This is a genomic window from Hymenobacter psoromatis, assembly GCA_001596155.1.
In the GTDB taxonomy this organism is placed as follows: domain Bacteria; phylum Bacteroidota; class Bacteroidia; order Cytophagales; family Hymenobacteraceae; genus Hymenobacter.
Map to the genome: position 1 here is coordinate 173015 of CP014771.1, position 57671 is coordinate 230685.

A 57671-nucleotide genomic window follows, 5' to 3' on the forward strand; every position below is an offset into this window, starting at 1 on the left:
GGCGATAGCCTGCCTACCCACCCCTCTTACCCAGACCAATGGAAAAGACCGAAGTTCAACACCAGGTGCACCTGGAAGGCGCGATTAAACTGCTGACGGGCGACCTGCAAGAAGAAGCCAGCCGCGCCGGTACCGATAACCACCTGCAGCGCTGGATTGAAGACCTGAAAGCAGCCAACAACCCCGAGTTTCACAAGCTGGTAATGGACCTGCAAGACCTGAAGGCCCTGCTGCACGGCGGCACCTACGATGGCAGCCAGGTAGGCAGCCTGCTGCACCGCTTGGGCAACGAAACGGCCCGCACCGCGCAATTTGCCGATGGCAACACGCGCACCCACGTCGAGAAGCTGGGCGCGGCCCTGATGGCGGCCGCCGGCCAGCTGCAAGGCTCGGGTACCACCCCCGAGCAGGACTTAAAAAACGATAACAAAAGTTAGAATCGTAACGCGTAAGCGAGTCTCTATCTCAGTGCAAGGGGTAGCGTTCCACTCTGCGGAGGGGGGCGCTACCCCTTCTGGCATTAAGGCGCGTATAGCAGGCTTCATTCTGGCCCGCCCGGCGGGCATCTGCCGATGCGCTTATTCGTGTACAGCCCCTTGCCCGCCGACGTGCGGGCCCACCTTCACCAGGTATTGCCCGCGGCTACGATAACGCACGCGGCCGACCAGCCGCCTGGCTTCTCGGCTGATTTGCAGCGGGCTACGGTGCTCTTCGGCAACCCGCCGCGCGAGTGGTTGGAGCAGGCGCTACCCCACCTGCAATTGTGGCAGCTCGACTCGGCTGGTTTCGACCGCTATCAGGGCCTAGCGGTGGCGGCACCGGTGGCCAACATGGGCGACTATTTTGCCTGGCCCTGCGCCGAAACGATGGTGGCGGGCCTGCTGGCGCTGCACCGGGCGCTGCCCAAGCTGGTGCGCCTGCAGGCTAAGCAGCGCTGGGTAGGAGCGCCCATTCGGGGCCGCATGGGGCTGCTGCGCAGCAAGCGGGTCATCATTTTGGGGGCGGGCACCATTGGGCAGGCGGTGCGGCAGCAGCTCAGCGGCTTTGGCTGCGCGGTGCGGCTGCTGGCGCGCACCGACCCGCAGGCCCAGCTGCACTCGCGGGCGGCGCTGGCGGCGGCGTTGCCTACCACTGATATCGTGGTCAATTGCCTGCCGGGCACTGCCCAAAACTTCTTTTCGGCCGACCTCATCGCGGCCCTACCCCCCCACAGTATCTACGCCAGCGTGGGGCGCGGCAACACCACCGACGAGCCAGCCCTGGTTGCGGCGTTGCAAGCTGGCCGCCTCGGCGGGGCCGTGCTCGACGTAACGGCCACCGAGCCCCTACCCCCCGGCCACCCGCTGTGGGCGCTGCCCAACGTGCTGTTGACCCAGCACACCGGCGGCGGCCAGCCCGACGAGGCCGCCGGCAAAGTAGCCCAGCTCCTGCGCAACCTGCACCGCCTACAAGCCGGCCAGCCCCTGGAAAACCAGGTGGAGCTAAAGCGCGGGTATTAGCGCGCATTTCACAGCAATGGCTGTGTTTAAAGGGAGTTAAAAGTGAAGAGTTTAGGACTTACGCAAAAGCCGTTTGTCATTGCGAGCAAAGCGAAGCAATTGCACCCGAACGAAATCGTTTGGGCATCGTTCGGGTGCGATTGCCGCGCTTTGCTCACAATGACAAACATCTTTTGCGTAAGACTTAGAGTTAAAACCCTTTCAGCCTGTATTTTAACTCTTCACTTTTGACTAAGTGCGCCCGCGTGGAAACCGCTCCAACCGAAAAATAGCGAAACTGCGCTACTCGACGGCTACCGGCGGCTCGCGGTGGGCGGGCAGCTGCCGGGCCGGCTGCTGAAGCAGCGCGGCAGCTTCCTCGTCGGTGAGCACGCGGGCTTCGGTGGTGCCGTCGGGAAAAATCAGGCGGCTGGCGGCCTGGCGCAGCTCGTCGAGGCGGCTCAGGGCGTCGGTCACGGTGGGGTTGGCTTCGAGGCGGGCGAGCAGGCCGCTGGCGCGCGCGGCCTGAAACAGCTTTTCAAGCACGAAAGGCAGCACCCAGCCCGCGATATTGGTCATGAAAGCCCCACGCAAGCCGATGCGCAGCAGCAGGCGGGCGGCCATGCGCTCCAGCAGCAGGGCGCGGGCGGCGGGCAAGGCCTTATCGGCCAGAAAATCGGCTACCAGCCGGGCGTGGCCGCTCTGAATTTCGGCGCGCAGCACTTCCTGCACCGAATCGAGGGTGCGCTGAACCAGCTGCCGAAACAGGCGGCCCGTTTGCCAGGCGCGCAGGCCGGTGTGGCGGGCCGCGGCCAGCACCTGGCCGGGTAGGTTGGGGGGTAGGGAAAAATATTTCATGGTAGGCGGGCCGGTAGCACAGTCAGGCAAACCGTTTAGCCTTAACAACGGTTAGGAAAGCGGAGCTGGTAACTAGTTGATTTTGGCTAAGGTAAAAGCAAATGTCAGCCGGGTAGAAACCAGGCGTAGAGGTGGGGTGTTAGGAACGGAATTTGGCAGAAAATGGCCGGTATCCGGCTACCTATCCCTTTCGATGATATTCAACCAAAGATTCACTAATTTTGGTCTTTCCCGCTTCCATGTCCGATTTATTACTCGACATTAATCTTCAGCAAGTACCCGATGCTTATCTGGCGGGCGCTTGGCGGGTAGCCCACCGGGTAATTAACCGGGCCGACCCGGACAGTGCCTTGGCCCAAGCCACCAGCCTGCTGCTGAGCAAGGAGCTGCTGGAGTTGCAATCGCCTACCCTCAGCGAAATCGGCAGTTGGGCCGTGCAGCGCGACGAGCTGCTCAACCGCCCCTACCTAAGCCTGAATTTTCTGACTGAGGAAACGCGGGCGCTCGTAACGCGCCTGCGCCGCACCTCCGACGGGGCTCGCAGTCAGCTTAATCTGTATTTCAGCTCAGGCCTGGAAATGCAGCTCGACCGCCCGTAGCCCCGCTTTATTTCTGAAAATATCCTGCTCTATATCCGCTTCTGCCGTGCTTAACTCTGCTGCTACCCCGCTCCCGAACAAGGAAGAAGAATTTCAGTTTTTGGCTGATTTTATTCCGCAATTAGTCTGGATAACCGACCCCACGGGCTTCCATACTTATTTTAATCAGCGCTGGATTGACTACACGGGTTACACGCTGGCCGACAGTATGGGCTCCGATATATGGAACAACCTACTGCATCCCGACGACCAGGCGCGCGCGCGCCTGGTATGGGGGCACTCGCTGGCCACTGGTGAGAAGTATGAGATTGAATATCGATTTAAATCGCAGGAAGGCGGGTACCGGTGGTTTTTGGGCCAAGCCCTGCCCCGGCGCGACGCGGCTGGCAACATCGTGACGTGGTTTGGAACCTGCACCAATATTCACGCCCAAAAGCTGGCTAGTGAGCAATTGCGGGAGCGCGAAGCGGAATTTGCTACCCTGGCCGATAACATGGCCCAGCTCGCGTGGATGGCCCGGCCCGACGGTTATATTTATTGGTATAACAAGCGGTGGTACGATTACACGGGTACTGACCTGGCCGCGATGAAGGGCTGGGGCTGGGACAAAGTGCATCACCCCGACTACGTGCAAGAGGTGGTGGCGGCCGCTACCCAGGGTTGGGCGAGCGGGCAGCCTTGGGAGCTGACCTTCCCGCTGCGTGGCCACGATGGCGAATACCGCTGGTTTCTGACCCGCATTGAGCCTATGCGTGACGAGCAGGGCCAGCTGGTGCGCTGGCTGGGCACCAACACCGACGTGACCGAGATGCGCCAGCTGCAAGAGCAGCTCCAGAACTCCTACGCCGACCTGGAGGCGAAAGTCACTTTCCGCAACCTGGAGCTGGAGCACGAGGTGCAGCGCCTGCGCAAGGAAATGGGTAATGAGTAATAGGCAATGGGTAATGGGGTAGAGTCATTCCACAATTCTGAATGACCCTACCCTCATTACCCATTGCCTATTACTCATTACCCCCGGCCGTACCTTTGCGGGCGGGCCGCAACTTTCGCCGGCCGGCGTAGTCTTATCCAGGTGATGAACAAAACCTATTGCCCCAGCCTGACCGAGTATAAGCGCCGCGTGGCGCGGGTGGTGAATATTGGCGGTGTGCCGATGGGCGGCGACTACCCCATTCGGGTGCAGAGCATGACCACCGTGGACACAATGGACACGCAAGGCTCGGTGGAGCAGACGCTGCGCATGGTGGCGGCTGGCTGTGAATACGTGCGCATCACCGCGCCCAGCGTGAAAGAGGCGCAGAACCTCTTGAAAATCAAGCAGGAGCTGCGGGTGCGGGGTTGCAACGTGCCGCTCATCGCCGACATCCATTTCACGCCCAACGCCGCCGAGCTGGCCGCCCGCATCGTGGAGAAGGTGCGCGTGAATCCCGGCAACTACGCCGACAAGAAGAAATTCGAGGAAATCGAGTACACCGACGCCAGCTACGCGGCTGAGGTGGAGCGCATTCGCGAGCGCTTCCGGCCGCTGGTGAAAATCTGCAAGGAGTACGGCACGGCCATGCGCATCGGCACCAACCACGGCTCGCTATCTGACCGAATACTAAGCCGCTACGGCGACACGCCACTGGGCATGGTGGAGTCGGCGCTGGAGTTTTTGCGCCTCTGCGAAGAAGAAAACTACTACGACGTGGTGCTGAGCATGAAGGCCAGCAACACCCAGGTGATGGTGCAGGCCTACCGCCTGCTGGTGCAGAAGCTCGACGTGGAAGGCCTCCAGCCCTACCCCCTCCACCTGGGCGTAACGGAGGCCGGCGAGGCCGAAGACGGCCGCATCAAATCGGCCGTGGGCATCGGCACGCTGCTCGAAGATGGCCTGGGCGACACCGTGCGCGTATCGCTCACCGAAGCCCCCGAGGCCGAAGCGCCGGTGGCTAAAATGCTGATTGACCGCTATATCGGCCGTGCCGCGCTGGCGCAGCCCATCAAGCCGCTGGCCGGTCCCGAGCCGATTGACCCGTTCCAGTATCACCGCCGCACCACGCACGAAGTGGCCAACTTCGGCGGCCTGAACGTGCCGAGGGTAGTCGTGAGCCTGGCCAGCCTGCCGCAGCTGGAATACGCCGACCTGCGCGCGGCCGGCCACCTCTACTCGGCATTTCTGGATAAGTTTCAGATGTCGGACCAGGGCGCCGACTATATCTACACCGGCGAGCGGCCGGTGCCGTTTATGTTGCCCAATGGCCTGAAAGAGGTCCTGAACTATACCGCCTGGGTCGATGCCGGCCAGCGCTCGCATCACTACCCCCTGATGACGGCCGACCGCTACACCGACGACCCGCCCCGCCACCCGAAGCTTAACTTCCTGCTAGTGAGCCTCGATACCCTCGACCAGAACCTGCTGCTGCACCTACGCCACGACCCCACCGTGGTGCTGGTGCTGGCCACCACCAACGCCCATGCCATGCCCGAAATGCGCCGGGCCTTCTTCGACCTGCTTAACAGCCAGGTAACCTGCCCCGTGCTCCTGGCGCGCTCCTACCCCGACCAGCCCCTGGAGCAAACCCAGCTCGACGCGGCCACCGACCTCGGCGGCCTGCTCATCGACGGCCTCGGCGACGGCGTAGTGCTGGGCACCGAGCTGCTGGCCCCGCGCCCCCAGGCCGAGTGGCTGGAGTTGCTGAGCAACTACAACCAGCTGAGCTTCGGCATCTTGCAGGCCGCCCGCACCCGCATGAGCAAAACCGAGTACATCAGTTGCCCCAGCTGCGGCCGCACGCTCTTCGACTTGCAGGAAACCACGGCCCTGATTCGGCAGCGCACCGACCACCTCAAGGGCATCAAAATCGGCATCATGGGCTGCATCGTGAACGGCCCCGGCGAAATGGCCGACGCCGACTATGGCTACGTGGGGGTAGGGAAAGGCAAAATCGCCCTCTACCGCGGCCAGGAAGTTATCAAAAAAGCCGTGCCCGAGGAAAAGGCCGTGGATGAATTGATTGAGCTGATGCGCGAGGACGGGAAATGGATTGAAAAGGAAGTGGTGGATGAGCCGGTGGGGGCGTAGCTGATGAGCAGACAGTCGAGCGCTTATACTTATTTGGCTTTCTGGGGCGAAGAATTTTCTCCCCAAGAGTTTTCGTCCCTTATTGGTTTGCAAGCCACTTCCTTTAAAATAAAAGGAGAAAGAGTTCGAGTAGGCATTCTTGCTAAAGAATGTTCTTGGGAATACAAATGTAATAGCACTGACGACTGTATTGGTTTAGATGAATCGCTGGAACAATTGCGCGTAACGTTTTCAGAGCGAGCAGAATTAATTCGACAATTTATGTCGAATCATCTTATGCAAGCCCGATGCATAGTAGTGCTCAAGCTTGGAAAAAGAGAAAACCCAGGGCTTCGCCTTTCGCCTCAATTCATGCGTTTCTTAATAGAAATCGGAGCTGGCTTTGAGCTAGATGGTTACCAATAAATAAAACTCACCGTCCCAAGAAAAACTCTCGAAACCGCGCCAATCCCTCCAATTCCCGCTGCACGTAGGCGTTGAAAAACGACTCGCCTACCTGCCGGCGCAACACCGAAATGCCCACGTCAATTAGCCGCAAGCCCTGGGCGGTGAGCAGGATATTATCGAACCGCTCGCCGGGTAGGTTAGAGGGGCGTTGTATGTCGTGGTGTGCGAAGCCGGCGTCGTGTAGGGCGCGTAACTCATCGGTGAACACGTCAAGCTGTATTTCGCGCATCTCCACTTCGTGGGCGCGAAAATCGAGGGGGTAGAGGCGCTCCATCACGAGCATATCGACGCCGAGCGCTTCATTCGCTTCCAGGCGATGGAACTTGACCACCAGGCCGTTGACCTCATTGGCGAAGCGTATTTTCTCGGCCTCTGAACCAATGTCGGAGCGGGTGTCCTGGCTGAAAATCTTGCCGACTTCAGTCGCGGAAAGGGCGATAACGGCGTTGCTGGCCCCGCGCGAAAGCTGGCGGGGGTAGCGTTTGGGTTCCATGTGGCGGCGGGAAGGGGGTAGGGCCGAAGATACGTGGGCGCTCCCCAGCCCGCGTGTTTGCCTACGCCGCCGCGCCGCCGCCTTCGCCCTCGCCGGGCTTGTTGGCTTTCATGAAAAAGACCAGGCCGATGGACGCGATGCAGACGATGGTCAGCAGGTAAAAGGCGTCGTCGTAGGCGATGGTGGTGGCTTGCTGGATAACGCTGCGGTAGATGACTCCCTGGGCCTGCCGGGTGGCATCAATCGCGCTGCTGTTGACGTGGCCAAACACGCCGCCGACAATCTGACGCAGGCCGTTGGCGTAGTCGGGGTTGGTGAAGGTGAGGTGGTCGATGAGGCGGCTCTGGTGGAACTGCGCGCGCCGGGCGATAACCGTCTCGATGGCCGCGATGCCGAAGCTGCCGCCCAGGGTCTGGAAAAGGTTGATGAAGGTGGCCGCCTGGTTGGTTTTAGACTTGGCCAGCCCCACGTAGGCGGCCACGTTGATGGGCACGAACAGGAAGCCCAGGCCGATACTCTGGAACACCCGCGACTTCGCCACGGTCGCAAAATCAATGTTGAGGGACAGGATGTGGGCGTAGTAATAGCAAGACCCCGCGCTGACAATCAGCCCGAACATTATCAGCCAGCGGGCCTGCACCTTGCCCGTGAGCCAGCCCACAATGGGCATGAGAAAGATGAGCGCTATCCCACCCGGCGTAATGGCCAGCCCGCTATCTACGGCCCGGTAGCCGAGAAATATTTGCAAAAACTGCGGCAGCTGCGTGGTGGTGCCGTAGAGCAGGGCTCCCACCACGAACATGACCGCGATGGAAGCGGAAAACGTGCGGTTGCGGAACAGGCTCAGGTCGAGGAGCGGGTTCTTGGTGCGCATCTCCCACACCACGCCGGCCACCAGCAGCACCACGGCAAGAATGGCCAGGTAGAGAATGGTGCTGGAGCTAAACCAGTCGAAGCGCTCGCCGCGGCTCAGCACGTATTGCAGGGCGCTGAGGCCGACGCCCAGCAAGCCCAGCCCGATGTAGTCGATGCTGAGGCCCTTGGCCCAGGCGGCGGCTTTTTCCTTGATTAATTCCGGTGGGTCTTTCACCAATGCCGTCACCAGAAAGGCTGTGAGCAGGGCCACCGGCACGTTCACGAAAAACACCCAGTGCCAGCTGTAATTATCTACCAGCCAGCCGCATAGCAGCGGCCCTATGGTGGGGGCTACCACCGTGGCCACGCCGTAGAGCGCAAATGCCTGCCCGCGCTGCTCGGCCGGGAAGGCATCTTTGAGAATGGCCTGCCCGATGGGCGGAATAATGCCCCCACAAACGCCCTGCAACGCCCGCATGGCCAGCAGCATGGGCAGCGACGACGACAGCCCGCACAGCAGCGACGATACCCCGTAGGCTATCAGGGCGATGGTGAAGAGCCGGGAGCGACCCACAACCGTGGCCAGGTAGCCGGCCGTGGGCAGCGTTACGGCCTTGGCCACCAGCAAGATAGTAATAACCCAGGTCACATCGTCCTGCGACGCGCCTAGATTGCCGCCGATATATTGCAGCGCCACCGACACGCTGGAATTGTCCAGCACGTCCATGAACGTGCCCAGCGCCACCGTAATGGCGATGGCCCACTTCAGGTTGCCGGCCAGCGCGGACCCAGTGGGCTTGGACATGGTTTGCGTTTGCGCCATTGCGGAGAAGAGGGGGGGTAGGGCGGCCGGCCTTAGCGCGGCGTGGTGTGCAGGTGGGTGCGGGCCTGCGCCACGGCTTCCTGGTAGTGTTGGAGAAAATCGGTGAGAATTTCCGCCTGCGTCACGCTCTCAATCTGGCGGTCGTCGCGCCAGGAAGCGAGCAGCTCAATGGTTTTGGTGCGGGTAGGCTCCTTGTCGGCCTTCTTGTCATCGCCTTCCGGGGGCTTATCGCCGCCACCTTCTTTGTCGTCGGCTTTATCATCGTCCTTCTCCTCTTTGGGCGGCGGCTCGGGCTGGCCCTGCTCAGCAGTGATGGCCTCAGCCAGCTTGTTTTCCTCAAACCAGCAGTGCACGTAGGGCAGCACGGCCTCGATGCGTACCTCGGCCACGATGGCATATTGAAACTCGACCGGCCCTTCCAGGTGCCGCACGATGAGATACACGCGGCCATCGTCGAGGCCGGTGTCGCAGGTGCGGGCGTGTGCGCTTAGCGCAGCGGCGGCGGTTTCGAGAGCCGGACGGGCAGTATTCGTATAAAAATCGGTCTGGCGCTGCAGATTGTCGATAAACGTCTGGTCCTCGTGCGCGAGAGTGGCAAAAAAGCCGTTGAGGTCGGCTTGCCAGCGGCCGGGGGGGGTAGGGGCTTCCATGAGCGAAGAGCGGTTGAGCTTGACAGTAAGAAGGTTACTTGGGACCCACCCGACGGCGGGCAGCGTGGTCCACCACCTGGGGGCTGGCCTCCACGTGGCTGGTGTCGGCGGCTTGTTGAGTAGGCTTGACGGTGATATCTACCTCGGGCGTCACCGACATGCCGGGGGCCAGCAGGTGCAGGTCGGGCTGGCCATCGAACACTATTTTGACCGGAATGCGCTGCACCACCTTCACGTAGTTGCCGGTGGCATTTTCGGCCGGCAGCAGGCTGAAACGCGCCCCGGTGCCGCGCTGGAAGCTCTCGACCAACCCCCGAAACTGCTTGCCCGGATAGGTATCGACCTCAAGCAGCACCGGCTGGCCCACCCGCATGTGGGTCAGCTGCGTTTCCTTGAAATTCGCCGTCACCCAGAGCTGGCCATAGGTGATGAGCAGCAGCTGCTGGCCCACGGCCACGGTCTGGCCCTCGTCCACGGCCTTGCCCGTCACGCGCCCGGTTTCGGTGGCGTAGAGCTTGGTATAAGAGAGCTGGAGCCGAGCCTGGTCGGCGGCGGCCTGGGCCTGCGCAATCTGGGCATCGGCCACGCTGATTTGCTCCGTGGACTGCCGGTAGTCGTTGCGGGCCTGGGTCACTACGGCGGCGGCCTGGCCGGCCTGGGCGCGGGCGGCCTGAGTGCGCTGGTCGGCGGCGGCGGCCTGGTCGGCGCTGGCGCGGGCGGTGGTCAGGGCCTGGTCGTAGCGCTGGCGCGACACGGCATCGGTTTTATACAGCTCGGCGTAGCGCTGCTCATCGCGGGCATCGTTAGCGGCCTGGGCCTGGGCGGCGCGCGCCTGGGCCTGAGCCTGGGCCACGCTGGCTTCGGCGGCGGCCAGCTGGGCCTGCTGCTGGGCAATAACGCTGCGCCGCGAAGCAATGGCCCGCTGGGCGGTGGTGCGCTGGGCGCGGGCGCTGGTCACCTGGGCCTGGGCCTGGGCCTGCTGGGCCTGGTAGTCGCGCGGGTCTATCTCCAGCAGCAGCGTACCCTTCTTTACCAACTGATTATCACGCACGTACACCTTCAATACCTGACCAGCCGCGCGCGGGCTCACCCGCACGGCATTGCCCTCCACGAAGGCATCGTCGGTGGTTTCGTGGTCGCTGGCATACCGATAATAGTGCACGCCCCAAATCACCAGCAGCACCAGCCCCACCGCCGCCAGCAGGAGAAACCAGGCGCGCCGGTAAACGGGCTTGTCGGCGGTGTCGGCGGGCGCATCCTTGGCCTGCGGCTGCACGCGGCGCGGGTTGTGGCCCACGCGCTGGTCGGGCGCGTCCGAAGGGTCGGCGACTTGCCGCCGGGCGGGAGACGTAAGATTATCGGCCATTTATATAGTAGTTTTTTGGTTTTTGGTGGCTAGTTGCTTATTCAGTGGAAAACAGCACGTCATTTCGAGCTTGCCGAGAAATCTCGCTCGCATAGCAGAACGACACCCAAACGACCACGAGCGAGATTTCTCGGCAAGCTCGAAATGACGTGCTGTTTTCCGACGTTCTATTTTCTACTGAATAAGCAACCAGCAACTTGAAATTTATAAGCGAAAAGACTGCGCCGTGCCCGTAGCCGCGGCAAAATTGAGCCGCGCCGCGCCGTACTGCGCCAGCGCCTGCACGCGCAAAGCGCGGGCGTTGGCCAGCGCTGCCTGCGCTTGCAGCACTTCGAGGTTGTCGGCCACGCCGGCCCGGAAGCGCTGGGTAGCCAGGGCCAGCTCGCGGTCGGCCAGGGTCAGTTGCTCGTCGGCGGCCCGCACCTGAGCGGCGGCCAGGTTCCAGCCAATCAGAGCTTGGCGCACATCCTGTTCCACCTGGCCGCGGGTGTTGCCCAGCTCCAGTTCGGCCTGGCGCTGCTCGCTCAGGGCGGCCTTCACCCGGCCGCCGATGTAGCCGCCATCAAACACGGGCACGCTCAGAATCACGCCGTAGGTGCGCGTGGCGCGGTCGCTCTTGAAAGGCGTCACGGCCGACTGCCCGTAGTCGCCGGCCGCGCTGATGACGGGGTAGCGGGCGGCGGCGCGGGCGCGGCGGTCCAGCTCTTTCTGGGCGATGGTTTGCTCCGCGATGCGCGCATCCAGCCGGGCGGCCTGGGCCGGTGCCAGGGCCTGCTCCACGGTGGGCACCGCTTCGGCGCGGGCCGCCAGCGTGTCGGTGAGCACCGTGGTGTTGCCCTGGGGCAGGCCCACGGCGCGCGCCAGGTCGAGGCGGTCCTGGGTGGCACTGGCCTCGGCCTGGGCCAGGCGCAGGCGCTGCTGCGACGCGCGCACCTCGGCCCGCACCACGTCGATGCCGTTGGCGATGCCCGCGTCGCGCTGCTTTTGCGCCAGCTGGCGCAGGGCCTCGGCCAGGGCCAGGTCGGCGCGGGCCGCCCGCACGTCGAGGCTGCCGCGCTGGGCGTTGAGGTAGGCCAGGGCCACGAAGGTGGCCACTTGCTCGCGGGCCAGCTCGGCGGTGAGGTCGGCTACCCGCACGGCCGCCGCGCTGCTTTTATACTGGCGCAGGGCCACGATATTGAGCAGCGCCTGCGAAAAGTTCAGCCGGGCATCAAACGTATTAAAAGGCCCCACAAACGACGGAATGAGCGGTGCCGCCGCTGGGCCGCCACCCATACCGCCACCCATCATGTCCGGGCCGCCGCTGGGGGCCAGGCCCTGCGCCACCAGGTTGAGGGTGCGGTTTTGCTGGTAGGCCGTGCCGGTGATGTTAGGTAATAAAAATGAGCGCACCTGCTGGCGCAACGCCCGCGCCTCGGTAGCGCGCTCGGTGGCCAGTAGGGTAGTCAGGTTGTTTTCCAGGCCAATGGTCATGGCTTCGGAAAGGCTGAGGGTGGCCGGGGCCACGGCCAGCGTGCGGGCCGCGCCGGTGGGCGTTCCCATCAGGTTGCCGCTGCGGGGGGCACTGCCCACCTGCGCCGGGGGGGTAGTGGTGCCGCTGGGCTCGCCCAGGGTGCCGGTGCCGCCGGGGCTGGGGGCGCCCTGGCCAGCGGGGGCTGGTTGCCCGGCTCCGCCAGATGCCGGGCTGGGCGGCCCGGCCGGGGGGCGCTGCATTTGCTGCTCTTGGGCGGTTTGCTGCATTTGCTGCTGCCGCTGCTGCAACTCTTGCTGCTGTTGCTGGCCCACGGGCGGCCCGCCAATGCCGCCCGGCTGGCCGCTGCCGGCCGCACCAGGCCGCGTGGCCGCCGGAGCCGCCGGGTTCGACTGCGCCGCCGCGCTCAACGTCATGGCTAACAGCCCTATTCCGGCAGCCGCGGCCCGGCAGCAGGAGCAGCCCGGCAGGAAATCAAGGTTTCGCATACACGCCAGCATCAAACTTTAACGCCTTTTTAATGTCGGTTTTAATGCGGAAAACCCGTAATTGGCTGAACTGTTTAAAAAATGCTTACCCCGTCGCGACTACCTGAGCCGTAAACGGGACCAGCTAATCGGTATGGTCCTCCCGATAGGCAGGGGCCGGCACAACCGAGTAGGGCTCCGCCACCGGGTGGCCGCGCAGGGCCAGCTGGTGCCGGGCCTCGTCAAACTCCCCCTCGCTCTTGGCGATGACCAGCGTGGCAATGCCGTTGCCGATAACGTTGGTGATGGCCCGCGCCTCACTCATAAAGCGGTCCACGCCCAGCAGCAGCGCCACGCTCTCGACCGGGATGGTTTTAGTGGCCGCCAGCGTCGAAGCCAGCACGATAAAGCCCGAGCCCGTGACGCCCGCCGCGCCCTTGCTCGTGACCACCAGAATGGCAATCAGCGTGAGTTGCTGAGCGAGGGGTAGGCGAATGTTAAAGGCCTGGGCCAGAAAGATAACCGCGATGGAAAGGTAGATGCTCGTGCCATCTAGGTTGAAAGAATAGCCGGTCGGAATGACCAGCCCCGCCACTGAGCGCGAGCAGCCGTAGCGCTCCATTTTATCAATCATGCGCGGCAGCGCCGACTCGGACGACGAGGTGCCGAGCACCAGCAAAATTTCTTCCTTGATAAAGCTCAAATACGGTCCCAGTCGCAACCCGTAATAGCGCAAAATGAGGTTTAAAACTCCAAAAATGAACAAAAACATGGTGCCGTACACCACCAGCATCAGCTTGCCCAGCGGCAGCAGGGTAGCAATACCGTACTTGCCAATGGTGAAGGCCATGCCCCCAAACGCGCCCAACGGTGCCAGCCGCATCACCAGCGCCAACACCCCGAACATGACTTCCGAGAGTCGCTCAAACGTGCGCGTCAGCGGCGCGCCTGCACTTCCCAACCGATTGAGCGCCAAGCCAAACAGCACCGAAAAGAGCAGCACCTGCAGGATGTCGCCCTTGGCAAACGCGCCCACCACATTGTCGGGCACGATGTGGGTGAAAAACTCCACCCAGCTCATATCGCCGGCCTGGGCCGTGAATTTGGCGGCTTCGGCGGTTTGGCGGGCATCGTGCAGCACGACCTGCGCGGTGGCCCGCACGCCCGTGCCCGGCTGGGTCAGGTTGGCCATCCCTACCCCAATGGCCAGGGCCAGCGTGGTCACCACCTCAAAGTATAGCAGCGCCTTGCCGCCCACCCGGCCCACCTGCCGCAGGCTGCCCATGCCCGCGATACCCAGCACCACTGTCAGGAAAATGATGGGCGCTATCAGCATCTTTATCAGGTTGATAAAGGTATCGGCCACGGGCTTGAGGGCCGCCCCAACCGTGGGAAAAAACGCCCCCACGGCCACGCCCAACGCAATGGCGATGAGCACTTGCACGGTGAGGTTGGCAGACCAGCGTTTCAGCATCAGCAGGGGGGGTAGGGCAGGAAAAGCGAACGGGCAAGTTACCGCCCGCCCGGCAGGTCGGGCGGCTGGCACAAGCTGCCTGGGCCGGCGACCAGCCCACCAAACCAGGCAAATACGGGGAATAAATCGGGCATTTCGACAATCTTTCCGGCGCGGCGCGTGTTATTTTGCCATACCCAACATCGCTCCGATATGAACGGCAAAAACCTCTTCGACTTCGGTCCTGCCCTCGGCTATTTCTTCCGCAAGAATGACCCGAATCGCAAATCCAACTTCAGCCTGCGCACCATGCACTTCATCAATAAGCTGAGCATGGCTATGTTTCTGGTGGGCCTGTGCGTGCTACTCTACCGCTGGTTCATCCGCTAAGCGGGGGGGGTAGGGAAATGAATATTGAGGAGTACCGCGACTTCTGCCTGAGCCTGCCCGGCACGACCGAGGAAATGCCCTTCGGCCCCGATACGCTGGTGTTTAAAGTAGGGGGTAAAATATTCGCCCTCACCGACTTACAAACCTTCGCCAGCTTCAATGTGAAGTGCGACCCCGAGCGCGCCGCCGACTTGCGCGAGCGCTACGACTACGTGCTGCCCGGCTTTCACATGAATAAAAAGCACTGGAACACGGTGCTCGTGGGCACCGGCGCTACCGATGCGCAGCTGCGCGAGTGGATTACCCATTCTTACCAGCTCGTGGTGGCCGCGCTACCCAGGGCCGTGCGCGCCGAACTGTTGGCAGCCGCCGACTAGTAGTGCCAGTATTCGGCAGGTTCTACGTACCGCGCGGGCTGGCTGGTGCTGCTTTTCTAAGCCCCGGTTGGGAAGCCAGCGGGGGCTTTTTAACGCGCAAAAAGTATCGGTAGTAGCTGGTAGAGCCTGGTTGATGAGGCCAAAACAGTGGGATTACTTGTTGGCTTTTGGCAATAAGTTTGCCTTTAAAAGCTGTTTACACGGAATGTTACTGCTGCCAGAAGCTCAACCCAATGGCCCAGCCGTGGCAGTGCCTAGATTACCTGCTGCCAAGCAAATTTTTCCAAGTAGATTATTGACCTGATAAGCTGGGTAACTGAATAATAAATAAAGTGCGACTCATTCGCTAGTTAAGTATAAGTACTTGACAGTCAGAAAAAAATAGAAAAATCTTTTCGCTTTTCAATTATTTTTAACGGATAGGACGATTAGTAAAACCGCAATTATGCGCGCGCGAGGTAACTTGCCGCTGAGAGATGGAGTAATAGGCTGATTACAAGAAAAGTCACGAAATAATTCAGCAGTTTTCTGAAACCTCGTTGTAAATTTTACATGAAATCGTCGCTACTCACCTGCGCAGCTTGGGTGCCAGCCTTTTGGCTGCTCACCACCGGTAAACTGCTGGCCCAAAACTTGAATCTGGCCTTCGGGAAATCAGCCATCGCTACATCCGTGGTCAACAATGACCAGTCGCACTATGCGGCTGGCTATGCGACGGATGGGAACTACCGCACCCACTGGGTGAGCACGGCAACCGATGACCAGTCGCTGACCGTAGACCTGGGTTCGGTGCAGACTATCGACCGCATCCGCCTCAGCTGGGAGGTTGACTACGCCCGTGATTTCAACCTGGAGGTATCCAGCGACGGCATCACCTACGCGGTTGTTAAAAATATTACCGCTAACGTGCCCGACAAACGCGACAACCTGGTAGTAAACGAGTATGGGCAGCTGGGCGCGCGTGGGCGCTACGTGCGCCTCCACTGCCTCACCCAAGCCAATGGCAATGGCTTTGCTGTTGATGAGCTGGAAGTATTTGGTTTCACTAATACAACCCCCAACCTGGCCCTTGGTAAGCCCGTGCGAGCCACCGATGCTGACTTGAGTGGCTCAGGCTACCTGTTCCAGCCGGCTTTCGCGGTCGATGGCAACTCGCAAACCCGCTGGTCTACTCTGAAAACAACTTACCAGTCATTTGTAGTGGACTTAGGCCAAGCGGTGCCTTTCACCACTCTCTTCCTTAATTGGGAATCCGCCTACGGCGTGGCCTTTCAACTGCAAACATCCACCGACAGCACTACCTGGACCACGCGGGCCACTTATACCAACAACCAGGCGTACTACAACGAGGTGGGGGTAGCCGCTACCGGACGCTACGTGCGCATGCTAGGCCAGCAAGGCGGGCAAAACGGCGGCGGCTTTTCCATCTACGAGCTGGCCGTGTATAACTCGCCGCCGCCGCTGGCCGCGCGGGCGGGCCGCGCGCGGGCCAGCATCAGCCTGTATCCCAACCCCACGGCCAGCCGGGCCACCCTCGAATGGGACGCCGGCACCGCCAGCCTCGCCCGCTGGACGCTGCTCAACAGCCTCGGCCAGGTGGTGGGCACCGGGCAGCTGGCTGCCCGCACCGGCCACAACACGCAGGCGCTCGACCTGCGGGCCTACGCCGCCGGTAGCTACCTCCTGACCCTGGAGGCCGCCGGGCAAATGCTAGGCCGCGCGCGGGTGCAAAAGATTGAGTAGCAGCTTACGTCTTACGCGGGGGGTCTGTTTAGGAAAAAGCCAACCGGACTTATTGCCCCACCAAAAACACGGCGTTGCTAAACAGCAGCTTGCCGCTCTGCCAGAAAGCGCGAAACAGCGGGTTGTCGGCGAGGTACACGACCTGGCCGCGCCCCAAATCCTGCTCGCCCAGCACGAACGTATCGACCAGCTCCTTGCGGGCCTTGCTGCCCGCGAAGCCGGCGGAGTAGCCGTTCTTTTTGATAACGCCCACGTTCCAGCCGCCCTTGCCTAAGAACTTGTAGCTGAGCGGCGTGCGAATGAGTGCCGAGTACGTGTCGCCGTAGCCGAAGGCCAGCGGGTGCGTGTTGTCGAGCTGCACGCGGTAGATGGTGCCCTGGGCCTGATTCTCCGCATTTTCGCGGTCGGCGGCGCCGTAGCTGCGCAGCGGCAGGTAGGGGTTGGCCTGGGCCGTTTTTTTGAGCGCCACCGAGTCGGCGGTCTTGGTTTTGAGCAGAAAGTCGCGCTTATTGGCCAGGAATTTGGCGCCGCCTTCCATCGCGATGAGCTTGCCGCCGCCGCGCACCCAGGCTTTGAGGCCGTCGAGGGCGCGGTCCGAATAAATATCAGAATAGTCGCCATCGGGCAGGATGAGCACGTCGATTTTACTCATATTTACCCGACTCAAATAATCGGTGCCGAGCACCGTAATCGGGTAGCCGAGCTGCTGCTCGAAGAAGTGCCACACCTCGCCAAAGGCCGTGGCGTCGATGCCCGGCCCGGCCACCACGGCCACAGTTGGCATCTTCACGAAGTGCACCGAGCCCGAACCCAAATCGTGCCCGGTGGTCGAGAAGCCCGACTTCACGGCCGTTACCACCGTGCCCATCGAGTCGGCCTGCACCTGCACGAGCTGGTCAAATTTCGCGCCCATCGCCTCGTTGCCGGTGCGCGTGATGACGAGCGTGCCCGGCGCGTATTTCTGACCCTCCGCCTCAAAAGCCTGCTGGGCAAAGCGCACTTTCACCTTCTGTTGCAGCAACTTACTTAGGAAGCGCACATCCTGAAGATTGTTCCAGCGGGCGAGGTAGGCGTAGGGCTGGCCATCGGCGGCGCTGCCCTTTACGACCGCCGGGGAGGGGGTAGGGCCGCTGGCGTCGAGGCGCTGGGTCAGGGCGTAGGCCTTCACCCCAAACGAGTAGGGTAAGGCCCACGACGTAATATCATAAGTGAGCGAGTCTTCGAGCTGCGGCTTGGGCTCAAACAGCACTTTCACGAGCGTCGATTTGGGCTGGTACATGCTCACGAGCACGTCGTGGGGCTGCACGGTCACGTCCTCGGTTCGGCCGCTAGCGTAGCTGTAGCCCTTGGTTCTGAGCTGTTTGGGCGCGAAGCCGTAGCTGATATTCTGGCGCTCCAGGTACTGCGTCAGCATGCGCAGCTGGCCGGGGTCGTTGCCCGAGGCCAGCACGTAGGTTTTATAAGTGCCGCCGGGCTTGGTTTTGGCATTGGTGAAGTAAGCCTGAAACTCACGCAGCAGGTCGTCGTGGCGCTCGGCGGTGGCCTGAATGGTGGCGCGGCTGGCCGCGTGGTGGTGCGCGATGCGCTGGGCCAGGGTCAGCGTGTCGCCGTCGGTGCGGGCGTAGGCCACGCCGGCCGGCCCGCCGCCGCCCTGCTCATAGGTCATGCCGATGGCCCCGTTGAAGCTGGGCCAGGTATCGCCGTAGGTGGGGGCAAATAAATCGTAGGTTTCGCGGGTGAAATACAGCCAGTTATTCTTGTCGAACACGGTCCGGTTGTAGTCGCCGATGATGCCCTGAAACTTGCGCTGCCAGGGCGTGATATCGGCGTGGTAGGGCTTGGCGGCCGGCGAAAAGTAGTACGAGTTGTTCGGCCCCATCTCGTGGAAGTCTGCGTGCACCTGCGGCAGCCACTTGTTATAGAGCACGATGCGCTGGCGGGTTTCCTGCTGGGTTTGCCAGGCCCAGTCGCGGTTCAGGTCGAAGTAATAGTGGTTGTAGCGGCCGCCGGGCCAGGGCTCGTGGTGCTCCCACGAGTCGGGGCTGGCGTTGGGCGTCTGGTTGCGCACGCGGTTGTACCAGTTCACGTAGCGGTCGTGGCCGTCGGGGTTCACGCAGGGGTCCACCACGATTACCGTATTCTTGAGCCAGTCCTGCATCTGCGCGTCCTGCGGGTTGGCCAGGTCATAGAGCACCGCCAGCACGGCCTCGCAACTCACGGCCTCGTTGCCATGCACGTTGTAGCTGAGCCAGCACACGGCCGGCATCGTCCGGCTGGCCGCGCCGCTTTCGAGGCTGGCCAGCCGCCGGTCATTCTGCTGAATATCAGCTAATTTACCAAAGTTTTCGGCGTTCCCAATCTCTACTACTTCAAGCGTGCGGTGCTCATACGTCTGGCCATAGCGCGTGATGCGCATGCGGCCGGGTGAGTGGGCCACCACGTGGGCCGCATAGCGCAGCACGTCGGCCTGGGGCGTAAACCGGCTGCCCAGCGGGTAGCCCAGAAACTGCGCGGGCGTGAGCAGCGGCCCGGCCGCTTCGGCGGCGCTGGGGGGGGGTAGGGCGGTTTGGGCCGCGCCGGCCAGGGGTAGCGCCAAGGCCAGCAGCACGGCGCGCAGCGTCGTCTTCCCGCGAAAAAGTAGAGAATTCATCAAAGAAAAAAAGGGCTGAGACTATGGAAAAGGATGGGGCTATTCAGCGCAAAGATGCACGGGGGGTAGGGAGTTGAGCATGAATGTTCTCCTCAACTCTTCACTTTTAACTCCCTACCCTCCCAACTCCGGCCGGCGATTAAACCACGGCTGCGCCCGCTCCAGCTGCCCCGCCAGGCGAAAAAGCACGTCCTCCGCCCCAATTTTGGCGATGAATTGCACGCCGCAGGGCAGGCCGTCGGCGGTCCAGTGCAGGGGCACCGACATGGCCGGCTGGCCCGTGAGGTTGGCCACCTGCGTGTAGGGCGTTTTTTCGAGGCTTTGCTCGGCCAGCTTCTCCACCAGGCCCGAGCGCCGGATGAGGCCGCCCAGGCCAAACGTATTCACCACTTTCAGCAGCTTTTGCTCGAAGGGCTTGGGCTGCAATTCGCCGATGCGCACAGGCGGCGTGGCCAGCGTGGGCGTCAGCAGCAGGTCGTGGGTCTGGTGAAACCGGCCCATGCGGCGGGCGTGGTCGTTCCAGGTGTGGCGCGCGGCCGCGAAGTCGGCGGCCGAGTAAGTGCGGCCCAGCAGGCCCAGCAGCCAGGTCGTGGGCTCCACATCCGAAGGCCGGGCAGCGCGGCCCAGCACCGATTTCAGCGCCGCGATGTTGGCTCCCGTTTCGCCAAAATACAGCATCATAAACGCCGCCGACACGGCCCGGCCATCGAAGGGCAGCGGCACTTCGGCCACGTCGTGGCCTAGGCTTTCGAGCAGCCGGGCCGCGTCGCGCACGGCGGTGGCGCACTCGGGGTGCAGGGGCCGGCCCAGCGGGTGGTCCAGCGTGAAGGCGATGCGCAGGCGACCGGGCTCGCGGCCCACCTCCGCCAGGTACGGCCGGGCGGGAGGGGGTAGGAAATACGGCACGCCCACGTCGGGTCCCTGCGTGGCATCGAGCGCCGCCGCGCTGTCGCGCACCGAGCGGGTGAGCACGTGCTCCACGGCCGCGCCCTGCCACTTTTCGCCCTGCTCGGGGCCGGTGGGCACGCGCCCCCGGCTGGGTTTCAGCCCAAAAAGCCCGCAGCACGCCGCCGGGATGCGGATGGAGCCGCCGCCATCGCCGGCCCCCGCCACCGGCACGATGCCCGCCGCCACGGCCGCCGCCGCGCCGCCGCTGCTACCCCCCGGCGTGCGGCCCAGGTCCCAGGGGTTGCGGCAGGGGCCGTAGAGCGCGGGCTCGGTCACGCCCATCAGGGCAAACTCGGGCACGTTGGTTTTGCCCATAATATTGAGGCCCGCCGCCTGCCAGCGGCGCACCAGCTCGGCATCTTCGGTGGGCACGAAGTGGCGCAGGGCGCGGCTGCCGCCCGTGTGCGGTGCGCCCGCGTAGGCCGCGCCAAAGTCCTTCAGCAAAAACGGCACGCCCCCGAACGGCCCGGCCGGCAGCCCGGCCGCCGCGCGCTGCCGCGCTTGCTCAAACAGCTTGAATATGATGGCGTTAAGGCGCGGATTCATGGCTTCGGCGCGGGCGATGGCGGCGGCGCACAGCTCGGCGGCCGTGAGCTGGCCCGTGCGCACGAGGTCGGCCATGCCCAGGCCGTCGAGCTGGTCGTATTCGAGGGGAGAAAGCATGGCGGCAAGTTAGGGGTGCGGGGCGCTCAGTCGGCCCGGCCCGGTGGGGGTAGGGCGCGGGCGGCGACGGCCGAAACTTCCCCCGCGACCCCGCTTGTTGCCAACGCCCTACCCCCTAACTTTGAAGCTATGGACCTGATTGTAACCGTGCCCGACGACCGCGTAAGCTTCGTGAAAAAGCTCCTGCGCGAGCTGAACCTGCCCGTAAAAACCGCTGCCAAAGCCAAGCCCGCCGCCCCGGCCCCGCCCCGGCAGTACACGCCCGAGCAGCAGGAATGGATTGATGATTTCCGCGAGGCGCTCCACGAAGTGGAGCTGCATCAGCAAGGGAAAATCAAATTACAAACCGCTGACGACTTGCTAGATGAGCTTCGCACTAATCGCATCAAATAAATTTAGCCGCAATATCAAGCGGCTTAATAAGCGCTATGCGAGTATGCCTGATTATTTTGCCCGGCTTATCGCGGAGCTAAAGGCGAATCCGCAAGCCGGCGAGCCGCTGGGCCGCGACTGCTACAAAGTGCGCGTCCGCATCGAAGCCAAGGGCAAGGGCAAAAGCGGCGGGGCCAGAGCCATTACCTGCGTCAAAATAATTGGCGAGCAAATTTTTCTGCTTACCATTTACGATAAGTCAGACCAGGAATCAATTTCTGACAATGAACGCGACGAATTGCTGCGCGAAAATGGGTTGTTATAAAAAAATGGGTTGTTATAAAAATCAAAGAAGCCAGCGGCATTTACGGCGGGCTCCTCGCCAGGCACTCATGCAAAAACTCCTGCCCCTGCTCGCCGCGCTGGCCTTGCCAGTAGCCGCCCGCGCCCAAACCGCGCCGCGTCCGCTCAACCTCACCGACCTGAACCGGATGCGTGACGTGGCCGACCCCAACCTCTCGCCCGATGGCGCGTGGGTGGCCTACACCGTGAGCCGCGTGGACACCGCTACCGACAAGCGCGACGCCGACGTGTGGATGGCCCGCACCGACGGCTCGCAGAATATCCGCGTCACGACCAGCCCAGCCGGTGAGAGCAAGCCGCGCTTCAGCCCCGATGGCAAGTATTTGAGCTTTATTTCGGGCCGGGGCCAGGAAGATGGCGGCGACGCCCAGCTCTGGCTGCTGAACCGCGCTGGCGGCGAGGCCGAAAAAGTGACCAGAATCAAGGGCAGCGTGTCGGACTACGTGTGGAGCCCCGATGGCCAGCGCATTGCGCTGATTATTCGCGACCCCGACCCCGACTCGCTCACTGCCGCCCAAAAGGTGAAGAAGAAAACCGCGCCGCCCATCGTCATCGACCGCTTCCAGTTTAAGAAGGATGTGGATGGCTATTTGAACGCGCAGCGCCAGCACCTCTACCTATTTGACGTGGCCGCGCGCCGGCTCACCAAGCTCACGCCCGGCCTCTACGACGAGTACCTGCCCGCCTGGAGCCCCGATAGCAAGCAGCTGGCTTTCAGCAGCAAGCGCGGCACTGACCCCGACCGCCACGACAACTTCGACCTCTTCCTCATCGACGCCAAAGCCGGTGCCACCCCCCGCCCGCTGCTGGCCACCGACGTGCCCGAAAACGCCCCAAACTACGGCAGCCACCCCGCCTGGAGCCCCGATGGCCGCCATATTGCCTTCGTGCAGGGCGGCCCCAAAGAGCAGCTCGTGTACGCCCTGCACCAGCTAATGGTGGTGGATGTGGCCGGCGGCCCCGCCCGCCCGCTCACCGCTGGCCTCGACCGCAACACCACCCAGCCGCAATGGAGCGCTGATGGCAAAAGCGTCTATTTTCTGCTCGAAGACGACCGCGCCGAGTCGCTGATGCGCGTGTCCGCCAGCGGCGGCAAGCTCGAAAAAGTGCTGGCCGGCCCGCGCCAGGTAGGCGATTTCGACCTGGCCAGCAAGGGCACGATGGTCGTGCTCAGCAGCCAGCCCCAGCAGCCCACCGAAGTCTTTGCGCTCGATAAGAAGGGCACGCTAAAACCGCTTTCCAAGCAAAACGACGCCTGGCTGAAAGGCGTGACGCTGGCCGCCGTGGAGCCGATGCAGGCCAAAAGCAAGGATGGCACATTGGTGAGCGGCTTCACCATTAAGCCCGTGGGCTACCAGGCAGGCCATAAGTATCCGACTATTCTGCGCATTCACGGCGGGCCGGTGGCGCAGTTTGGCTACGGCTTTTCGTTTGAGTGGCAATACTTTGCGGCCAATGGCTACGCCGTGGTGGTGGCCAACCCGCGCGGTAGCTCGGGCCGCGGCCTCGAATACAGCAAAGCCATTTACGCCGACTGGGGCAACAAAGACACCCAGGACGTGCTGGCCGCCGTGGACTACGCCGTGGCGCAGGGCCTCGCCGACCCCGACCGCCTCGGCGTAGGCGGCTGGAGCTACGGCGGCATCATGACCGACCAGGTTATTGCCCGCGACCAGCGCTTCAAGGCGGCCGTGAGCGGTGCCAGCATCGGCAACGTGTTGGCCGGCTACGGTACCGACCAGTACATCCGCGACTACGAAACCGAGCTGGGCACGCCCTGGAAAAACACCGACGTGTACCTGCGCGTGTCCTACCCCTTCTACCACGCCGACCAGATTAAAACGCCCACCCTCTTCGTGTGCGGCGAAAAAGATTTCAATGTGCCTCTGCTCAATACCGAGCAGATGTACCAGGCCCTGCAAAGCCTGCACGTGCCCACGGAACTCGTTATTTACCCCGGCCAGTTTCACGGCGTCACTACCCCCAGCTACGTCAAGGACCGCTACGAGCGGTATTTGAAGTGGTACAATAAGTACCTGATGCCCGGCGGCACGGCCCAGGCCGGCGCGCGGTAATTTATCAAATCCAGCGGCGAGAGGAGCTGAAAAATATCCCTACCCCCCCTGAATAAGCCAACCTGCCCAACGCCAAAACGGCCGCCCCCACCGGGAGCGGCCGTTTTTACACGCCAAAAATCCAACGCTACAGCCCTGGAATCACATCCAGCAAACTGTGACCCTTAGTCGCCACGGCTTCGCGAAACTGATTCTTAACCACGTTTTTGATGATTTCGCTGGTGTCGCGCTCGCCGCGGGCCAAGGCTTTGGCAAATTCGATGGCCTGCGCGGTGCTCACCTTGCCGGGCATGGCGGGCTCGTTGGGGTCCACGTAGCAGTCGATAACGGCCGGGCCGTCGTGGGCCAGCGCCGCGCGCACCACGCGGTCGGCATCCTTCATCTCGCGAATGGTGAAGCCAGTGGCCCCGCAGGCTTCGGCGTATTTGGCGAAGTCAATGGATTGAAGGTCAACGCCAAACTCGGGGTTGCCTTCCATCACAATCTGCTCCCACTTAATCTGGCCCAGCGCGTTGTTGTGGAAAATGAACACCTTGATGGGCAGCTTGTAGCGCACGGCCGTGGCCAGCTCGCCCATCAGCATCGTGAAGCCGCCATCGCCGACCAGCGCCACCACCTGCCGGCCGGGGTAGGCCACCGACGCCGCGATGGCGTAGGGCAGGCCCGCGCCCATCGTGGCCAGCAGGCCCGAGGTCGAGAACAGCATCTGGTCCTGCATCTGGATGTAGCGCGCGGCCCAGGTTGTATTGTTGCCGCAGTCGCAGGTCACGATGGCGTCGGGGTTCAGCAACGGGCTCAGCACGTGGGGTAGGGCCTGGGGCTTCATGGGCGAAGCCTCCTGGGTGCCGCGCTCGGCCAGCAGCTCACGCCACGACTTCATGCGGTCCTGCGCTTTTTCGAGAAAGTCGCGGTCGTTCTGGCGCTTTAGCAGGGGTAGGAGGCTTTGTAGCACCGTTTTGCTGTCGCCGAGCAAGCCCACTTCCACCGGCGTGCGCAGGCCAATGTGGGTGGCGTCGAGGTCAATCTGCACCGTGCGCGCCTGGCCGGGCTTGGGGTAAAATTCGAGGTAAGGAAAGTGCGAGCCAACTATGATGAGCGTGTCGCACTCCTCCATCGCGTCTTGCGAGGGCGCGGTGCCCAGCAGCCCCAGGCCGCCGGTGGTGTAGGGCGAGTCGTCGGGCAGCACGCCCTTGCCGAGCAGCGCTTTGGCCACGGGCGCGCCCAGCAGCTCAGCTAGTTGCGTGAGCTCGGCGCGGGCATCGAGGGCACCCCGGCCGGCCAGAATCGCCACTTTTTTGCCCGCGTTAATCACGTCGGCGGCGCGTTGCAGTTGGGCGAGGGTCGGGGCCACTTCGCTGCTCACCATTACCGGTTTGGTGTGGCCCACCACGTTCTGGGCCGATACTTTGTCGTCGCTCGTCGTCCAGTCCTGCAGGTCCTTGGGGAAGGAAATGTGCGCCACCGTGCGCTGCCCCAGCGCCGTGCGAATGGCCTGGTCCGTAATGGTTTGCACGTGCTCCGGCCCCATCACGCGCTCGTTGCAGGCGGCCACGTCCTCGAATAATTTCACCAAGTCCACGTCCTGCTGCCAGTAGGTGCCGCTGAGGTCGTGCGCCGCGCTGCCCGTGATGGCCAGCACCGGCTGCCCATCATATTTAGCATCGTAAAGGCCATTGAGCAGGTGAATGCCGCCGGGGCCGCCCGTGGCTAGGCACACGCCGAGCTTGCCCGTGAACTTGGCGTGCGCGCAGGCCATGAACGCAGCCGATTCTTCGTGGCGCACCAGCACCAGCTTTATCTGGTCCTGACGGATGCGCAGGGACTCGTAAATACCATTGATGCCGTCGCCCGGCAGGCTGAAAATCGTGTCAACGCCCCAGTCCAGTAATCGTTCGACCAGCAGGTCGGCTCCCGTCTTTGCCATGATTGATAGTAGTTACGAAATGTAAGAGGGGGTAGTACGTCGGTCGCCCGGTGGTTAGTTGTGGTCGTTGGCATCGGCAAGGGGGGGTAGGGCCGCCAGAAGGACTTTGCGGGGTGCTTTTAGCATGCCTTACCCGCTAAATTTACAATTTCTCAACAATTCCCACCTAATTAGCGTTGGCAAGTCTAATGGAATTAGTAACTTGCAGCCTGTGTTGCCGGATTGTGTGCGTCGCTGGCCCCTCGCGTTGGGCTTTTTCCCTCTTTGACTCCCTCCCGTTATGATTAATACCAACCTCAAGTTCTGGCGCCGCGAGCTCAGCCTGACGCAAGCCCAACTAGCTGATAAGCTGGGTATCAAGCGCTCCCTGGTGGGTGCCTACGAAGAAGGCCGCGCCGAGCCGCGCCTGGCCACGCTCGTCAACATGGCGCGCCTCTTCAACATCCCGCTCGACTCGCTGGCTACCACCGACTTTACGAAGCGCAAAAACGCCAAAACGGCCGCTGCCCTGCGCGAAGCCGGCCCCCTCACCGAAACCCTGCCCGAAGACAAGCCCCTGCGCATTCTGGCCATCACGGTGGGTCCCGACGACCGCGAAAACATCGAGCTGGTGCCCCTCAAAGCCGCCGCCGGCTACCTCAATGGCTACGCCGACCGCGAGTTTATTGAGGAGCTACCCCGCTTCCGGCTGCCCATGCTGGCCAGCACCGGCACCTACCGCGCCTTCGAAATCGCGGGCGACTCGATGCTACCCCTCGCCAGCGGCACCACCATCGTGGGCCGCTACGTCGATGACTGGGCCGGCATCAAGGACGGCACGCCCTGCATCGTGGTCAGCCAGAAGGACGGCATCGTCTTCAAGCGCGTCTATAATAAGCTGAAGCAGAGCGCCATGTTCGCCCTGCAATCAGACAACCCGCTCTACTCGCCCTACGACGTGAAGGCCGAAGACGTGCTCGAAATCTGGGAAGCCAAGAGCTACATCAGCAGCGCCTTCCCCATAGGCGGCGTGTCGCTGGAGCACTTGGCCAGCATGGTGCTTGACCTCACGCAGCAGGTAAAGCAACTGCAGATGCAGCGGGCGTAAACGGGGGCGTGCGGCAACAATTGCTTTTATGATAAAAGGCCAGCCACTATTTATAGGACTGGCCTTTTGTATGTGTTTTAAGCTAATTAATCGTGAATTTCAACATGTAATAGACTCGCTATTTCGGTGGCAATATGCCTGGCCTTTACTTGGCTGACATAGGCAGCTACCAATCCTACCGGCGAATCGGTAGCATGTAACAATACTTGCCATTTATCCTCAATTGCTGTTAAATCGAGAGCAGGGGCTGAGCCATCCGTAAGGGGAAGTTCATATCGTTGCTGCCAATGCCGGATTCTTATAAAGTCGATAGGTGGTAGTGGCTGCCACTCACCAAAGCGCAGTCCCAGTACCCACAAGCTGCTTTGATACTGTTCTCGCGTAAGCTCGAAGCGCTGGTGTTGGGTAATTATCCCGACTAGTATTGGGAAACTAAATGTTCCAGCTATTAGACCCGCAACTAAAAGTGAAATGTCGAATAGATTAGCGAATAAGAAAGAGAAGATGATAGTGGTGACTACAGCTGCTATAAATCCTCTATAGTACTGCTCCGCCAGAAACGGCCGGCTCAATACCCCATCATAATAATTAGTTGAGCCAGCTGTTTTGGGTTGGTCAGCCATTTACTTCAACTGCATTTCCTCAATAATGCTTTTAATCTTGGCCTCCGCCTTTTTGTGCGTCGTCTCATAATCAGCAATGGAAGACAAAGGCTCCTTCACACTGAAATAAAACTTGATTTTAGGCTCGGTGCCGCTGGGGCGAGCCGAAATTTTATCGCCGGCGGCGGTGATGAATTGCAGCACGTTGGAGCTTTCTACCCCGGTGCTCGCCTCCGTTTTTGCGGTGAGGTGATGAATCTTGCCGGTCTGGTAATCACGGATTTCGACTACCGGCGAGCCGGCTAGCATAGTGGGCGGGTTCTTGCGCAGCTCCACCATCATTTCCTGGATTTCCTCGGCGCCGCGCTGGCCTTTTTTGGTCAGCGAAATGAGGTCTTCGACATAGAGGCCATACTCGGCGTACATCTGCTGCATTTCCTGGTACAGCGTGCGGCCCTGGCCCTTGGCCACGGCGGCCATCTCGGCCACGAGGGCGCAGGCCGAAACGGCATCCTTGTCGCGCACGAAATCGCCGATGAGGAAGCCGTAGCTTTCCTCGCCGCCGCAGATATAATTCTCCTTGCCCGCCAGTTCGCGAATGAGGCCCGCGATGTATTTGAAGCCCGTGAGCGTGCGGTAATATTCCACGCCGTAGCGTTGCGCGATATCGCCCAGAATTTCGCTCGTGACGATGGTGTACACAATGAAATCGTTGGGCTGGGCTTTGCCCGCGTGCTTGCGCGCCGACAGGATGTAGTGCGTGAGCAGCGCGGCCGTTTGGTTGCCGTTGAGCAGCACCCATTCGCCGTGCTCGTTCTTCACGCCTACCCCCACGCGGTCGGCGTCGGGGTCGGTGGCCAGCACGAGGTCGGCATTCTGGGCCTTGGCCTGGTCGAGGGCCAGCTGCATGGCCGCTTTTTCCTCGGGGTTGGGCGACTGCACGGTGGGAAAGTTGCCATCGGGCGCAGCCTGGGCCTGCACTACGCTCACATTGGTGAAGCCAAACGCGGCCAGCGCCGGCGGTACCAGCTTGATGCCCGAGCCATGAATGGGCGTGTACACGATACCCAAATCGTGCTGCTGCTGAATGGCGGCGGGGTTGATGCTCAGCTTCTTCACCTCGGCCAGGTAGGCTTCGTCCAGCTCCTGCCCGATGAGGTGAATGCGGCTGGGGTCGGCCGCAAATTTCACTTCGTCGGGGCTGGTGATTTTATTTACCTCAATGATGATATTCTTGTCGTGCGGCGAAACTACCTGCGAGCCATCGTTCCAGTACACCTTGTAGCCGTTGTACTCCTTGGGGTTGTGCGAGGCCGTAATGACGCAGCCGCTCTGACAGCCCAGGTGCCGGATGGCGAAAGACAATTCGGGGGTAGGGCGCAGCGAATCAAATAGATACGCCGTAATACCATTGGCTGAAAAAATGCCGGCTACCGTCTCGGCAAAGAAGCGCGAGTTGTTGCGCGAGTCGTGCGCAATGGCCACCTTGATTTCCTGATTCGGAAAGCTCTGGTGCAAATAATTGCACAGGCCCTGCGTGGCCATGCCCAGCGTATAGCGGTTCATGCGGTTCGAGCCCGGCCCCATGATGCCACGCAGCCCGCCGGTGCCAAATTCCAGCGACCGGTAAAACGCGTCGTTGAGTTGGTCGTCCTGATTGGTATCTACCAGGTGTTGGATGGCGGCCTGGGTTTCAGCATCGTAGGCCGGAGTGAGCCAGGTGTTGATGCGCTGCTGAACGTCGGGGGAAAGGGGCATGGGATGAAGTAAAAAGGGTTGATAGCAGGCCGTAAAAGTAGGCGTGGCGGCCAGTCGCGGCCGTGCTTTCCTTTACGAAACGAATTGCCGCCGGGTCGGTTATCTTTGAAAAAAACCGGGTACTTATGGAAACGCTGCCGACCCACCTCTCCGATTACGAACTCGAACGCGGCAAGCCTATGCCTAGCTTTAATCACAGTATTGTTCAACTAAATATTGGCAGCGAACTTAGAAGCCGCCTGCGGCAAACGCATACCATCACGTCCGAATTGAATCTGGAGCTGAATGGCAAAAAAATGGTGCCTGACCTGGCCATTTTTTCGAAGCTGACGCCCGATATGCAGCACGATATTTTGTGGGTACAAGACGTCCCCCTAACTACCATCGAAATCTTGTCGCCCAAACAGGACCTCAATTCACTGCTCGAAAAGGCCCGGCTTTTTCTCGCGGCGGGGGTGAAATCGTGCTGGATAGTGTTGCCCGCCGTGGGGACGCTAGCGGTATTCACCGGCCCCACTACTTACCGCTCCTTCACCAATGGCGGCGCCGTAGTCGATGAGGTATTGGGGGTAGAAATTCCCCTGGCCGATATTTTCAGCTAGTTCGCTTGCGGTGGGCTAGCGGGCTGCGGCCGGCTCTTCGCGCAGTGCCACGCCGTAACGCGTCGCAAATTTTTCGAGCAGGGCGCGCAGCACCGCGAGGCGGCGGGTACCTTTCACCTCGCGCATATTCAGCACGTGAATGTCACCATCCTTGAGGCGCACCCGCAACTGGCGGGGTAGTAATTCCAGCATACTCATGTTTTCGGCCGCGAAAACCTGCTTGGCCCGAAACAAGCCCGCCTTATGCACCAGGTAGCCGGGCGCAAACTCGAAGTAGCTCTGCGTGCCAAACACCGGCGCGTTATGCACCAGAATAAACCCCAGATACACGACGCACAGCGCCAGAAACACGTAGCTCAGCCAGTAAAAATCCTGGTTGGCCGGCGAGTTGCGCAGCATGAGCACGGCATAAGCAATGGCAAATAAAGCCAGCGAAACCTGCACCCCAAACGAGAGGCGCGAAGAGTTGGCGGGGCGTAGGCGAATTCGGGTGGTACCAGTGGGCATGGGGCAAAAGTAGGTAAGAGTTAAAAGTTAAGAGTTAAGAGTTAGTGAATGGACTAGCTAAGCGCCAAACTACCAACTCTTAACCCTTAGCTTTTAACTCTTAACTCAACCTGGCTTCCAGCGTCATTTCGGGCACCGCCTTTAGCACCTGCGACAAGGGACAATTTTCCTTGGCAAACTCGGCGTGCTTCTGAAAATCCTCGGGTGTGATGTTGCCGCCGGTCACTTGGCCCTCGGTGCTGATGTGGATTTTGGTGATTTTGGGCGGGTCCTGCGAGGGGTCCAGCGTCACGGTCGAAGTCGTGGTGATGGTTTCTACCGTGTGGCCGTGCTTGGTGAGCACGTTGGTGAGGAACATGGTGTAGCAGCCGGCGTGCGCGCCGCCAATCAGCTCCTCGGGGTTGGTACCCTTCTGGCCTTCAAAGCGTGAGCCGACCGAATACGGGGCCTCCACTACGCCGCTTTTGGTGCTGATGGTGCCGTGGCCTTTCATGTTGCCGGTCCACACGGCCTTGCCAAATTGGTCTATCATGATAATTGAGAATAAAGCGGACAAACCCGCGCCGGCAATGTTACCGGTAACTCGTACATACGGCGAACCAGCCCGATAGTGTTCTGTTGATTGTTTCAGGCCAGAAATTAACCAAAATATCCGCGCGTGCCCGCCCGGCCCCGGCCAGAAGCCGCGCCGGCGGTCCTGCGGCCCGCTGCCCAGGCAGTGGCGGCCTTCAGGCTGCCAGGAGGGGGGTAGGGCGGCGTAAGCAAAGCGGCCCTTTATCTTCGCCAATATGGGAATAAAAGCCGCTCTGAGCCGCCCGCTGGCCGCCTACACCGTGCACCGCTACCAGCAGTGGCAGCGCCGGCCCGCCGCCACCCAGCAGCGCCTGCTGCGCGCGCTGGTGAGCGCGGCGGCCAACACGGCTTTCGGCCGCGCCCACGATTTTAGCGCCATCCAGACGCCCACCGACTTCGCCGCTCGCGTGCCCATCCGCGACTACGAGGCCCAAAAAACCTACTTCGACCGCGTAAAAGCCGGCGAACCCGACATCCTCTGGCCCGGCCGCCCGCTGTACCTGGCCAAGACCAGCGGCACCACCAGCGGCGCCAAGTACATCCCCATCACCAAGGCCAGCATCGGCAACCACATCAGCGGCGCCAAAGACGCGCTGCTGCACTACGTGGCCGCCACCGGCCGGGCACGCTTCCTCGATGGCAAGCTGATTTTCCTGTCCGGTTCGCCCGAATTGGAGGGGGTAGGCGGCATCCCGACGGGCCGGCTTTCGGGCATCGTGAACCACCATGTGCCCGCCTATTTGCGCCGCAACCAGCTGCCCAGCTACGCCACTAATTGCATCGAAGACTGGGAAACCAAACTCGATGCCATCGTGGCCGAAACCCTGGGTCAAAATATGACGCTCATCTCCGGTATTCCGCCCTGGGTGCAGATGTATTTCGACCGCCTCACGGCCCGCGCCGGCCGGCCGGTGGGCGACATTTTCCCGCAGCTCGACCTCTTTGTATCGGGTGGCGTGAGCATGGAGCCCTACCGCGCCCGCCTGCTCGAAAGCATTGGCCGGCCCATCGATAGCATCGAGCTGTTTCCGGCCTCCGAGGGCTTCCTGGCCTTCCAGGACCAGCCCGGCAACCCCGGCCTGCTGCTGCGCCTCGACAGCGGCATTTTCTTCGAATTTGTGCCCGCTGAGCGCTTTTTCGAAGAAAATCCACCTCGCCTCACTATCGCCGACGTCGAGCTGGACCAGCAATACGCCGTGGTGCTCACCTCCAACGCCGGCCTCTGGGCCTACTCGCTCGGCGACACCGTGCGCTTCGTGGACCTGCACCCGCACCGCGTGGTCGTTACGGGCCGCATCAAGCACTTTCTCTCCGCCTTCGGCGAACACGTTATCGGCGAGGAAGTGGAAGCCGCCCTGCGCGAGGCCGTGCGCCAGCACCCCGAAACGGAAGTCACTGAATTCACCGTGGCCCCGCTCGTGAGCGAGGATAAAACCCGGTCTTCGCGCCACGAATGGCTGGTCGAATTCGCCTACCCCCCCCACGACGCCCCAAGCTTCGCCGCCGCGCTCGATGTGGCTCTGCGCCAGCGCAATACCTATTACGACGACCTGCGCCAGGGCAGCATCCTGGTGCCGCTGCTGCTCACGCCGCTGCCCGCCGACGCGTTCCAGCGCTACATGAAAAGCGTGGGAAAATTGGGCGGGCAGAACAAAGTGCCGAGGCTAGGCAACGATAGGGGGGTAGCGGATGGGCTACATAAACTTATAAATTGAGCACCGCTCTATAACTTATTCAAATCATCTGTCATTGCGATTAAAGCGAAGTAATCGCATCAGAGCGGAGTCGTTCGGGTACCTTCCTCGCGTGGTTATTACACTTTGCTCTCAATAATAGGGAGCTTTTTAGTGAATGAGTACTCACTCTTTAGAAAAAAACGCCGTATATTAGACAGGTACTCTTCCCCTTACTGCCATGACTACTCAGCTGCAGCCCACCGCGCCCATCCAGCATATCGACGCTACCCCCGCCGCATGCCCCAAGCTCACCGCCCTAAAAGCCCATGCCAAAGCCCTGAAAAAGCGGCGCAAGCAGGAGCAGCGGCGGTTCTTCATAGCCGTCTGTAATAGTTTCCACGCCCTCGGCTTTAGTTTTTGACCAGTGAAAATTCCTTCCTACTAAAAAAGCCCCGTCAGTTGACGAGGCTTTTTTTATGACTAATAGGGGCGGCCGATTTTGCGCGCCCTACGGGAATTTCGGAAACTTCGAGAAGTCGGGCTGGCGCTTTTCCATAAAGGCATTTTTGCCCTCTTTGGCTTCCTCACTCAGGTAGTAGAGCAGGGTAGCGTTGCCGGCCAGCTCCTGAATACCGGCTTGGCCATCGAGCTCCGCGTTGAAGCTGGATTTCAGCATGCGCAGCGCCAAGGGGCTCTTCTCTAATATTTTGTGGCACCAGCTCACGGTGGTTTCTTCCAGCTTATCGAGGGGCACTACTTTGTTGACGAGGCCCATGTCGAGGGCTTCCTGGGCGTCGTACTGGTCGCAGAGGAACCAGATTTCGCGGGCTTTTTTCTGACCCACGATGCGCGCCAGGTAGCTCGCGCCAAAGCCGCCGTCGAACGAGCCCACATTGGGGCCCGTCTGGCCGAAGCGGGCGTTGTCGGCCGCCACCGTGAGGTCGCAGACCACGTGCAACACGTGCCCGCCGCCAATGGCCCAGCCCGCCACCATCGCGATTACGGGCTTCGGGATGCTGCGAATCATCTTTTGCAAATCCAGCACGTTGAGGCGGGGCACGGCATCGCCTCCCACGTAGCCGCCGTGACCGCGCACGCTCTGGTCGCCGCCCGAGCAGAAGGCCCTACCCCCCTCGCCGGTGAGAATGATGACGCCGATATCGGTGCGGTTGCGGCAAATATCCATCGCCTCAATCATCTCATCCACCGTGAGCGGCGTGAAGGCATTATGAACCTGCGGCCGGTTGATGCTGATTTTCGCAATTCCCCCGTGCTGGGAGAAAATGATTTCCTGGAACTCCTTAATCGAAGTCCACTCGATTGTTTCAGACATAAAAATTGAAATTGAACTCAGCAACTCAGCGACTTCTGCGCCCTCTGCGGGCTAAATTATGTGAACGACTTAGCCCGCTGAAGGCGCAGAAGTCGCTGAGTTGCTCTACGAAAAAGCTTTGCGCACGGCGGCGCGGTATTCTTCGAAAAAAGCGGCGTTAGTTTTAGAATCCGTGAAGATTTCCAGCACCGCCGCGCCCGTTTCGGCTGCAAAGAAAACCGGCAACGCGGTATCTAGTTCGGCAAACGACCGCACCGGGAAGTAGCGCAGCTGAAAATCGCGGCACAGGTTCTCGGCCGTGAGCGCCTGCGTGGTTTCAAAGAATTCTTCTAGCTCCGGCTGGTCGCGCGGCCCGTCAATGAGCCGGAAAATGCCGCCGCCGTGGTTGTTGAAGAGCACGACCCGCAGGTTGGGGGTAGGGTAGTTGTGCCAAAAAGCGTTGCGGTCGTAGAAAAAAGCTACGTCGCCGGTCAGCAGCACCACCGGCCGCTCGGGCTGGGCCAGCGCCGCGCCCACCGCCGTGCTGGTGCAGCCGTCGATGCCGCTGGTGCCGCGGTTGGCGAAGACTTCGATTTGCCGGCCTTCGGGCAAGCCCAGGATATTAGCGTAGCGCACGGCCATGCTGTTGGCGAGGTGCAGGGCGGTATGGTCAGGTAAAGCAACTGATAATTGACGGAAAACCGAAAATTCGTTGAATATTTTTTGCTGATGAAACGGGCTTTTTTTGCCAGTTAAAACTTGGCTCGACTTCATAGAGGCTTCTAGCCAGGACCGCCGATATGCCCACCGCTCTTCTAGTATTTCGGGCGGTAGCGCTTGCAACGGCCCCGTTGCTTCTAATAGCATAGAAATTCCCTCCGCCGGGTCAGCCCTGATAATTCTAGTAAGTGACTTAAAAGTATCGGCTACTTCACCTGCTGCCTGTATATGCCAGTGCTCCTGTGGTTTGTACTGACGCAGAAATTGTTTGAGTGATTTGGAAATTAATGATAAGCCACAAGTAATTAATAAGTCCGGCTTGAGTTGTCTTTTTAAATTCTCTGATGCTCCCGCAAAAATAATGTCTTGTGAATCGTGTACTACATCAAGTCCGCTTTCCTGACGACCGACATTACTAATAATATCTCCAACGAAAACGGCCCCGGATATCTCTTCCAACACCATGTCATCAAGCTTATCTTCATAAAGCGTATGCCAAAGCTGGCGTGACTGCTGACCAAAGACAAAAAGAATACGTCCGAAGGATGATAAAGCAGTGCCTAGACTTTGTAATGCTTCGGGGGTAGAGCGCAGGATATTCGGCTCTTCCCGAATAATCTTCACATCCTGCTCGTACACAATGTCTTCCCCCGGCTTCGGATAAAACGGCTCGCGCAGCGGAATATTCACCTGCACCGGCCCGGCCGGCCCAGCCTGGGTTAAATTAATGGCCTCGTTAATTAGCCGCTCGGCGTGCCATTTGGCGTCGGGGTGGGTAGTGTCGGCGGGAAAATCGAAGGCCCCTTTGGCGTGCGCGCCGTAGAGGTTGCGCTGGCGGATGGTCTGGCCGTCGAGCTGGTCAACCCACTCGGGCGGTCGGTCGGCGGTGAGGATGAGCAGCGGGATTTGCTGAAAAAATGCCTCCGCCACGGCGGGCGCGTAGTTGAGGCCGGCCGTGCCGCTGGTACACACCAGCACCACCGTGCGCCGCGTGGCCTGCGCGATGCCGAGGCCAATGAAGGCGGCGGCCCGCTCATCGGGCACCACGCGCAATTTGCCCCGGTAGGCCGGGTGCCGTGCGAAGGCCAGCGTGAGCGGGGCCGAGCGCGAGCCGGGCGATAGAATAACGTCGGTGATGCCGTGCCGGGCGCAGATTTCGGCGATGTTGAAAACGGCTTGGTTGTTCATGCGGGCGGTTAGGGTCGGGGAGGGGGGGTAGGGCGGCCGGGCTTGGTGGCCGCGCCTTCGGTTTGCAGCGCGCCGAGCAGGCGCACCAGGCTATTCATATCGCGGTAGTCGAGCACTTCTACGGGCGAGTGCGAGTAGCGGCCGGGCCACGACAGCGGCACCGATGGGATGCCGTAGTTCATAAATTCCATCCCGTCGGTGCCGCCCACCGTCATGCCTTCCTGGATGGCAATGTGCTGGCGGTCGGCCAGCGCGTGCACGTGCTGCACCAGGTCGCGCCGCGCAAAATTGATGCTTTCGACCACCCGAATAACCGCGCCCTGACCCAGCGGGCAGTAGCCAAAAGCGGGCGATTCCTGCGGGGCATCCGACGACACGAAGGTGTCAATCGGGTACACCACGTCGGCATCGCGCAGGCTTTGGGCCGCGAAGGCCGCGCCCAGCAGGCCGATTTCTTCGCCCGTTGACCACACGTAGGTGACGCGGCAGGGCAGCTTGGCGGGGTCGAGGTGGCGCAGGCTGAGCAGCAGCGCCGCGCAACCCACCCGGTCGTCGAGGCCGCGCGCGGCGGCGCGGTTGGCACCCAGCAGTCGCAGCGCCTTGGGCATAGTCACGGTAGTGCGGCCCACTTCGATGCTCGCCGCCCGCGCCTGCTGCGCCGACGCATAGCCCGCAAACACCGTGAGCGGCCCGGCCGCCGCCCGCTTGGTGGCGCTCAGGTACTGCGGGCGCGGCTCAAACACGGCCGCCACATCGGCTTGCCCTGGCTGATGCAGCAGCGCCGGCTGGGCTTCCCAGAGCCAGGGAAACGCGCCGCCTTTTATGCCGAGTACTAGCCGCCCATCGGGCCGAATGGAATCGACTACGAAACCAACCTCGTCCGTGTGAGCTACAAATACGAGGTGTTTTTTTCCCTGGCCAAAACTCAGGATGAGATTGCCGGCCTGGTCGGTGGTAGGCTTGGCCCAGGCCGGTAATTGCTTGGCAATGAACTCGCGCACGGGCGTTTCGGCGGTGCTCACGCCGTAGCTGGTCACCAGGCCCGCCAGCAGATGGGCCTCGGGCGTGGGCGCTGGTGCGGGCGGCTTGGGCAAAACCGGAGGGGTAGGGACCGGGGCAATGGCCGTGGCCGGCGCGCCCGCCGACACCAGCCACGCCCGGATGAGCTGCTGCACGTCGGCCAGCGCCACGGCCTCGACGGGCGTGTGGGGGTAGCGGGCGGGCAGGCCCAACAGGTAGGTGTGGGCGTTGGCGAGCTGCGTGTTAGGGAATACCGGCTTGCGCGCCGGGCGCGTGGGCTGCGCCAGCGTTTGGCCGGGTAGGGACGTAAACGCCTGGTCGGCCAGAAATTGGCCCGTGCCTTGCGCCTCCGCTTCCAGGTTGCGCTCGAAGCGATACACCTCGGTGAAGGGTCCGTATTTGTTGGCCACGGCCTCAAAGCCCTTGCCGTTGAGCAGGTCGAGGGTGGTCCAGGCGATGATGGTGGTGCCGGCGGGCGGCGCGGCCAGCAGCGCCTGGGCGGCAGTGGCGAGGGCCACAACGGCGGCTTTTTCGCGCATGGCCGGCGCGGCTACCCACTGCTGCGCCACCAGCACGGGCTTTTTCTCCAAAGTCAGCGGGTCAAGCAAGTGAATATCCTGCTGGGCCACGGCCGCCGCCGAACTGGCGCCCACGTCCAAGAATGCGGCCTGCCACGAAAAGGGGGGTAGGGTGCGTTCGGGCGCGGCCCGCAGGTTGTCGTAGTGCGACGAGGGCACGGTCGAAATGGCGTTGCGCGGGCCGCTGGCCGTGCCGATACGTACATCGTGCCCTTCCAAAAACTGGTGATATAAAGTGCCCGCCGCCCCGCCGCCCACCGGGGCCACCCGCAGGTAGCCATTGGCCTGAATCTGACTCACTACGTAGCCGGGCTCGTCGAGCGGGGCCGTCAGCAGGCGGCGCGGGCTGCCGCTGCCCAGCACTAGCACGAGGTTGCCGAGCCGGTCGCGCCGCAGGGTGCCGGTTTTAAATAACTGTTCCACGAAGTGGCTGGCTTCCTCCTCGCGGCCCGTCACGGAGCTGGTGCGCGCGTAGGCTTGCAGCAAATCGGGTAATTGCGCCTGCGCCGATAAGAAACAGGTGCTCAGTAAGATGAGTAAAGTAAATGAGCGCTTCATGGGCAGGGGGTAGTTTAGTGGTAGCGTGAAAATCAGCGGAGCTAAAGTTCGCGCTACGAGAGCTGGCCCGAATGCGCTTTGGCAAGGTAAAGTAGGAACGCGCCCCGGCGCATTCTTACCCCAGCACCGCGGCCACGGTGGTCAGCTTCAGCTCCGTTTCCTGCCACTCGCGGGCCGGGTCCGAATCGACGGTGAGGCCGGTGCCGGCGTAGAGGATGGCCTCATTGGGGCGCACTTGCAGGCAGCGCAGGTTCACGAAGAGGCGCGAGACGCCGGGCGCGGCCACGTTCACCGGCCCCAGGAAGCCGCTGTAGTAAGCGCGGTCGTAGCGCTCGTGGCGGCGCAAAAACTCCAGCGCCGCCACCTTGGGCATGCCACCCACGGCCGAAGTCGGGTGCAGCAGCCGCAGCATATCGGTGCCCAGAGAAGAGGCTAAAGGCACGTTTTGCAAGTTCACCTCAAAGTCGGTGCGTAGGTGCAGCAGCTGCCCGGCCGCCACGGTGCGCGGGCCGGTTTCCTGGTATTCGCGCAGGCGCAGCTGCTTGAAGCAGCTCACGATGTAGCGCGCCACCAGGGCCTGCTCCTCAATCTCTTTCTGCCGCCAGATGGCCTCCTGCGGGGTGTGGCCCGGCACCAGCGGCTGCGTGCCGGCCAGGGCCATCGTGTGAAAATGCCCGTCGGCTGTGACCTCGGCCAGCACCTCGGGCGAAGCTCCCAGCCAGGTCCCTACCCCCGGCACGCTCACCAACGACACAAAAGCGCGCTCATACTGCCGGCTCAATTCCTCAAACGCCACCAGCGGGTCGAACCCCGTCGGCAGCGGCCGGTGCGCCACCCGCGAGCTCACCACTTTCACCACCTCTCTGGCCTCGATGGCGGCCACGCCGGTGCGCACCAGCTCGGTGTAGTCGGCCTGGGTAGTGGCGGGCGGGGCGGGCTGCGGGCTGTGGTGCCAGGCCAGGATAGGGGGGGTAGGGAGCGTGAGCCAGGCGGCAATGTTGGGCACCAGCTCGCGCGCGGCGGGCGCCAGGCGCACCACCTCGGGCTGACTGAGGTCGTACTGCACGTCGGCGGGCAGAAAAAGCGCCGGGTTGTGGTCCGAATCGCGAAACGGAAAAAACGCGAAGCCCGCCGGCGCGTTCGCATCCAGGGCGGGGGGTAGGCCGGTGTAGGTGGCTTCGAGCGAGCGGGCCACCAGCAGGCGCGGCTGCGCCGCGCCCGGCTCGCGCCAGATGGCCAGCGGCCGGCCCGTGCGCAGCGCGCCCGCCGCCAGGTGGCGCAGGCGGGCCAGCGCATCGAGGTGGGCAGTGGTGGCCGGCCAGGTCAGCAGCCGCGGTTCGGGAGGCTGCATTACGCTTGCTGGGGCAGGTCAATCACGGCCATTGTGAGGCGGCTGATGCACACCAGCGCGCCGGTTTCTTCGTGGGTAATGCGGATTTCCCATACCTGCGTGGTGCGGCCCACGTGCAGGGCCGTGGCCCGGCCGCGCACCCAGCCGGCGCGCACGCCCTTGATGTGGTTGGCGTTGATTTCCAGGCCCACGCAGGCTTGCTTGGTCACGTCGATGCGAGTGGCCGCGCCGATGCTGCCCAGTGTTTCGGCCAGCGCCACCGAGGCCCCGCCGTGTAGCAGGCCCATTGGTTGGTGCGTGCGGCCATCCACCGGCATGCGGCCTTCGAGGTAGGTATCAGTGATATCCGTCAGCTCAATGCCCAGCGCGTCGGCCAGGGTAGGGCGGTGCGAGGCCCAGGTTTTTACGTCTTCGAGGGTCATTTTTTGGTGCTTGGTGCTTGGGTGTTAGTGCTTGGGTGTTAGAACAGGTCGCTCATTGCCTTGTTAAAATTGCCACCCTGAGCCGAGTGGTGCCCAACGAATCCAGGCACCAACACCCAAGCACCAGGCACTACTTTTAGGGACAAAACTACGCGCCTACCCCGTGCCCATTCAGCAGCTCTACCTTCTTCGCCACGGCCAAACCGATTTCAACGTGCAGGGCATCGTGCAAGGCAGCGGCATCGACTCGGACCTCAACGCGCGCGGCCGCGAGCAGACCGCCCAGTTCTGGGCCGCTTACCAAAACACGCCGTTTGACCGCGTTTACACGTCCCGGCTCAGGCGCACCCAGCAGTCGGTGCAGCATTTTATCGACCAAGGCCTGCCGCACGAGTCCTCCGCTGCCCTCAACGAAATCAGCTGGGGCACCCGCGAGGGCAGCCGCATCACGCCCCAGGAAGACGCCGAATATGGCCGCGTGCTCGACGCCTGGCGCGCCGGCGGCGACCAAGCCCGCCTGCCCGGTGGTGAAAGTCCGGCCGAGGTAGCCGCCCGCCAGCGCCCGTTTATTGAGCTGCTCCGGAGCCGGCCGCAGGATGAAATTGTGCTGGTGTGCCTGCACGGCCGCGCCCTGCGCGTGCTGCTGTGCCAGCTCATGAGCTACCCCCTAAGCTGCATGGATGGCTTTGAGCATCAAAACCTCTGCCTGTATAAGCTGCACTATACGGGCTCGCGCTACACGATTCGTAATTTTTTGGACATTAGCCATTTGAACCCTGCCAGCTAACTTCGAATACCTGGTAGCCGAGCGGCCAATTGTTTCCCCACCTTTTGGCGGCTAATTTTGGCTTCCAATCCCAACCTGCAATTCCGATGGCCGAAATTATCAAAATGCCGAAAATGAGCGACACGATGACCGAGGGGACCATCGCGGCCTGGCTCAAGAAAGTAGGCGACAAAGTGAAGTCGGGCGATATCCTGGCCGAAGTCGAGACCGACAAAGCCACGATGGAGCTGGAAAACTACGAGGATGGCACCCTGCTCTACATCGGCCCCAAGGAAGGCGAAGCCGTGGCCGTGGATGGCGTATTGGCCATTGTGGGCAAAGAAGGTGAAGATATTTCGGGCCTGCTCAGCGGCCAGAACGGAGGTAGCACGCCTGCCCCGGCCGCCGCACCAGCGCCCCAGGCCGACGCGCCCGCTCCCGCCCCAGCCCCAACTCCGGCTGCGCCTACCCCCGCCGCGCCCGCCAATGGCAAGAAGGCTACCGTGGTGCGCATGCCCAAGATGAGCGACACGATGACCGAAGGCACCATTGCCGCCTGGCTCAAAAAGGTGGGCGACAAGGTGAAAGCGGGCGATGTGCTGGCCGAAGTCGAGACCGACAAAGCCACGATGGAGCTGGAAAACTACGAGGATGGCACCCTGCTTTACACCGGCCCCAAAGAAGGCGAAGCCGTGGCCGTGGATGGCGTGCTAGCCATTATCGGCGAGGAAGGCGCTGACGTTCAGGCTCTACTGAGCGGTCAGAGCGGCGGTGGCGCTTCCGCTCCTACCCCCCCCGCCGCGCCCGAAGCCGCCCCGCCCAGCGCTCCTCAACCCGAAACCAGCAGCCAGCAACCAGCAACCCAAACCGGCCGCCTGCTCGCCTCGCCCCTGGCCAAGAGCATTGCCAAAGACAAAGGCGTGGACCTGCGCCAGATTAAAGGCAGCGGCGAAAATGGACGCATCGTGGCCCGCGACCTCGAAAGTGCTCAGCCCCAGGCCGTTGCTTCGGCTCCTACTGTCGCGCCCGCCTCGGCCCCGAGCGAATACATCCAGGCTGCCCTGCCCGAAGCTGTTAAGCCTGCCGCCCAGGCACCAGGCACCAACAGCCAAGCACTAGAAACCTATACCGACACGCCGGTGTCGCAGATGCGCAAGGTGATTGCCAAGCGCCTGTCGGAGAGCTTGTTCACGGCTCCGCATTTCTATCTGACGATGGAAATCGTGATGGACCGGGCAATGGAAACCCGCGTCAAGCTCAACGAGCTGTCGCCAGTGAAGCTGTCGTTCAACGACCTGGTTATCAAGGCGTGCGCCGTGGCGCTGAAGCAGCATCCGGCCATCAACTCGTCGTGGCTCGGCGACCGCATCCGCCAGAACAAGGTGGTGAACATCGGCGTGGCCGTGGCCGTGGATGAGGGCCTGCTGGTGCCCGTGGTGCGCAACGCCGACGGCAAGGGCTTGTCGGCCATTGCCACCGAGGTGAAGGAGCTGGCCGCCAAGGCCAAAAGCAAGAAGCTCCAGCCTGCCGAGTGGGAGGGTAGCACCTTCACCATCAGCAACCTGGGTATGTTCGGCATTGATGAATTTACCGCCATTATCAACCCGCCCGATGCCTGCATCCTGGCCGTGGGCGGCATCAAGCAAACTGCTGTGGTGCGGGATGGCGCACTGGCCATCGGCAACATCATGAAGGTGACCCTGAGCTGCGACCACCGGGTAGTGGACGGGGCCACCGGCGCGGCCTTCCTGCAAACCGTGAAAGCCTTGTTGGAAGACCCCATGCGGATGCTGATTTGATTTTAAAGTAGGGGCGGGGCTTGCCCCCGCCCGTCACTGAACGAGCTGACCAGAACGCTGTTGTTCTGTCGCAAGTGCAACGACGGGCGGGGGCAAGCCCCGCCCCTACATTTTCCCCGATTGTAATGACTAGAATTCGCTCCACAACCGTGCTCGGCGTGCGCCACAACGGCCAGATTGCCCTCGGGGCCGATGGCCAGGCCACGATGGATAAGCACGTAGCCAAAAACAACGTGCGCAAAGTGCGCCAGCTCAACGACGGCAAGGTCGTCACCGGCTTTGCCGGCTCCACGGCCGATGCCTTTATGCTGCTCGACCGCTTTGAGGAAAAGCTGGCTGCCTACGGCAATAACCTCAAGCGCGCCGCCATTGAGTTGGCCAAAGACTGGCGCAAAGACCAGTATCTCCGTAAGTTAGAAGCCATGATGGTGGTCTGCGACAAGGACGAGCTGCTCATCGTGAGTGGCACCGGCGACGTGCTGGAGCCCGACATGGACGTGGCCGCTATCGGCAGCGGCGCCATGTATGCGCAAGCCGCCGCGCTGGCCCTCAAGAAGCACGCCCCGCACCTCACCGCCCGCCAAATGGTAGAAGATTCCCTGCATATCGCGGCCGATATCTGCATCTACACCAACCATAATCTGATAATTGCGGAGCCGGCTTAAAGAGATTGGTGGCTGTCTGAGGTAGCAGATATGGAGCCATTAATTATTCGCCGCTCGCGCTGGAGCATTGGACAGCCTCTAATAATTTCTATAATTCTTCTGACAGCTCTCTATTCTATCACGACTGAGAAAAAAACACTTCAGACAAGTGATAATATATTAATAATAGTCCTAGGTGCCGCCGTATTATTTTTAATAATAGATGTAATAAGAGGTATTAGCCGCCAGCCAATAATATTACTCGACAACGCAGGCATCAACGACACTCGATTGAATGTGGGTACTATTCCGTGGGCTGAAATTCTGCAGATTTACATAGTATCAGGCTCTAAGAGTAGAGCCGTGCAGTTGGCGGTTTATCATCCTGAACAGTATCGTTCAAAAAGTTCGCCTTTCGTAATTCTTGCTGATGATATCGACATTTTACCCGAGGCTCTGGCCAATACTAGACTTGTTGCGAGGTACAAGGTGACGTAAATTTGTGAGAAATATATTTCCGCTTAGGTTATGCAACTTTCCACTTCGACCCTTACTACCGAACGTAAATGGCGAGCAGCAACTGGCTTGACACAAGCTCGATTTGAAAAATTACTGACTCATTTTAAGCAAGCTTATTCGCGCTTATTTGATTTACAAATAGCTGACCGTGATGCTTTTGCCATTCATGAGTCCATTATTAAAACGGAAGAAGAACTGCTGCTATTTACCCTATTTAGCTTTAAAGCCAGTTTAACTTACGATTTACTTGGTTTTGTAAGTGGGATGGATACCGCGAATGCTAAACGTTATCAAGACCGAGGAATTATGGTGCTTCAAGAAGCTTTAACACTGTCTGGTCATTTGCCTAAACGAGCGTTTGCTAGCGTAGACGAATTTGAAGCTTATTTTAGCCAGCACGAAACGTTGTTACTAGACGGAACGGAACAACGGATACAACGACCGCAAGATTATACTACTCAGAAAGACTCGTATAGTGGTAAAAAAAAGCGAATACCTTAAAAGAAATAGTCATTGCTACTACCACTAGGTGGATTGGATTTTTAAGTCATTTTCAACCGGGAAAACAGCATGATTATGGGTTACTTAAACAACTCTTTCCTGTTGATAAACAGTGGTTTAGAAAATTTACTTTTCAAGTACGCTAGTTAAAGCTATGCCCTTCAGGGCAAGACTTTAGTTGCTACTCACCTCTTCGCTATGAGCGCAGCTTGTTTCGTTATTTAGTAGGGAGCAATTTGTTCAACCGGCTTTAGCCGAAACCGCCGAATTTCATTCGCCATCAAACCTATGGACTTACAGTCCATAGTCGTTTAGTGTTCGCCTGGATTTAGGATTTCTGGGGTTTGGTAAGGATTATAAGTGTCCTACCTATTTTCTACCAATTAAAAAACCTAAGGGAAAAGAATTGACCCTGGAGCAGCGAGCCCTAAATAAAGAACAGGCGAGTAAACGTATTATAGTGGAACATGCTATCGGTGGCTGGAAACGTTATCGGATTTTGAGTGACCGTCTACGAATGCACGATTGGAAACGCTACGACAACGTGTTAGGAGTTTGTGCAGGGTTGTGGAATTTTTATCTATGTCCTTGACTTTCAAATCACAAAAAGTCTACTATATACTAGTGGCAAATGTATAATTGGTCAGCGCTGGGTAAGCTCACGCCTGCCCCTACGCCACCACTATATACTGAGCGTACCTCTCTATTTTTTTTCCGCTGAGCTGTAGGCTTATCGGTTCATTCCCTCTCCCATGCAAATCACCAATTTCCTCAAGCACCACTACCGCCACTTCAATGCCGCCGCCCTCATCGACGCGGCCGATGGCTACAACAAGCACCTCGCCGAAGGCGGCAAAATGATGATAACCCTGGCCGGTGCCATGAGCACCGCCGAAATGGGTATTCAGCTGGCTGAGCTGATTCGGCAGGATAAAGTGCAGATTATCAGCTGCACGGGTGCTAATCTGGAGGAAGATATCTTCAACCTCGTGGCCCACGACTTCTACGAGCGCGTGCCCAACTACCGCGACCTCACGCCCGCCGACGAGCAAGCCCTGCTGGAGCGCCACATGAACCGCGTGACCGACACTTGCATCCCCGAAGAGGAGGCCATGCGCCGCCTGGAGCACGTGGTATTGAAGTTTTGGGAGAAGGCCGACAAGGCCGGCGAAGCCTATTTTCCGCACGAGTTTTTCTACCAGATTCTGCTGAGCGGCGAGCTGGAGCAATACTACCAGATTGACCCCAAAGACTCGTGGATGCTGGCGGCGGCCGAGAAAAACCTGCCCATCATCTGCCCCGGCTGGGAAGACTCGACGCTCGGCAACATCTACGCCGGCCACGTCATCACGGGCGATATCAAGAACGTGCACACCATGCGCACGGGCATCCAGTACATGATTTACCTGGCTGAGTGGTACACCAAGCAGGCCACCGACGAGAGCAAGGTAGGCTTTTTCCAGATTGGTGGCGGCATTGCCGGCGACTTCCCCATCTGCGTAGTGCCCATGTTGCACCAGGACCTGGGCCGTACCACCGTACCACTGTGGGGCTATTTCTGCCAGATTTCGGACTCCACGACCAGCTACGGCAGCTACTCAGGCGCGGTGCCGAACGAGAAAATTACCTGGGGCAAGCTGGGCGAGAAAACCCCGAAATTCATCATTGAGAGCGACGCGACTATCGTGGCCCCGCTGATTTTTGCCATCGTGCTCGGGCAATAATTCTATGCTGACTCCGCGCCCAGCGCCGGCTTCCAGCAGCTCAAACGCCGCCCCGGTCTCTAGCCCTACCCCCCCTCATAGGACCGGGTGGGGCCGGGTGGCCGGGGCGGCGTTGCTGCTTATAGGAATAGCGGCGCTGCTGGCCTACCTGCTCACGCCCTACCCCGCCCTGCGCGACTGGTACCTGCGCCGCACGCCCTATTTGTACCGCGCCGCCGCCTGGCCCCATGACTTTTTCACGCCCGCCGTGAAATCCCGCGGCAACTTGCTGGCGACGCTGGCTTTGGCGGCGCTGGTGGGGGTAGGGGCCTACGGATGGTGGGCGCGCCCGCGCCAGCCAGCCCCGGCTGCGCCGCCACTGCGCCTGCTGAGCCGCGCCGACCGGCCCTGGCTGGTGGGGCTGCTGCTACTGGCGGCGAGCCTGTGGGCCTGGGGTGCTACGCAGGTACCACCAGCCTACGACGAAGTGTTTTCGGCGGTGTACTGCGCGGGTAATGAGTCACTCTTTGCGACCTGGAGCTACTACATGCTGCCCAACAACCACGTGCTGTTCAATCTGTTGAATAGCGGCTTGTTTGGCTGGCTGCACCGCCTGCCCTGGCTGGTGCCCACGGGCCGGCTGCTGTCGGGCCTGGCCTACGCGGGCACGCTGGCGGTGGTGTACCGGGTGGTGGCGGCCCTCACCGGGCGGCGGGGGGTAGGGGCGGTGTTGGCGGTGCTGGCGGGCCTGCAGTTTTCGCTATGGGGCTTCGGGTTTCAGGCCCGTGGCTATGCCTTATATGCGCTGCTACACTGGGTGGCGATAGGCACGCTGCTGGCGCACTGGCGGCAGCCCCGGCAAACTAAGTGGCTGACTATAAATATGCTGGCCGTGGCAGCGGGCTACGCGGTGGTGCCCACGTTCCTGTTCTACCACGCGGCGCAGCAGCTGGCGAGTGCGGTGGTGCAACTGCGGCAGCGCCGCTTCGACGGCCGGTTCTGGCGCTATCAGGCGGGCGCGCTGGCGCTGGCGGGCGCGTTTTATTTGCCAATTATCGGTTTCTCGGGCCTGGCAGCGCTAGCGGCCAACCCCTATGTGCTGCCCTTTAAAGGCAGCCTGACCGAGTTCGTCATCAAAGCCTGGCCCGATGTGAAGAGCTACGCGCCGTACGCGTTCGGCGAAATCGGGCTGGGGTCCTGGCCGGCTTATATCCTGATTTTACTTTTCAAGCACGCTAGTTAAAGCTATGCCCTTTAGGGCAAGACTTTAGTTGCTACTCCCTTTCGCCGGCCTTGCTTATGCAAGAACGGTCAATTTTTGATTGTCAGTTAGTTATTGCTCTTTGCCCAACGACTGACGCTAGCGTTTCGCCAGCAGAATTTCATTCTAGAGCGGCCCACTTTCAGTGGCTTCTTTCAGTCGGCTTTAGCCGAAACCGCCGAATTCCATTCGCTTTCAAACCTATGGACTTACAGTCCATAGTCGTTTAGTTCCCCTAACCCTGCTGGCGCACCGGCGCTACTGGCAGCTGGGGCTTTTGTACCTGGCGTGGCTGCTGGCCGTGGCCGGTGGCACGCTGGTGCTGCGGCACGTTATTTTTCACCGTAACCTGCTGGCATTCTTTAGCCTGGCGGTGGTGCTGGCTCCCCTCACGGTGGGCGTGTGGCTGGGCCGCTGGCGGCCGTGGGCCGGGCTGGCGGGCGCGTTGGTTATAATTGGGGGGGTAGGGCTGGGCTTCGTGCGCCACAACCCGGTGCGTGAGCCGCTGGCTTTGTATTACTGGAATCTGCAGGTCGGCTTCGACGCGGCGCAGCAGCGGCTGGCCACGTTGCCGGGCTGGGCGGCTTCCGTAGATTTCTCGCAGGAAAGCTTCTACCCGTATTTTCTTTACCGGCGGGCCGGCGGGGTGGCCCCGCATCCGGCGCAGCACCCGGCCCCGGCCGCCGATTACTTTATCACGGCTCCCAACGACGCGCTGCCGCCCGCCCTGGCCGGCCGCTACCAGCCCGTTGATACCGTCGGGACGTACCGGCTGTGGCGGCGCAAAGTATTGTAGCTTATTAGTTTAGGAATTTAAGTCAGGCGTAGCAAAACGCTAGGACTACCCTAGCCTTGCTGGTTGGTAGCCGGGCGGTCGGCTTGCGAAAGGCGACGCTCCCAACGATGCCGCGGCTGGTCCGCGGCCAGGGCTTGGGTACTAGCCGCAGTCGGCTCGGGGCAGGTTGCAACTGCCAATGTATAGTCAAAATTATCAGGATTTTCGTGGTAGAAAAGGGAGTCGCTCAGGGCGAGCTGGCCAAATAAATAAAGCATGGGGCGGGGGAATGGGTGGACGAGGGCTACTAAGACGAGATACCGAACCGCATACCGTAGTTGCAAGTCTAAAATCCGTAATTGACCAACGCCCACCCTTTCCGGACGCAACGGCCCGCCGCCGCGCTACTCCGCGAAGCCAGTCGAAGTGGTCAGGGCTTGCCAATCTTCAAAATTCTGGCTGAGCACGGTCAGCTTGTGGGTAGCGCGCTGGTAGGCATCCTGGCCGAGTAGCAGGTGCACGGGCGGATGGGCCTCGGTGGCGAGCTGCATAATAGCGGCGGCGGCTTTGTCGGGGTCGCCGGCCTGGCTGCCGTTCATAGTCAGGTACTTGGCGTGCGAGGCGCGAATGTCTGCGTAGGCCGCGATGGGCTGCTGCGGCATGGTCAGCGCCTCGGTGGTAAGGAAATTGGTGCGAAACGCGCCCGGCTCCACCACCGTCACCCGGATGCCGAAGCTGGCCACATCCTGCGCCAAAACTTCGCTGAAAGCACTCACGGCCGCTTTAGCGGCCGCGTACACGGCCCAGCCCGTAGCCCCCGCCAGTGCCGCGATGGAGGAAATGTTAATGATGTGCCCCGCCCCCGCGGCCCGCAGGTGCGGCAGCGCCTGCCGCACCACGTTGAACGTGCCGAACACGTTCACGTCGAAAGACTGGCGCGTTTCGTCGTCACTCAGCTCCTCAATGCTGCCGCCGATGCCGTAGCCGGCATTGTTCACCACGACATCGATCTGGCCGAACGTGCTGATAGTCTGCGCGATGGCCTGCCGCACGCTGGCATCGCTAGCCAGGTCTACTTGCAGCGGCAGGAAGGCCGGGCTGGAAGTGCCCACGGCGGCGGCCAGGGTTTCTTTAGTGCGCGAGGTGGCGGCTACTTGGTGGCCCTCGCGCAGGAGGCGTTTTACTAAACTCAGCCCGAGGCCCTGCGAGGCCCCGGTCACGAACCAGGTTTGGGGAGTGCTCATAATTTTTGCGTTTTTGACCCTGCAAAAGTAGCAGCGGCCCCCGCCGGCCGGCTTACCCGCTTCAAACCAATGCTTGCAAAAATCAAACAATCCGCATGGCCGTGGGGGCTACCCCGGTTTGCTTGCGAAAGAAATTACTGAAGTGCGCCGGCTCCTCAAAACCCAGGCAGTAACTGATTTCGGCCACGTTCCAGGCCGTGTGTTTGAGCAGGGTGTTGGCCTCCTGCACCAGCCGGCCGGCAATGAGCTGGGTAGTGGTTTTGCCAGTGACTTCTTTCAGGGCGCGGTTGAGGTGATTGACATGCACGGCCAGCTGCCGGGCAAAGGCGTGGGCAGTGCGCAGCTTCACCCGCTGCCCCGGCGACTCTATCGGAAACTGCCGCTCCAGCAGCTCCGTGAAGAGCGAGGTAATGCGCGTGGCCGCCGTACTGTCATGGTAGAGCGAGGTGGCGGGGTGCAGCTTCAAGGCGCTGTGCAGCAGCTCAAACACGTAGGTGCGCAGCAGGTCGTACTTGTGGGTGTAGTCCGAATTCAGCTCAGCCAGCATCTTTTCAAACAGGGGGCGTAGGGTGGCCGCTTGTGCATCGGTGAGAAAGTATACTGGCTGCCCGCCGGGCTTGAACATGGGTAGCTCCGGGGCGGCCAGCCCGACCTGCTGCTGCAAAAATGCCTCAGTGAAAATGCAGAAAATACCCGTCTGCTGGTCATCTAGGGGCTCCCACTGGTAGGGTATCAGCGGGTTAGCAAAAAACAGCGCGTGGCCGCGCAGGGCGATGGTTTTGTCCGCGAAATGATAGTTGCTATTACCCGATACCAGCGTGATTTTGTAAAAATCTTTGCGGCTGTACGGTATCTTACCCGCCTTTAGCCCCACAAAGTCATCGAGCCGAAACACGTTGAAATGCCCGATATCCTGCCGTAGGTTTTCGGGCAGTCAATGAATTTTAGTTAAGTAAAAGTCTTCGAGCGTCTGGGGCTTCGGCATAAGACAAAGTTACGAAAATCAAATGGCTGACTTGTCTAACTTCTCATCCGTAAAATGCTCCTGGTGCGGCGGCCGCGCGAATTTCTCCGCGTTGTAAGCAACTGAATCACCCCTTGGAATGGAGAGCGACTGCCAAGCTCCACCGGCCACCAAGCGGGCGATGAATACGAGCTGCCCCACGTGGTAGGGGTAGTGCGCCAGCTGCCGGTTGATGGCTTCCAGCACGGTGTGGCCCTGGTTTCGGATGTAGATGAGGCGCGCTAAATCATTGGGGGTGAGCGCATCGAGCGCGGCAAAAAGGCATTGCCAGCCGGCTTGCCACCGGGCCATGACCTCGGCGCGGGTAGGCAGGTCGTTGTTAAACTCCGCCTCACGCTCCCGCCAGGGCTTTTCGCCATCGGTGGTGAGGAAGTCCGTCCAGCGCGACAACATATTACCGCTCAGGTGTTTTACGATGGTAGCCAGGCTGTTGCTGACTGCATTGGGCTGCCAGTTCAGTTGCTTGTCGGGGACTTGCGCCAGCGCCTGCTCGCCCAACAATTGATAGTAAGCAAACTGCTTGCGGGCGCTGGAAAGGAAGTCGGTAGGCATGGCGGAGGTAGGGGGGTTAGCGGACTAAAAGTAAGTTTCCCCGGTCATTGGCCGGCTCACCGGCTCGGCGGGCCGGGAAGTTTTCTCACCCTGTTTGTTACTGCTATATGGCAACGACTCCCACTCCCCAGAAAATACTGGCCCGCCAGCACGAAATCTACGCCGATTACCTACGCGAAATCGACCGGCACCTAGCCGACCTCGTGGCCGGGCGGGCCACGGAAATGTTTGAAATCCGCGACCTGGCCGGGGTGCTCTGCATTCACCCTACCCACCTCAGCAACACCGTGAAGCTGGTGACGGGCCACGCGCCCTGCTACGATTTTCAGCGGCGCATCCTGGCCGTGGCCCAGCAGTTGCTGCGCGATACCGACCAGCCCGTGGCCGCCATCGCCGGTACGCTCACCTACGACCCGGCCAATTTCACCAAGTTTTTCAAGCGTTTCGGCGGCTGCACGCCCAAGCAATACCGCGAGCAGGTGCGCGCCGGGCAGCGTGAGCTAGCGGAACTATTAACCATTTAATCTGGGCTACTCACCATAAATGTAAGGGAGGGGGGTAGGACCTTTGTTCAATCAATTCACTCACGCAACCACTTTCTATGAGCACTTCCAAAATAGCCCTCGTCACGGGCGGCAGCCGCGGCCTCGGCAAAAGCATGGCCCTGAACCTGGCCAAAAAAGGCATCGACGTGCTGCTGACTTACCACAGCCAGCAAGCCGAAGCTGAGGCCGTAGTAGCCGAAATCAAGGCCCAGGGCCACCAGGCCGCCGCCTTGCAGCTCGACGCGGGCAACGCCGCCAGCTTCGACGCCTTTTTCGAGCAGGTGAAAACCACCCTGCACGATACCTTTCAGGCTGAGCAGTTTCAGTTTCTGATTAACAACGCGGGCACGTCGCTGCACGCCAACTTTGCCGACACCACCGAGGCGCAGTTTGATGAGGTAATGAACGTGCATCTCAAAGGCCCGTTCTTCCTCACCCAAAAGGCCCTACCCCTGCTGGCCGACGGCGGTCGCATCATCAACATCTCGTCGGGTCTGGCGCGCTTCAGCTTTCCCGGCTCGTCGGCCTACGCGGCCATGAAGGGCGCCATTGAAGTACTAACCCGCTACCAGGCCAAGGAGCTAGGCGCGCGCGGTATCACGGCCAACGTGGTAGCGCCCGGTGCCATCGCCACCGATTTCAGCGGCGGCATGGTGCGCGACAATCCTGAGGTAAACGCGATGGTGGCCGGCATGACGGCCCTGGGCCGGGTAGGCGAGCCCGAAGACATCGGCCCCATTGTGGCCTTCCTCTGCACCGACGATGCCCGCTGGATTGCGGCCCAGCGTATTGAAGCATCGGGCGGCACGCTCGTGTAGGCGGCTGCGAATTAGCTTGCTAAATGATAAAAGCCCTGCTTTTCCAATTACGGAAAGGCAGGGCTTTCTTTTAAGCGTTGTGATTCCGAGGTGTCGTGGCTTACGAAAACCTGTAAGGTCAAGCGCTCAACTATTCTGTATCGTCGTCAAATTCGCTGTCAGGTACCAAGCCAGCTATAAATTCCTCAAAGCTGTTTGCAACCGCCACATCTTCATCCAGCTCAGTATCAATCCAGCTGATAGTAGGAATGCTACCCTGGCGATAATCGAGGGTTATAAACCAGTGGCCATCACCAGTTAACGTAACCTGTTTTTCGGGTAAGCCCCATTCCCCGGTCAGGTAAATGCTATCCAGTAAGTTTAATACGGTAGTGCCAGCTGGTTCGGGCAGAATACCAAACATATCAGCCAATGGCACATGATTATCGGCCCAGGAAGTTTTTTGCGACATAGGAAAAACAAAGCCGCGCGTATAACCGCCATTCTGAATTGCCAATAAGTCGAGCAATAATTGCGGAAGCTTAACCCCCAACGCAGTTTCGGCCAAGCTTATTAATTCCTTAGTAAGCGGCAGCCGAGGAGTTGAAGCTGAATCCCAAAAGTTGGTCGCATCAAAATTCATGATACACGCTTAAAACCGAAATAGCGGCCGATACGGATTCCAGATGCCCCACGGAATCATGAGCAGCACCAGCAGCAGCCCGATGCCGAAGTAGGTAAAGGCTTTCTTGTGCTTGAGCGTATCGCTGGAAGCATTTTTGAGGGCAATGCGGCCCACCTGGGCCAGAATGGCGGCTAATAACATTACCACCACGTGCTCCATGCCGAAAAAGCGAGTGGTAGGGTCTTTCATGGCCCCGGCTACTTTCATCGCCTTAAGGCCGTAGGGGCTCAGGCCGAAGTAGAGCCCCAGACCCACAATGACTTGCAGCCACATAAAGCCCGAAAACGCGGCGCTGATGGCGTTGTCGCCCTTGGTGAAGGGCCGGCGGGCCGTCCAGCCCATATAGGCGCGCACCACGGCCAGCAGGCCCGCGCCCAGCACAAACCACCGCAGCCACGAATGAAGAAGAAGAAGTACCTGATACATGCGTAAAAGCAAAAGCGCCGGGCAGCCCGGCCGGTGAAAAACTGCCGCGAAGCTACGGGCCGCTAGTCGTACCTAGGAAAATTCGCCCGGCTCGGGCACCGGCGCGGGCGCGCCGCCGCGCGCCGCTTTGGCCCGCTGCTCATCGCGCATAGCCACGGCCAGCGCGATAAAAATGGAGAAAAATGGCAGCACCAGTCCCAGCAAAAACCACTTGAGCCGCGAGTGCCCGTGCGAATAGGCGATGTACATCGTCACCGAAGCCAATAAGGCATCCAGAAACAGCAGAAAGATGGCCCCAAAAAAGAAGGTAGCAAACATAAATTACCGGGCTTTGCCGCGCTTCACCAGGTAGGCGTGCAGCACTTTGTCGAACGGCTCGCGCACGTCCACGGGTACAAAATCAATCTTGAGCTGGCCGCAGCGCAGCGCCAGGTCGTCCTCAAACTGCCGCATGGCCGCCCGGTACTGTTCGCGCACCTGCGCCGGCTGCAACCGGATTTCCTGGCCCGTCTCCACATCTTCAAAAATGTAGGGCCGGTCCTGAAAGTCAAAATTACTCTCCGTGGCCCGGTCCAGCACGTGAAACACCAGCACCTCGTGGTGCTGGTGGCGCAGGTGCTGCAAGGCCGCCAGCGCCGCCGCCTGCTCGGCCGCCCCGCGCCCCAGCATATCGCTGAACAAAATCACGAGCGAGCGCTTCGGAATCTGCTGTGCGATGGCGTGCAGCACGCCGGCCACGTCGGTCGCCTGGCCGGGCCGGCTGGGGGGGGTAGGGCGCTCCAGCAGCTGTTGCAGGGCCAGCAGCAGCGTGTGGCGATGCACCGACGTAGCGCGCACCGGCGTTTGCAGCTCCACGGTTTCGGCGAAGGTGACGAGGCCCACCGCGTCGCGCTGCCGCTGCAGCAGCGTCGTGAGCGCCGCCGCAGCTAGCACGCTGAATTTCAGCTTATCATGGCCGGGGGAGGGGTAGTACATGCTCGGGCTCACGTCGAGCAGCAGGTGCGCGCGCAGGTTGGTTTCCTCCTCGTAGCGCTTCACGAAGAGCTTGTCGGTGCGGGCAAACACCTTCCAGTCCACGTGCCGGGTGCTGTCGCCGGGGTTGTAAAGCCGGTGCTCCGAAAACTCGACCGAAAAGCCGTGGTAGGGCGACTGGTGCAGGCCGGTAATAAAGCCATCAACCAGCTGCCGGGCCAGCAGCTCCAGGTTTTCAAACGAGCGAATAGCGGCCAGGTCGAGCGCGGGTGCGGGCATGGAAGGGGGGTAGGGAATGCTGGTACGTAAGTAAAAATCAAGTAGCTACATCAATCTAAGGTAGCGTTTATGGATAAGTAATTCTGCGGCGTTCCGGCGATACGGGGCTGAAATAATCTTACGTGCTGATAAACAAGCCGCCCACTGCTTGAGTTTCGCCGGGACAAAAGCCGAATTTAGGTTCGCCTTTCCGGCTCTATCTTTGCTTTAGCCGACGTAAGTTTAGCTGTTTAAAAATTAAAACCACCCCTACTATCCCCTCTCTCAACCCGTGGAAGACCGGTATTCTAAAGACCAGGAAGAAATCTACTCGCACCGCATGAAGGCGGGTAAGCGCACGTATTTCTTCGACGTAAAAGCCACCCGTGGCCAGGATTATTACCTCACCATTACCGAAAGTAAGCGTCGCCCCGGCGCTGACCCCGACGGACCTGCCAGCTACGAAAAGCACAAGATTTTTCTCTATAAGGAAGATTTCAATAAATTTATCGATGCTCTGCACGATGCCGTGGACTATGTGCGCGACGAGCTGCTGACCGAGGAAGAAGTAGCCGAGCTCGACCGCCCGCGCCCCGCCTTCGATGGCGAGCAGCCCCGCCCCGCCCACCACGAAGGTCAGGCACCCGACGCCCCTACCCCCCCCGCCGGGTACGACGCCGCCCCCGACCTGGGCGAGAGCACCTATTAACTACACGCAACAAGCACGAGGGGAAGAAATAGTAGTAGCGCGCCGCTGTTCCGCACCAGGAGCAGCGGCGCTTTGCATTCGCGGCTAGGCCCCGCCGCCCGCCGTACCTTTGCCCAGTGAGTCAGGAACAATTCTTAACTCATAACTCTCAACTCATAATTAAATAAAATGGGCCTCCGCTGCGGTATTGTCGGCCTGCCGAATGTCGGCAAATCCACGCTTTTCAACGCGTTATCCAACGCCAAGGCCGAATCGGCCAACTATCCTTTCTGCACCATCGAGCCCAACGTGGGCGTCATTACCGTGCCCGACGAGCGCCTCCAGATTCTGGAAGCCCTCGTGAACCCCAAGCGCGTGCTGCCCACCATCATCGAGTTCGTGGACATTGCCGGCCTCGTGAAGGGCGCCAGCAAGGGCGAGGGCCTGGGCAATAAATTCCTGGCCAACATCCGCGAAGTAGATGCCATCATTCACGTGGTGCGCTGCTTCGACGACCCCAACATCGTGCACGTGGCCGGCGGCGTGGATCCCGTTTTTGACAAGGACGTGATTGATACGGAGCTGCAAATCAAGGATTTGGAGAGTATCGATAAGAAGCTCATCAAGTCGGAGCGCAGCGCCAAGGCCGGCGACGCCGTGGCCAAAAAGGAAGTGGCCAGCCTGCACCTCTTTAAGTCGGCCCTCGAAGCTGGCCAGAACGCCCGCGCCGTAGCAGCCGGCCCCGACGACCTGGAGGCCGTAGCCGACTTGCAGCTGCTCACCATCAAGCCCGTAATTTACGTGGCCAACGTGGATGAAGCCAGCATCGCAACCGATGGCAACAAGCACGTGACCGCTCTGAGCGAGCACGTTAAAAGCGAGAACGCGCAAGTCGTGCTCGTGTCGGCCGCCATTGAGTCGCAGATTGCCGAGATGGAGGACGCCGACGAAAAGGCCATGTACCTGAGCGAATACGGCCTCACCGAGTCGGGCCTCAACAAGCTCATCCGGGCCAGCTATGAATTGCTGAACCTCATCACCTACTTCACCGCCGGCGTGCAGGAAGTACGCGCCTGGACCGTGCATCGCGGCGACAAAGCTCCCGCCGCCGCCGGCGTTATTCACTCCGATTTCGAGAAGGGCTTTATCCGTGCGGAGGTTATCAAGCTCGCCGATTACCAAGAGTATAAAACCGAAGTTAAAATAAAGGAAGCCGGTAAAATGGCCGTGGAGGGTAAGGATTACGTGGTGCAGGATGGCGACATTATGCACTTCCGGTTTAATGTGTAAGTAATAGTTTTGGTCGTTTGTCATTGCGAGGAGGAACGACGAAGCAACCTTTCCTTGTCGTTGAACCTACCCGGTTGGCGTCCCTAACCGGAAGGAAAGATTGCTTCGTCGTTCCTCCTCGCAATGACAGGCAATACCTGCGCTACAACCGTTAAAAAACTAGCAACTAGAATCTGCCCCAACGTATCTTTGCCCCCCGTCCAAAACCTAGCCCTACCTCCTCTTATGAAGTTCATTGTTTCGTCCTCGGCCCTGCTCAAGCAGCTCCAGAGCATCAACGGCGTGGTCACGAACAACCCCGTGGTGCCCATCCTGGAGAACTTCCTCTTTGAGATTGAGCCCGGCAAGCTCACCATCACCGCCTCCGACCTGGAAACGAGCATGATGACCGAGCTGCCCATCGAGTCGCGCGAAGCGGGGCGCATCGCGGCCCCGGCCCGCATCCTGCTCGACACGCTCAAGAACCTGCCCGACCAGCCCGTAACTTTCACGCTGGATGAGGAAACCTACACCATCGAAATCAGCTCGGCCAACGGCCGCTACAAGCTGGCCGGCGAGAACGCCGCCGACTTTCCCCGCGTGCCGGTGGTGAAGGGCTCCAGCCCGGTCGAGATGCCGTCGTCGTCGCTGGCGCGTGCCATTAACAAGACAATTTTCGCAGTGAGCACCGACGAGCTACGGCCGGCCATGACCGGCATTTTGGTGCAATTAGGCGAGGCGCAGGTAACTTTCGTGGCCACCGATGGCCACCGCCTGTTGCGCTACCGCCGCCAGGATGTGGGCGCCGGCCAGACCGCCAACCTCATCATTCCGCGCAAGGCCTTCACCCTGCTGAAAAGCTCCCTACCCTCCGAGGCCACGCCGGTGCGCATCGAGTTCAATCAGAGCAACGCGTTTTTCTCGTTCAACCAGATGCGGCTGGTGTGCCGCCTCATCGATGAGCGCTACCCCGACTACGAGAACGTAATTCCGGTCAGCAACCCCAACAAGCTGACCATCAACCGCCAGGAGCTGCTGAACTCGGTGCGCCGCATCAGCATCTATTCCAACAAGACGACCCACCAGGTGCGCCTGCGCCTCACCGGCTCCGAGCTGGTAATTTCGGCCGAAGACCTTGATTTTAGCAACGAAGCCAAGGAAACGCTGGCTTGCCAGTACGACGGCGAGGACATGGAAATCGGTTTCAACGCCCGCTTCCTGCAAGAAATGCTGTCGAACATCGACTCCGAAGAAATCACCCTGGAGCTGAGCACGCCCAACCGCGCCGGCCTGCTCATGCCCGCCCAGCCCGATGAAAACGAAAGCATCCTGATGCTGGTAATGCCGGTGATGCTCAATAATTACGTGTAACTAAAAAGCAAGTAAACAAGAAATCGTCTGTCATGGCGAGCCTGCGAAGCAATCGCACCAGAACGAGCCGTGTGGGTATCGTTTTGGTGCGATTGCTTCGCAGGCTCGCCATGACAGACGATTGTTATAACCTAACTACTCTCCCATGAAAAAGTCCGAAATCCGCTTCAGTATTGCTCTTGACGACCAGAAGGTGCCCGAGGCCATCAGCTGGCAGGCCACCGACGCGGGGCCTGATATTCAATTTGCCAAGGCCATCAACGTCGCCATCTGGGACCGCAATACTGATGCGACGATGAAAATTGACCTCTGGACCAAAGACATGCCCACCGATGCCATGAAGTACTTCGTGGTCGATAACATTGGCTCAATGGCTGAAACCATTCAGA

General features: G+C 60.6%; 49 protein-coding genes and 2 pseudogenes (1 of these 51 cut by a window edge). 26 read left to right on the forward strand and 25 right to left on the reverse strand.

All coding sequences use genetic code 11. The features are described from left to right. The first annotated feature begins 38 nt into the window (after positions 1 to 38). Both A0257_00800 and A0257_00805 read left to right on the forward strand, forming a co-directional pair. On the forward strand, positions 39 to 437 hold the full coding sequence (locus A0257_00800; protein AMR25768.1) for a hypothetical protein: 399 nt from the start codon (positions 39 to 41) through the stop codon (positions 435 to 437). Positions 438 to 572: 135 nt separating this feature from the next. Further along, the gene (locus A0257_00805; GenBank protein ID AMR25769.1) at positions 573 to 1499 is read left to right on the forward strand and encodes a hydroxyacid dehydrogenase; all 927 of its coding nucleotides are present in this window, start codon (positions 573 to 575) and stop codon (positions 1497 to 1499) included. A 282-nt stretch (positions 1500 to 1781) separates the two neighbouring features. Here the strand turns inward: A0257_00805 and A0257_00810 are convergent, their stop codons facing one another. Beyond that, on the reverse strand, positions 1782 to 2336 hold the full coding sequence (locus A0257_00810; GenBank protein ID AMR25770.1) for a hypothetical protein: 555 nt from the start codon (positions 2334 to 2336) through the stop codon (positions 1782 to 1784). A gap of 239 nt (positions 2337 to 2575) precedes the next feature. Here A0257_00810 and A0257_00815 point away from each other — a divergent pair, with 239 nt between their 5' ends. The 3 genes from A0257_00815 to A0257_00825 all read left to right on the forward strand — a co-directional run bounded on the left by A0257_00815 (position 2576) and on the right by A0257_00825 (position 5999). Then, a complete protein-coding gene (locus tag A0257_00815; GenBank protein AMR25771.1) occupies positions 2576 to 2935 on the forward strand; it encodes a hypothetical protein in 360 nt (119 codons plus the stop codon). A 46-nt stretch (positions 2936 to 2981) separates the two neighbouring features. Beyond that, the gene (locus tag A0257_00820; protein AMR25772.1) at positions 2982 to 3866 is read left to right on the forward strand and encodes a hypothetical protein; all 885 of its coding nucleotides are present in this window, start codon (positions 2982 to 2984) and stop codon (positions 3864 to 3866) included. 144 nt (positions 3867 to 4010) lie between these two features. Next, positions 4011 to 5999, forward strand: a complete 1989-nt coding sequence (locus tag A0257_00825) for a 1-hydroxy-2-methyl-2-(E)-butenyl 4-diphosphate synthase (GenBank protein AMR25773.1) — start codon at positions 4011 to 4013, stop codon at positions 5997 to 5999. Positions 6000 to 6411: 412 nt separating this feature from the next. On the opposite strand, the gene A0257_00830 is transcribed toward A0257_00825, so the two are convergent. The 6 genes from A0257_00830 to A0257_00855 form a co-directional block, all read right to left on the reverse strand. Continuing rightward, positions 6412 to 6939 (reverse strand): hypothetical protein, encoded by a 528-nt coding sequence (locus A0257_00830; GenBank protein AMR25774.1) that lies wholly within the window; start codon positions 6937 to 6939, stop codon positions 6412 to 6414. Positions 6940 to 7000: 61 nt separating this feature from the next. Further along, positions 7001 to 8617, reverse strand: a complete 1617-nt coding sequence (locus A0257_00835) for a hypothetical protein (protein AMR25775.1) — start codon at positions 8615 to 8617, stop codon at positions 7001 to 7003. A 32-nt stretch (positions 8618 to 8649) separates the two neighbouring features. Beyond that, the gene (locus tag A0257_00840; GenBank protein AMR25776.1) at positions 8650 to 9267 is read right to left on the reverse strand and encodes a hypothetical protein; all 618 of its coding nucleotides are present in this window, start codon (positions 9265 to 9267) and stop codon (positions 8650 to 8652) included. Positions 9268 to 9301: 34 nt separating this feature from the next. Then, on the reverse strand, positions 9302 to 10633 hold the full coding sequence (locus A0257_00845; protein AMR25777.1) for a hypothetical protein: 1332 nt from the start codon (positions 10631 to 10633) through the stop codon (positions 9302 to 9304). A 204-nt stretch (positions 10634 to 10837) separates the two neighbouring features. Further along, positions 10838 to 12520: a hypothetical protein gene (locus tag A0257_00850; protein AMR25778.1), complete on the reverse strand. Its 1683-nt coding sequence runs from the start codon at positions 12518 to 12520 to the stop codon at positions 10838 to 10840. Between the two features lie 196 nt (positions 12521 to 12716). Beyond that, on the reverse strand, positions 12717 to 14045 hold the full coding sequence (locus A0257_00855) for a transporter (protein ID AMR25779.1): 1329 nt from the start codon (positions 14043 to 14045) through the stop codon (positions 12717 to 12719). A gap of 386 nt (positions 14046 to 14431) precedes the next feature. Between A0257_00855 and A0257_00860 the strand changes: the two genes are divergently transcribed. Together A0257_00860 and A0257_00865 are read left to right on the forward strand one after the other, a co-directional pair. Further along, positions 14432 to 14791, forward strand: coding sequence for an MmcQ-like protein (locus tag A0257_00860; GenBank protein ID AMR25780.1), 360 nt, complete (start codon positions 14432 to 14434; stop codon positions 14789 to 14791). 552 nt (positions 14792 to 15343) lie between these two features. Beyond that, on the forward strand, positions 15344 to 16534 hold the full coding sequence (locus A0257_00865; GenBank protein ID AMR25781.1) for a hypothetical protein: 1191 nt from the start codon (positions 15344 to 15346) through the stop codon (positions 16532 to 16534). A 49-nt stretch (positions 16535 to 16583) separates the two neighbouring features. Here the strand turns inward: A0257_00865 and A0257_00870 are convergent, their stop codons facing one another. Further along, complete coding sequence (locus A0257_00870; protein ID AMR25782.1) at positions 16584 to 19184, reverse strand: zinc carboxypeptidase; 2601 nt, start codon at positions 19182 to 19184, stop codon at positions 16584 to 16586. A gap of 114 nt (positions 19185 to 19298) precedes the next feature. Beyond that, positions 19299 to 20795, reverse strand: a complete 1497-nt coding sequence (locus A0257_00875) for an amidase (GenBank protein ID AMR25783.1) — start codon at positions 20793 to 20795, stop codon at positions 19299 to 19301. A 129-nt stretch (positions 20796 to 20924) separates the two neighbouring features. Between A0257_00875 and A0257_00880 the strand changes: the two genes are divergently transcribed. The 3 genes from A0257_00880 to A0257_00890 all read left to right on the forward strand — a co-directional run bounded on the left by A0257_00880 (position 20925) and on the right by A0257_00890 (position 23605). Next, entirely contained in the window at positions 20925 to 21188 is a 264-nt protein-coding gene (locus A0257_00880; protein AMR25784.1) for a hypothetical protein, read from the forward strand. Next, positions 21160 to 21492, forward strand: coding sequence for a hypothetical protein (locus tag A0257_00885; GenBank protein AMR25785.1), 333 nt, complete (start codon positions 21160 to 21162; stop codon positions 21490 to 21492). Before A0257_00880 ends, A0257_00885 begins: the two co-directional genes overlap by 29 nt. Before the next feature lie 67 nt (positions 21493 to 21559). Continuing rightward, on the forward strand, positions 21560 to 23605 hold the full coding sequence (locus A0257_00890) for a hypothetical protein (protein ID AMR25786.1): 2046 nt from the start codon (positions 21560 to 21562) through the stop codon (positions 23603 to 23605). A 127-nt stretch (positions 23606 to 23732) separates the two neighbouring features. Here A0257_00890 and A0257_00895 read toward each other — a convergent pair whose 3' ends face one another. After that, a complete protein-coding gene (locus A0257_00895) occupies positions 23733 to 25529 on the reverse strand; it encodes a pyruvate oxidase (protein AMR25787.1) in 1797 nt (598 codons plus the stop codon). Positions 25530 to 25809: 280 nt separating this feature from the next. On the opposite strand from A0257_00895, the gene A0257_00900 reads away from it, so the two are divergent. Further along, on the forward strand, positions 25810 to 26616 hold the full coding sequence (locus A0257_00900) for a transcriptional regulator (GenBank protein AMR25788.1): 807 nt from the start codon (positions 25810 to 25812) through the stop codon (positions 26614 to 26616). Positions 26617 to 27239: 623 nt separating this feature from the next. On the opposite strand, the gene A0257_00905 is transcribed toward A0257_00900, so the two are convergent. Then, a complete protein-coding gene (locus A0257_00905; GenBank protein ID AMR25789.1) occupies positions 27240 to 28976 on the reverse strand; it encodes a phosphoglucomutase in 1737 nt (578 codons plus the stop codon). A 125-nt stretch (positions 28977 to 29101) separates the two neighbouring features. On the opposite strand from A0257_00905, the gene A0257_00910 reads away from it, so the two are divergent. Further along, positions 29102 to 29578 carry a hypothetical protein gene (locus A0257_00910; GenBank protein AMR25790.1) on the forward strand — a complete coding sequence of 159 codons (477 nt, stop codon included), beginning with the start codon at positions 29102 to 29104 and terminating at the stop codon, positions 29576 to 29578. Positions 29579 to 29593: 15 nt separating this feature from the next. On the opposite strand, the gene A0257_00915 is transcribed toward A0257_00910, so the two are convergent. Together A0257_00915 and A0257_00920 are read right to left on the reverse strand one after the other, a co-directional pair. Next, positions 29594 to 30085: a hypothetical protein gene (locus A0257_00915; protein ID AMR25791.1), complete on the reverse strand. Its 492-nt coding sequence runs from the start codon at positions 30083 to 30085 to the stop codon at positions 29594 to 29596. Positions 30086 to 30185: 100 nt separating this feature from the next. Continuing rightward, entirely contained in the window at positions 30186 to 30617 is a 432-nt protein-coding gene (locus tag A0257_00920) for a hypothetical protein (GenBank protein ID AMR25792.1), read from the reverse strand. 256 nt (positions 30618 to 30873) lie between these two features. Between A0257_00920 and A0257_00925 the strand changes: the two genes are divergently transcribed. After that, positions 30874 to 32373: a hypothetical protein gene (locus tag A0257_00925; GenBank protein ID AMR25793.1), complete on the forward strand. Its 1500-nt coding sequence runs from the start codon at positions 30874 to 30876 to the stop codon at positions 32371 to 32373. Between the two features lie 199 nt (positions 32374 to 32572). After that, positions 32573 to 32755 (forward strand): hypothetical protein, encoded by a 183-nt coding sequence (locus A0257_00930; GenBank protein ID AMR25794.1) that lies wholly within the window; start codon positions 32573 to 32575, stop codon positions 32753 to 32755. An 87-nt stretch (positions 32756 to 32842) separates the two neighbouring features. On the opposite strand, the gene A0257_00935 is transcribed toward A0257_00930, so the two are convergent. The 5 genes from A0257_00935 to A0257_00955 form a co-directional block, all read right to left on the reverse strand. Beyond that, positions 32843 to 33667 (reverse strand): 1,4-dihydroxy-2-naphthoyl-CoA synthase, encoded by an 825-nt coding sequence (locus A0257_00935; GenBank protein ID AMR25795.1) that lies wholly within the window; start codon positions 33665 to 33667, stop codon positions 32843 to 32845. Positions 33668 to 33772: 105 nt separating this feature from the next. Beyond that, positions 33773 to 35554, reverse strand: coding sequence for a 2-succinyl-5-enolpyruvyl-6-hydroxy-3-cyclohexene-1-carboxylic-acid synthase (locus tag A0257_00940; GenBank protein ID AMR25796.1), 1782 nt, complete (start codon positions 35552 to 35554; stop codon positions 33773 to 33775). A gap of 8 nt (positions 35555 to 35562) precedes the next feature. Next, positions 35563 to 37710: a hypothetical protein gene (locus tag A0257_00945; protein ID AMR25797.1), complete on the reverse strand. Its 2148-nt coding sequence runs from the start codon at positions 37708 to 37710 to the stop codon at positions 35563 to 35565. Between the two features lie 115 nt (positions 37711 to 37825). Further along, positions 37826 to 39040 (reverse strand): chorismate-binding protein, encoded by a 1215-nt coding sequence (locus A0257_00950; GenBank protein ID AMR29572.1) that lies wholly within the window; start codon positions 39038 to 39040, stop codon positions 37826 to 37828. A 20-nt stretch (positions 39041 to 39060) separates the two neighbouring features. Then, on the reverse strand, positions 39061 to 39483 hold the full coding sequence (locus A0257_00955; protein ID AMR25798.1) for a thioesterase: 423 nt from the start codon (positions 39481 to 39483) through the stop codon (positions 39061 to 39063). A 163-nt stretch (positions 39484 to 39646) separates the two neighbouring features. On the opposite strand from A0257_00955, the gene A0257_00960 reads away from it, so the two are divergent. The 6 genes from A0257_00960 (at position 39647) to A0257_00985 (ending at position 47472) form a co-directional block, all read left to right on the forward strand. Next, positions 39647 to 40270 (forward strand): histidine phosphatase family protein, encoded by a 624-nt coding sequence (locus A0257_00960; GenBank protein AMR25799.1) that lies wholly within the window; start codon positions 39647 to 39649, stop codon positions 40268 to 40270. An 86-nt stretch (positions 40271 to 40356) separates the two neighbouring features. Further along, a complete protein-coding gene (locus A0257_00965) occupies positions 40357 to 42048 on the forward strand; it encodes a pyruvate dehydrogenase (protein AMR25800.1) in 1692 nt (563 codons plus the stop codon). Positions 42049 to 42173: 125 nt separating this feature from the next. Further along, entirely contained in the window at positions 42174 to 42713 is a 540-nt protein-coding gene (locus A0257_00970) for an ATP-dependent protease subunit HslV (GenBank protein ID AMR25801.1), read from the forward strand. Positions 42714 to 44464: 1751 nt separating this feature from the next. Beyond that, positions 44465 to 45436: a deoxyhypusine synthase gene (locus tag A0257_00975; protein ID AMR25802.1), complete on the forward strand. Its 972-nt coding sequence runs from the start codon at positions 44465 to 44467 to the stop codon at positions 45434 to 45436. Between the two features lie 97 nt (positions 45437 to 45533). After that, a complete protein-coding gene (locus tag A0257_00980; GenBank protein ID AMR25803.1) occupies positions 45534 to 46658 on the forward strand; it encodes a hypothetical protein in 1125 nt (374 codons plus the stop codon). A gap of 295 nt (positions 46659 to 46953) precedes the next feature. Further along, entirely contained in the window at positions 46954 to 47472 is a 519-nt protein-coding gene (locus A0257_00985; protein AMR25804.1) for a hypothetical protein, read from the forward strand. Between the two features lie 383 nt (positions 47473 to 47855). On the opposite strand, the gene A0257_00990 is transcribed toward A0257_00985, so the two are convergent. From A0257_00990 to A0257_01000, 3 genes and pseudogenes are all read right to left on the reverse strand, one after another. After that, positions 47856 to 48695 (reverse strand): short-chain dehydrogenase/reductase, encoded by an 840-nt coding sequence (locus A0257_00990; GenBank protein AMR25805.1) that lies wholly within the window; start codon positions 48693 to 48695, stop codon positions 47856 to 47858. An 82-nt stretch (positions 48696 to 48777) separates the two neighbouring features. Then, positions 48778 to 49680, reverse strand: a pseudogene (locus A0257_00995) (transcriptional regulator). An 18-nt stretch (positions 49681 to 49698) separates the two neighbouring features. Further along, positions 49699 to 50271, reverse strand: a complete 573-nt coding sequence (locus A0257_01000) for a hypothetical protein (GenBank protein AMR25806.1) — start codon at positions 50269 to 50271, stop codon at positions 49699 to 49701. Positions 50272 to 50378: 107 nt separating this feature from the next. On the opposite strand from A0257_01000, the gene A0257_01005 reads away from it, so the two are divergent. Continuing rightward, on the forward strand, positions 50379 to 50795 hold the full coding sequence (locus A0257_01005) for a DNA-binding protein (protein AMR25807.1): 417 nt from the start codon (positions 50379 to 50381) through the stop codon (positions 50793 to 50795). Between the two features lie 77 nt (positions 50796 to 50872). Next, on the forward strand, positions 50873 to 51634 hold the full coding sequence (locus A0257_01010; GenBank protein AMR25808.1) for a short-chain dehydrogenase: 762 nt from the start codon (positions 50873 to 50875) through the stop codon (positions 51632 to 51634). A gap of 130 nt (positions 51635 to 51764) precedes the next feature. Here A0257_01010 and A0257_01015 read toward each other — a convergent pair whose 3' ends face one another. The 4 genes from A0257_01015 to A0257_01030 form a co-directional block, all read right to left on the reverse strand. Beyond that, positions 51765 to 52085, reverse strand: a complete 321-nt coding sequence (locus A0257_01015; protein ID AMR25809.1) for a hypothetical protein — start codon at positions 52083 to 52085, stop codon at positions 51765 to 51767. A 180-nt stretch (positions 52086 to 52265) separates the two neighbouring features. Then, positions 52266 to 52724 carry a hypothetical protein gene (locus tag A0257_01020; protein ID AMR25810.1) on the reverse strand — a complete coding sequence of 153 codons (459 nt, stop codon included), beginning with the start codon at positions 52722 to 52724 and terminating at the stop codon, positions 52266 to 52268. A gap of 72 nt (positions 52725 to 52796) precedes the next feature. Beyond that, positions 52797 to 53042: a hypothetical protein gene (locus A0257_01025; GenBank protein ID AMR25811.1), complete on the reverse strand. Its 246-nt coding sequence runs from the start codon at positions 53040 to 53042 to the stop codon at positions 52797 to 52799. Positions 53043 to 53045: 3 nt separating this feature from the next. Next, positions 53046 to 53975 carry a hypothetical protein gene (locus A0257_01030; GenBank protein ID AMR25812.1) on the reverse strand — a complete coding sequence of 310 codons (930 nt, stop codon included), beginning with the start codon at positions 53973 to 53975 and terminating at the stop codon, positions 53046 to 53048. Positions 53976 to 54246: 271 nt separating this feature from the next. On the opposite strand from A0257_01030, the pseudogene A0257_01035 reads away from it, so the two are divergent. The 4 genes and pseudogenes from A0257_01035 to A0257_01050 all read left to right on the forward strand — a co-directional run. Then, a pseudogene (locus tag A0257_01035) lies at positions 54247 to 54540 on the forward strand (RNA-binding protein). A gap of 291 nt (positions 54541 to 54831) precedes the next feature. Then, a complete protein-coding gene (gene ychF, locus A0257_01040) occupies positions 54832 to 55932 on the forward strand; it encodes a GTP-binding protein YchF (GenBank protein ID AMR25813.1) in 1101 nt (366 codons plus the stop codon). A 225-nt stretch (positions 55933 to 56157) separates the two neighbouring features. Then, entirely contained in the window at positions 56158 to 57282 is a 1125-nt protein-coding gene (locus A0257_01045; protein AMR25814.1) for a DNA polymerase III subunit beta, read from the forward strand. Positions 57283 to 57427: 145 nt separating this feature from the next. After that, on the forward strand, positions 57428 to 57671 hold the 5' portion of the coding sequence (locus A0257_01050) for a gliding motility protein GldC (protein ID AMR25815.1). 92 nt of this gene lie beyond the right edge of the window; 244 of the gene's 336 nt are visible here — the first part of the coding sequence; the start codon lies at positions 57428 to 57430; its stop codon lies off the right edge, out of view.

Bases quoted from the DNA above. Each gene is read 5' to 3' on its own strand.
- A0257_00800 (AMR25768.1), top strand. From the start codon at position 39: ATGGAAAAGACCGAAGTTCAACACCAGGTGCACCTGGAAGGCGCGATT.
- A0257_00805 (AMR25769.1), top strand. From the start codon at position 573: ATGCGCTTATTCGTGTACAGCCCCTTGCCCGCCGACGTGCGGGCCCAC.
- A0257_00810 (AMR25770.1), bottom strand. From the start codon at position 2,336: ATGAAATATTTTTCCCTACCCCCCAACCTACCCGGCCAGGTGCTGGCC.
- A0257_00815 (AMR25771.1), top strand. From the start codon at position 2,576: ATGTCCGATTTATTACTCGACATTAATCTTCAGCAAGTACCCGATGCT.
- A0257_00825 (AMR25773.1), top strand. From the start codon at position 4,011: ATGAACAAAACCTATTGCCCCAGCCTGACCGAGTATAAGCGCCGCGTG.
- A0257_00830 (AMR25774.1), bottom strand. From the start codon at position 6,939: ATGGAACCCAAACGCTACCCCCGCCAGCTTTCGCGCGGGGCCAGCAAC.
- A0257_00835 (AMR25775.1), bottom strand. From the start codon at position 8,617: ATGGCGCAAACGCAAACCATGTCCAAGCCCACTGGGTCCGCGCTGGCC.
- A0257_00840 (AMR25776.1), bottom strand. From the start codon at position 9,267: ATGGAAGCCCCTACCCCCCCCGGCCGCTGGCAAGCCGACCTCAACGGC.
- A0257_00845 (AMR25777.1), bottom strand. From the start codon at position 10,633: ATGGCCGATAATCTTACGTCTCCCGCCCGGCGGCAAGTCGCCGACCCT.
- A0257_00850 (AMR25778.1), bottom strand. From the start codon at position 12,520: ATGACGTTGAGCGCGGCGGCGCAGTCGAACCCGGCGGCTCCGGCGGCC.
- A0257_00855 (AMR25779.1), bottom strand. From the start codon at position 14,045: ATGCTGAAACGCTGGTCTGCCAACCTCACCGTGCAAGTGCTCATCGCC.
- A0257_00860 (AMR25780.1), top strand. From the start codon at position 14,432: ATGAATATTGAGGAGTACCGCGACTTCTGCCTGAGCCTGCCCGGCACG.
- A0257_00865 (AMR25781.1), top strand. From the start codon at position 15,344: ATGAAATCGTCGCTACTCACCTGCGCAGCTTGGGTGCCAGCCTTTTGG.
- A0257_00870 (AMR25782.1), bottom strand. From the start codon at position 19,184: ATGAATTCTCTACTTTTTCGCGGGAAGACGACGCTGCGCGCCGTGCTG.
- A0257_00875 (AMR25783.1), bottom strand. From the start codon at position 20,795: ATGCTTTCTCCCCTCGAATACGACCAGCTCGACGGCCTGGGCATGGCC.
- A0257_00880 (AMR25784.1), top strand. From the start codon at position 20,925: ATGGACCTGATTGTAACCGTGCCCGACGACCGCGTAAGCTTCGTGAAA.
- A0257_00885 (AMR25785.1), top strand. From the start codon at position 21,160: ATGAGCTTCGCACTAATCGCATCAAATAAATTTAGCCGCAATATCAAG.
- A0257_00890 (AMR25786.1), top strand. From the start codon at position 21,560: ATGCAAAAACTCCTGCCCCTGCTCGCCGCGCTGGCCTTGCCAGTAGCC.
- A0257_00895 (AMR25787.1), bottom strand. From the start codon at position 25,529: ATGGCAAAGACGGGAGCCGACCTGCTGGTCGAACGATTACTGGACTGG.
- A0257_00900 (AMR25788.1), top strand. From the start codon at position 25,810: ATGATTAATACCAACCTCAAGTTCTGGCGCCGCGAGCTCAGCCTGACG.
- A0257_00905 (AMR25789.1), bottom strand. From the start codon at position 28,976: ATGCCCCTTTCCCCCGACGTTCAGCAGCGCATCAACACCTGGCTCACT.
- A0257_00910 (AMR25790.1), top strand. From the start codon at position 29,102: ATGGAAACGCTGCCGACCCACCTCTCCGATTACGAACTCGAACGCGGC.
- A0257_00915 (AMR25791.1), bottom strand. From the start codon at position 30,085: ATGCCCACTGGTACCACCCGAATTCGCCTACGCCCCGCCAACTCTTCG.
- A0257_00920 (AMR25792.1), bottom strand. From the start codon at position 30,617: ATGATAGACCAATTTGGCAAGGCCGTGTGGACCGGCAACATGAAAGGC.
- A0257_00925 (AMR25793.1), top strand. From the start codon at position 30,874: ATGGGAATAAAAGCCGCTCTGAGCCGCCCGCTGGCCGCCTACACCGTG.
- A0257_00930 (AMR25794.1), top strand. From the start codon at position 32,573: ATGACTACTCAGCTGCAGCCCACCGCGCCCATCCAGCATATCGACGCT.
- A0257_00935 (AMR25795.1), bottom strand. From the start codon at position 33,667: ATGTCTGAAACAATCGAGTGGACTTCGATTAAGGAGTTCCAGGAAATC.
- A0257_00940 (AMR25796.1), bottom strand. From the start codon at position 35,554: ATGAACAACCAAGCCGTTTTCAACATCGCCGAAATCTGCGCCCGGCAC.
- A0257_00945 (AMR25797.1), bottom strand. From the start codon at position 37,710: ATGAAGCGCTCATTTACTTTACTCATCTTACTGAGCACCTGTTTCTTA.
- A0257_00955 (AMR25798.1), bottom strand. From the start codon at position 39,483: ATGACCCTCGAAGACGTAAAAACCTGGGCCTCGCACCGCCCTACCCTG.
- A0257_00965 (AMR25800.1), top strand. From the start codon at position 40,357: ATGGCCGAAATTATCAAAATGCCGAAAATGAGCGACACGATGACCGAG.
- A0257_00970 (AMR25801.1), top strand. From the start codon at position 42,174: ATGACTAGAATTCGCTCCACAACCGTGCTCGGCGTGCGCCACAACGGC.
- A0257_00975 (AMR25802.1), top strand. From the start codon at position 44,465: ATGCAAATCACCAATTTCCTCAAGCACCACTACCGCCACTTCAATGCC.
- A0257_00990 (AMR25805.1), bottom strand. From the start codon at position 48,695: ATGAGCACTCCCCAAACCTGGTTCGTGACCGGGGCCTCGCAGGGCCTC.
- A0257_01000 (AMR25806.1), bottom strand. From the start codon at position 50,271: ATGCCTACCGACTTCCTTTCCAGCGCCCGCAAGCAGTTTGCTTACTAT.
- A0257_01005 (AMR25807.1), top strand. From the start codon at position 50,379: ATGGCAACGACTCCCACTCCCCAGAAAATACTGGCCCGCCAGCACGAA.
- A0257_01010 (AMR25808.1), top strand. From the start codon at position 50,873: ATGAGCACTTCCAAAATAGCCCTCGTCACGGGCGGCAGCCGCGGCCTC.
- A0257_01015 (AMR25809.1), bottom strand. From the start codon at position 52,085: ATGTCGCAAAAAACTTCCTGGGCCGATAATCATGTGCCATTGGCTGAT.
- A0257_01020 (AMR25810.1), bottom strand. From the start codon at position 52,724: ATGTATCAGGTACTTCTTCTTCTTCATTCGTGGCTGCGGTGGTTTGTG.
- A0257_01025 (AMR25811.1), bottom strand. From the start codon at position 53,042: ATGTTTGCTACCTTCTTTTTTGGGGCCATCTTTCTGCTGTTTCTGGAT.
- A0257_01030 (AMR25812.1), bottom strand. From the start codon at position 53,975: ATGCCCGCACCCGCGCTCGACCTGGCCGCTATTCGCTCGTTTGAAAAC.
- ychF (AMR25813.1), top strand. From the start codon at position 54,832: ATGGGCCTCCGCTGCGGTATTGTCGGCCTGCCGAATGTCGGCAAATCC.
- A0257_01045 (AMR25814.1), top strand. From the start codon at position 56,158: ATGAAGTTCATTGTTTCGTCCTCGGCCCTGCTCAAGCAGCTCCAGAGC.